Here is a 57671-nt window from a genome sequence, read left to right on the forward strand (position 1 = left end):
ATTGCCGAGCACCTGCTGCAGAGCTACGGCTTCGCCCACCATTGCCGGCGGGTACGCGCCGCGGAGATTCCGGTGCTCGACCTCGAGGACAACGGTGCTCTGGCCCTGGACCGGATCATCGACGAATGCCTGCGGGCGAAGGCCGAGGACAACATCGGCGCCATCGTCCTGGGCTGCGGCGGCATGGCCGACCTGACCGCGCAGATCAGCGAAGCGGTCGGCCTGCCGATCGTCGAAGGGGTCACCGCGGCGGTGAAGCTGGCCGAGTCGCTGGTCGCCCTGGGCCTGGGCACCAGTAAGCACGGCGACCTCGACTTCCCACGACCCAAGGCCTTCAGCGGACGCTTCGAGTTCCTTTCCCACGGCCAGTAGGGGCCGACCAAGCGCCGGCCAGTGACGGCCAGGCGTGCTGCGACGATGGAATCGGGTAACGACACAACAATAACAGCGGGAACCCCAGCCGTTCCCTGTACCGAGGTTCATTCCATGCACAATGAAACTGTCGCCTCTCCGGCCCTGGACTATACCCAGCCAGCAGCCAGCAAACCCGCCGGTGACGAGTCACTGGCGCCGCAAGAAAAACGCATCATGGGCAGGGTGTCCTACCTGCTGGCCTGGTTCGGCGGCTGCGTGTCGATCGGCACCTTCGCCATGGGCTCGAGCATCGTCGGCACCCTCAACCTGTTGCAAACGGCCCTGGCCATCGGCATCGGCTGCTTCGTCATCGGCATCGCCCTGGCGCTCAACGGCGCTGCCGGCTACAAGTACGGCATTCCCTTCATGGTGCAGGCGCGCGCCGCCTTCGGCTTCGCCGGCACCCGCTTCCCCGGACTGGTCCGGGCGGTGCCGGCGATCGTCTGGTACGGCTTCCAGAGCTGGGTCGGGGCGGCGGCGATCAACGCCGTGTCGGCGACGCTGCTGGGCTTCGACAACATGGTGTTCTACTTCGTGGTGTTCCAGCTGCTGCAGATCGGCCTGTCGATGTTCGGCTTCCAGGGCATCAAATGGCTGGAGAACGTCGGCAGCGCCTTCATCCTGGTGTCGCTGGTCTACATGTTCTACAGCGTGATCAACCGCTACGGCGACGAGATCATGACCAATCTGGTCAACGTCGAAGGCACCTGGGGCCTGCCGTTCTGGGGCGCTACCATGCTGTTCCTCGGCATCTACAGCACCATGATGCTCAACGTCAGCGACTATTCCCGTGAGCTCAAGAAGGGCAGCGGCCCGGGCCTGCTGACCACCCTCTATGCCATGTCGATCCTGCCCTGCACCCTGTTCATGGGCCTGATCGGCCTGATGGTATCCGGCGCGACCGGCGTCAACGACCCGATCCAGGTGTTCTCCAGCGCCGTCGACAACACGCCCCTGCTGGTGACCACCCTGTTGTTCATCGCCTTCGCCCAGGTGACCACCAACGTGCTGAACAACGTGGTGCCGCCGACCTACATCCTGATGGACGTGTTCAAGCTGCCGTTCCGCACCTCGACCATCATCGTCGGCCTGCTGGCCTTCGGCACCTTCCCCTGGGAGCTGGTCAAGGAAGAGTCCTCCGCCGGCCTGCAGATGTTCGTACAGACCTACTCGGCGTTCCTCGGCCCGATCTTCGCCGTGATGGTGGTTGACTACTTCATCATCCGCCGGCGCCAGCTGGATGTCGGCAAGCTCTACGACGTGCACGGCCCCTACCGGGGCGTGAACTACGCCGCCATCATCGCCTCGCTGATCGGTGCCGTTGCGGCCCTGAGCCTGTCCTCGGTGTCCTGGTACGCCAGCCTGATCCCGGCCGGCCTCAGCTACTACCTGCTGATGCGCCACTGGTCGGCCTGCCAGCGCTTCCGCAACTAGGGCGGGCATCCCGCCGCTGCCGCATGGGCGATGCAAGTCCTCATGCGGCAGCTTGCGCACATATGGATTCACTCCGCGCCCGCCTTGGCCTTCTGTCGCTCCAGAAACTCCACCTTCCATTGCTCCATGCCCATGTATTCCGAGTCCAGATTGGCCTCCACCCGGTACCTGGCCCTCAGCGCCGCCACCGTGTCCTGCTGCTCGATCAGGAATCGATCGAAGCGCTGCAGCAGAGCGGGATGCCTGAGCGTGGAGAGGTGAAAGGTGCCGCGGGTATGCGGCAGTTTCGGGTCGAACACCAGGGCGCCGGGGCGGGCGCGGATGTTGTCGAGGTAATGGGTGGCCACCACCACGTTGAAGTAGACACCGTCGGTGTCCTTCTTCAACGCCTGGTGGATCATCTTGCGCAGGTCATCGCTGTAGGCCAGTTCGATCTGCTTGGCGTCGATCCGCTCCTGATAGCCCCAGGGCGTCCAGCCATCGACCAGGGCCAGGCGCTTGAGCCGCTCGAGGGGCTGCCCCTGGCGCCGCGGCGCGACCAGCACGCCATCCACATAGCCGACCACCGGCTGGCTGTAGGCCAGGCCGTTGCCGGTCTTCTGCGCCTGGGCCCAGTTGGCGTTGTCCGGGTACTTGAGGTCCACCTCGCCCGCCAGCAGGGCCGGCAGCAGGCGCGTCACCGGCAGCGGCCGGTAGCTCAGCGCTACACCGCTGTGGGCGGCGAAGGCGTCCAGCAACTCGCGGGCGAAGCCCTGGTACTGACCCTGCTTGTCGATGCTGTAGTGCGGCGCGAAGGCCAGGTCTTCCACACCGACCACGTAGCTCTCGGCGCGGACACCGGTGGCGAGCAGAACGGCGAACAAACTGCAGACGCGAATGGGCTTCACAGCAACCCTCCTGGTTTTTCTTGGAATCGGGGTGGCGCAACGGCGATGGCGAACGGCTACGGGCCGCCCGTGCTGCTGAAGCGGCGAGTCAGCCGCCGGTCATGCTCATGAAGCGCAGCACCTGGACCTGCGCGTCGGCCTCGAAGTGGTGGCGCTCGGGTTTGAGCCGCAAGGCCTCCAGCAGCGCATCGCGCAGACGCTCACGGTCGCCCGGGTGGCGGCGTATCAGCGCCTTGAGGTCCAGTGCGTTCTCATGTCCGAGGCAGAGCACCAGCTTGCCCTCGGCGGTGACCCGCACGCGGTTGCAATCGGCGCAGAAATTGTGGCTGTGCGGCGAGATGAAACCCACCCGGGTCTCACTGCCGGGCACCTGCCAGTAACGCGAGGGGCCGCCGGTGCGCTGGTGGCTGCGCACCAGCGCATGGCGCTGTTCGATCCGCCGGCGAACCTCGTCGCTGGAGCAAAAGGTCTGCTGGCGCTGGTGGCTGGAGATCTCTCCCAGGGGCATCTCCTCGATAAAGCTGATATCCAGGTCGCGGGCCATGGCGTACTCGAGCAGGTCCAGCACCTCGTCGTCGTTGCGCCCCTTCTGCACCACGCTGTTGAGCTTGATCCGGCGAAATCCGGCCGCCCGCGCCGCTTCGATTCCCGCCAGCACCTGCTCGAGTCGATCGCGCCGGGTGAAGGCGGCGAAACGGTCGCGGCGCAGGGAGTCCAGGCTGACATTCAGGCGCTGGACGCCTGCGGCGCGCAGCCGCGGCGCCAGTTCGCGCAACTGCGAGCCGTTGGTGGTAATGGCCAGGTCTTCCAGCTCCGCCCGCTGGCCCAGACGCGTCAGCAGGCTCAGCAGGTTCTTGCGCACCAGGGGCTCGCCGCCGGTGATGCGGATGCGCTTGACGCCGAGGCCGATGAAGGCATCGGCCACGGCATAGAGTTCTTCCAGGCTGAGGATCTGTGCGCGGGGCGCGAAGACCATGTCCTCGCTCATGCAGTAGGTGCAGCGAAAATCGCAGCGATCGGTGACCGATAGCCGCAGGTAGGTGATGCGCCGACCGAAGGGGTCGACCAGCTGGGAGTTGTGCACAGCGGGTCTCCTGGTGCTCAGGGAGCCGATACGTTTTTTGTTATGGACTGCATGGAGGCAGATGGAAACAGAAAAAGCACGGCTTGTATACAGTATTTTGACCGCAGGGTCAGGTAAACTGCCGGCAGGCCCGCCAGCCGCCGCCTTGAGCCCTGCGCGAGGCCGGTGCTACCATGCCGCTCCGCCGTCCGCAGCCGGGCGACACAAGGATATCGAAAGGGCCTATGACCAGCATTCGCGAGCGCAACAAAGAGCTGATACTGCGTGCGGCCAGTGAAGTGTTCGCCGACAAGGGCTTCGCGGCGAGCAAGACCAGCGACATCGCCGCCAAGGCCGGCCTGCCCAAGCCCAACGTCTATTACTACTTCAAGTCGAAAGAGAACCTCTACCGCGAGGTGCTGGAAAGCATCATCGAACCCCTGCTGGCCGCCTCGGCGCCCTTCAACCAGCCGGGGCGCCCGGGCGAGGTGCTCAAGGCCTACATTCGCTCGAAGATCCGCATCTCCCGCGAACTGCCCTTCGCCTCCAAGGTATTCGCCAGCGAGATCATGCACGGCGCGCCCCACCTGTCCGCCGAGCAGGCCGACGAACTCAACGTCCAGGCCAAGCACAATATCGCCTGCATCCAGGGCTGGATCGACCGGGGCCTGATGGCCGAGGTCGACCCGCACCACCTGATGTTCAGCATCTGGGCCGCAACCCAGACCTATGCCGATTTCGACTGGCAGATCTCCACGGTCACCGGCAAGGCCTGCCTCAGCGACGAGGACTACGAGGCCGCCGCGCAGACCATCATCCGCCTGGTCATCAGGGGCTGCGAGGTCGAGGAGAATGCGCCGGCCGCCTCCGAGCAGGTGCATCGCGCGTAAGGCAGGCCAACCGGGTCACACCCGCCCTCGCCCCTCGAGCGCCCCGACACAACCCGCACGCATGGCCAGCCTCTGCGGAGGTGCCCGTGCGCGCCGCGGGCGACCGCACCCCGGCCGTCGCCGCGGTGCCGGCCTCGCGCCCACCCGCTCGCCGTTAGGCGACGCTACCGCCGTCGGCGAGCAGCCCCACCGACTCCACCGCAGCGATAGCGCAGCGCTCGTCGATGTCCGAGGTGTCGCCGGTGATGCCGATGGCGCCGAGCACCACTCCCTGCTGATCGCGGATCAACACGCCACCCGGCGCCGGCACCAGATTGCCGCCTGCCAGGTTGTTCACCGCGCCGATAAACGCCGGGCGCTGCTGCGCGTCGGCGGCGATCAGTCGCGACCCCTTGCCTAGCGCCAGCGCGCCCCAGGCCTTGGCGATGGCGATCTGCGGACGCAGCAGGCTGGCGCCGTCCTCGCGTTGCAGACTGATCAGGTGACCGCCGGCATCCAGCACCGCGACAGTCAATGGTGCTGCGGAGATTTCCCGGCCTACCGCCAGGGCGCGGTTGCTGATGGTGGTCGCGGTGTGCAGGTTCAATACACTCATGTCTGGAGCCCCTCTTCAGAAAAAGTCAGAAAGCAAGGCTTGTAACCGCAGCACCATCGCCAAACGCTGGTGAACTGCGCAAGCTCAACGACGCAAAGTACACACAAAACAATACATTTAAAACATCTTTTGTATACATATACACAGTCAATCCTACCATCGGTACTCCCCCGAAGACTTGTAGACCGCCTGCAGCTAACCGATAAAAAATCGCTCCTTGGTCGGCAGATAATGCGGCAGCCGACTGACTGCCTGAATGCTGCGCTAAGAACAGTGCGATGCCCAGCGTCAGGCCGCAGGCCCGATGTCGCAGCAATTCTAGAGCGTGATAAGGGAGGGCGGACTGCTCAACGCAGCGCCGGCGACTAGTCGTGAGGATGTGGCCGAGTAACGAGGTTCAGCCGTTGATCGGCTCGGCTGGCGGCAGACGGCTATTGGTGGAAATGCGGCAATAACTGGCCGGACTGAAACGCCACGTCACCGCTAACATCACCGACATACACACCAGCATCAGTAGCCAGGTGGCCTGAAAGCCACCGGTCTGTTCGCGCAGCCAACCGCTGAGCGACGGAGCCAGGGCGTTGATCAGAAAACCAAAGCCCTGCACGAAGGCCGCCAATTGCCCGGCCGCCCGTGGCTCATGCAGGTGATCCAGGCTGAGGATAAGGCTCAGGGCGAAACAGGCGCCCAGGCCGAAGCCGATCAAGGCGACCCACAGTATCGGCGCACTTTGCGGGTACAGCAGCAGGCCGCCGAAGCCGAGCAGTTGCGCGATCAGGCTGACGCTCAGCAAACCACGGCGCTCGCGCATGCGCTGGGCCAGCGCTGGCATCGTCAGGGCGGCCAGGACCTGGAACACGGTCATCAGCGCCAGCAGCGAGCCACTGTCCGGGCTGCTCCAGCCCAGTTGCTGGTAATAGGCCGGCAACCAGGCCACCACCGTCATGTAACCGCAATTGCTGAAACCGAAGTACAGCGCCAGCAGCCAAGCGCGGCGGTTACCCATGAAGGCCTGCACGCTCTGCCCGGCAGCCAAGGGCTGCGCAGCGCGCCAGGGCATTTTCAGCCACAGCAACAAGGCCAGCAACGCCGGCAGCATCCATACCAGCAGCCCTGCTTGCCAATGCCCGAAGTGGCTGGCCAGACGTGGACTGAACTGGGCCGCCAGACCGCCGCCGCCCATCAATGCCGCCGAGTAGATGCCCATGGCCAGGGCGACCCGGCCCACGAACAGACGCTTGACCAGCCCCGGCACCAGCACCTGGATCAAGGCCACACCAATGCCTGCGAACAACGCCGAACCCAGCAACAGTCTGCCATCGACGGTAAAGCCGCGCACGGTGCAGGCCAGCAGGATGCACAGCAAGCCCAAGGCAATGCCCCGGCCCTCGCCCAGCCGCGCCTCGACGCCAGCACTCAGCAGGGCCACCAACCCCATGCACACAACCGGCAAGGTGGTCAGCAAGGCCGCCTCCTGGAAACCCAACTGGGAACTTTCGCGAATCTCGTTGAGCAAGGGGCTGATCGACGTCAGGATCGGCCGCAGGTTCAACCCCAGAACGATCAGCATCAGCGCCCAACCGAGACCGTGCAGGCGTTGACTAATGCTCATGCGGGGAAGGCCAAGTGCCATAGAGCACTACCGCGCCGGCGCAAAGGCGCGGCCCAGCGGCCAGGTTCGGCTCCTCGAGCGACTTCGCCAACGTGCGGACGAGTAGCGCACCCTTCCTGCGCCACACAGTCACGCGGGTACGCCCGCCGTGCTCGGCGCCCTCGCGATCCGGAGCAACGACCTGAGCCAGGAAGGCTTGAGCATGCGGCATCGGTGGTACCTCTCAAGGTCGATGGTGATCTGCGCTGGACTGCAGCCGAGAGCTATTATCCAGAGCCGATCAGGTATTCTAAAATTAAATGTAAGCATGCCTATCAGTGGATATTGGAATAGACAATGCTCGATCACCTGCTGCTGCGCAGCTTTGTCGCCGTTGCCGACTGCGGCAATTTCACTCGCGCCGCCGAACGCCTGCACCTCACCCAGTCGACCGTCAGCCAGCAAGTGCGGCGGCTCGAAGACACCCTCGGTTGTCGCCTGTTCGACCGCAGTGTCCGCCGAGTGCTAGCAACCGCCGAGGGCGAGCGCTTGCTCAGCTATGCCCGGCGGATTCTGGCGCTGCATGACGAAGCCGAAGAAGTGCTGCGCAATGAGCAAAGCGAGGGAGTGCTACGACTTGGCGTGCCCGAAGACTTCGCCGAAGCCCACCCGAAGGTGCGCCTGGAGGTCAGCAGCGGACTCAGCCCGGAATTGTTGCGCCGATATCACGACGGCGAATTCGATCTGTTGCTGAGCAAACAGATGAAGGCCGGCAACGACTGCCTAGCAGCCTGGCCGGAACCCTTGTGCTGGATGGATAGCCGCCAGCGCCCGGCGCTGGTCCGCGACCCGTTGCCGCTGGTGGCTTTTGCCCCGGGCGGTTTGTATCGCCAGGAAATGATCCAGGCCCTCGAGGTCAACGGCCGTAACTGGCGCATCAGTTACTCCAGCGCCAGCCTCGCCAGCGTCTGCGCCGCTGTGGCCGCTGGCCTCGGTATCAGCCTGCTGCCGCGGCGTGTACTGCAGTCGGGGCATCGACTACTGACAGGGGAAAGCGGCCTGCCACCAATCGACGGAATACACTTGGTGCTTTATGGCCGGCCCGGCCTGGGCCAGGCTGGCCAGGTATTGCAGGCACGGCTCCATCAACTGTGCCAGAGCCAGGCTGCCGCGGATTACTGACACACCGTTGAAAAAACCAGGCGCGCTGGGCGCTGACCAGGTGACGACCATCGTCTTCATACAAGTCTCGGCGGCGGGGAAAAGCAGCGACAGCCTCTCCAGATGTTCGCGACAAGCCGCGTGACGCGACGTCAGCAGCAGATGCTCGCAACAGGCCGGCGGTATGCCCCCAACCTTCCCATCAAAAACCAGTGCACTGTGCCGCCATACGACACCGGGGGGTGTTCGCCGCCCCTCAGGTCTCTTCGATCCGGCTGAAAATATCATGCAGTCGCTCGGCCCGGCTCAATCGCTCCGACGCCGCCCGACCGAGGTGATCGGAAACCGAGGCACAGATATAGTTGAGGACGCTGAAGGCTGAGATGTAGGAGTCGAACAACGAGGTGCTTTTCACCATGCAGCGTATGGTCCAGTCCGCCAGGCCTGCCGTCTTGTCCTCGGAGTGGTCGGTAACGTACAGCACCCGGGTACCGAGTTCCTGGGCATACCTCATCAGCCGGTAGATCACGTCTTTGCGCCGACGAAAGCCCAACACAACGAGTAGGTCGCGCTCACTCAGCCCCGACAGATCTTTCTCGATCGCCTGTCCGGGCCTTGGCAGGATTTCGACACACTGGCGCAATTGGATCAGCTGCTGGCGCAGGTACATCGCCGGCATATAGCTGTTGCCATAGCCGATGACCCATATATTGTCTGCCGTCTCGATGTTCTCGGTGATCTGCTCAAGCATCTCCTCGCTCAGGGCATCGAAGCTGCTCAGCAGATTCTGCACTTCGCAGTCGACGTGTTGCTTAATCTCGCTTTTGAAATCGCCGCTGTGATGATCGATGGTATGCAGATAGCGGGGAGAGCCTTGCTCCTTGGCATCCCGTGCCTGCTTGCGGATTTCGCGGAAATCCTTGTAGCCGAGGCGTTTGATCAGCCGGGTGGCGGCGGCATTGGAGGTGTTGGCGCGGATGACCAGTTCGGAGATGGAATGGGTCGCCAGATCACCGGGAAAGTCTATGATGATGTCGGCCAGCAGCCGCTCGCTGCGTGGCAGCTCCTCATAGATGTCCCGCAGACGATCCTCGATCGGCAGTTTCATGGCAACTTCCATACGTCCTGTGCATCCATGTTGATAGCGATTCCTGTTACGAACAATCGATTCCAGACTGTAACAGAACACGACATCACATGGGACCTGACGGAAACCCCCCCGCAACTTGGCGTTGCGGGGGGTTATGCCGGACGATTCAGGCTTGACGCTCGTTCAACCGTTCCACTGCGCGACCTGAGCGTAGACCAGGAAAGCCATCGCAATGGCGATCCACATGGCGAACAGCGGCAGGAAGAACTTGACCCACCTGTCCCACCTCACGCCGGCCAGCGCCAGGGTTGCCATGAAGTAGCCCGAGGTCGGGTAGAAGATGTTACTGAGGCCATCACCCAACTGGTAGGCCAGTACCGCGGTCTGGCGAGTCACCCCGATCAGATCGGACAACGGCGCCATGATCGGCATGGTCACCAGCGCCTGGCCGCTGCCTGACGGAATGACGAAGTTGAAACCAAGTTGGGCCAGGAACATGCCAATCGCTGACAGCATCGGCGGGAAGCCACCGACTAGCCCGCCCAGACCATGGACCAGGGTGTCCATGATCTGACCCTCCTCCAGCACTACGGCGACCGCCCGGGCAATACCGCAGATCATGGCGCCGACCAGCACATCGCGGAAACCTTCGTTGAAACCTTCGCAGATCTCGGCGGTTTTCAGGCCGGCGATCAGACCGACCACAATGCCCATGATGACGAACAGGCCGGCCATCTCCATCATGAACCAGCCCCGCTCCAACACGCCCCACACCAGTAGACCGAAGAAACCTAAAGCGGCAACGGCGGCCAGTTTCTGGCGCGGGGTAGCGCTCATCGCACTTTCGCTAGCGCTGTGCACGTAGCGTTGCCGTTTCTCCAGCTCGTTGACATCACCTCGCATCAGGCTGAATTCAGGATTGCCACGCACCTTCAGCGCATATCGCATCACATAGACGATACCCACGCCCAGAATGGCGACGAAAGCCAGGATGCGCAGGGTCATGCCCGAGAACACCGGCAGGTCCGCCAGCTGCTGGCCGAGGCCGGTATTGATCGGATTGAGCACGCCGGCGGTGAAACCCGCCGTCGTGGCGCAGAGCGCCACCGCCGCCGCGGTGACCGAATCGAAGCGCAACGCGATCATCAGCGGCAGGATCACCGGCACGTAGACCAGCGCCAGCTCCTGGGTACCGATCAGCGTGGCAATCACCGCGAAGGTCACCATCAGCACCGGAATCACCAGGATGCTGTTGTGGGCGAAGCGCCGCGTCAGCTTGTCTACCCCGACCTCGATGATGCCGGTGCGCCTTAGCACCATGAACATGCCACCGATAATAAGGGTGAAAAACACCACCACACCGGCATCGATCAGCCCTTTGGGCACCGCCAGCATGAAGTCGACCAAGCCGACAGGCGTGGATTCGACGACGCGAAACGAATCCGGGTCGATAGTGGTGCGGCCGTTCGGCCCCGGTACCCGGTCATAGACACCCGCCGGGACTATATAGGTCAGCACCGCCGCGATGGCGCTGAAAACGAAAAGAATGACATAGATATGTGGCATCTCGAACGGTTTTTTCTTGCGCACATCAGACTCCACCTGCGGTTCCGTTGAATCGACTCGCTGACCGAAGGTGTCGTTGTTGCTGTTGGCACCAGCCATTTTTTCTACCTCAGCTTAGGTTTTTTATTGTTTATCCCTTGGCTCAAGCAACGAAGGAGACAGCGTTTCCGCTCCGACAACGCCTCCTGTGCCGGCCACGGTGATCCTGCCCTGCGATTCCCGGCGCCTGTTCACCCGGGCAACGCCCCTTACGTTCTTGCTGTTGCGCACGGCCTTTAGGGATCTGCCCTGAGGGAGGCAGGCTCCTGTCGACCTGAAACCAATGATAATTTGTTTTCATATTAAATCAATCTGAAAATTCGTTATTGATTTTACCGAAAGTTGGCGTAGGCTGATCCCTAACCAGCGGTCGGGGGAGCGGGATCGTACGCCGCCCGACACGACCAAGAATCAACAAACCCCATCAAGGTGTAATCGATGAAGAAGACTGCTTCCGACGGCTATTCCACACGCTGGCCCAACCTGGCCGATGAGCGCCTTGGCGCCGAGATTCTGTTCTGCACCGATGAGTTTTTTGCCGCGGCCAGCCGCATGCTGTCCTCCCAAGAACCGGTCTGGAAGGAGGGCGTATTCGATGAAAACGGCAAATGGATGGACGGCTGGGAGTCCCGTCGCAAGCGCTGCGAAGGCTATGACTACAGCGTCATCCGACTCGGCCTGCCGGGCACCATCAAGGGTATTGACCTCGACACCAGCCACTTCACTGGCAACTTCCCGCCCTCCGCATCGGTGCAGGCCTGCCACTGTGAAAACGCCGAACCGGACGCCGCTACCGCATGGGTCGAAATCCTGCCGTCGGTCAGCCTGTCGGGCGACTCCCACCATATCCATGCCATCGACGATGATCGGATCTGGACCCACCTCAAGCTGAACATTTATCCGGATGGCGGCATCGCCCGCCTGCGCGCCTGGGGCCAGCCGCAGTCCCGCATCGAAATCGGCAGCGCCACGCCGATCGACCTCGCGGCCGTTGTCAACGGCGGGCGCGCGCTCGCCTGCAGCGATGAGCATTTCGGGCGCATGGCCAACATCCTCAACCCTGGGCGCGGCATCAACATGGGCGATGGCTGGGAAACGGCCCGCCGCCGCACACCCGGCAATGACTGGGTAATAGTGGCGTTAGGCCATCCAGGCGAAATCCAGCGCATCGAAGTCGATACCGCCCATTTCAAGGGCAACTACCCGAACAGTTGCTCGATCCAGGCCGCGTTTGTCAAAGGCGGCACCGACGAGCAGATCGAGACGCAGAGCCTGTTCTGGCGCGAACTGCTACCGGAGCAAAAGCTTCACGCCCATGAACAGCATTATTTCAGTGACGAAGTCGCCGCTATGGGCCCCATTACCCATGTGCGCCTGAACATCTTCCCCGATGGGGGGATCAGTCGCCTGCGCCTGATCGGCACGCCGGTCGCCACCGGCAGGAAGGGAGCCTGACGATGCCCCGCACCCTCGAACTACAGCCCCTGGAGCGGGACAGCTTCAGCCCTTTCGGCGATGTGATCGAAATGGCCGGCAGCCGCCATTTCAGCATCAACAACGGCGCGACGGAGCGTTTTCACGATATTTCGCAGATAGTCGGCGACCCCTCCGACGGCCATACGGCCATCAGCCTGGTTCGCTCACAACCGCTGCCCTCGCCATTGCGCATCGAGGTGCTCGAACGCCACCCGCTCGCGAGCCAGGCCTTCATACCCCAGGACGATCAGCCCTTTATCGTGGTGGTCGCGCCCCGGGGCGATGACATCGACCTCGACGACATCCGTGCCTTCGTCGCCGACGGCAAGCAGGGCATCAACTATCACCCGGGGGTCTGGCACCACTCGCTGCTGGCGCTGGCGCCGAGCCAGGACTTCATTCTCGTTGACCTGATCACCCCAAAGCACAACTGCGATGAGCACTACTTCGACAGCGACGAGCAGTTGCTCCTGGACTACTCCGGGCTGCCGAACGGCTGCGTGCTGCGGCCCCGCTAGCGACGGCGGACCAGGCTAAAACGGTCGTTTTAAAAGAGTTCCCACCATCCAAGCATGGTCATGGAAAAGATGTTGACCTCCAAGTCATGTGCTGCATAGAATCCATGCCAGATGTTTTGTATACAATTTGAAAACAAAAGAGGCACAAGATAATGGCCAGAATGAGAGCAATCGAGGCCGCCGTACTGGTGATGCGCCGCGAAGGCGTTGACACTGCGTTCGGCATCCCCGGCGCCGCCATCAACCCCCTGTACGCCGCACTGAAAAAAGTCGGCGGCATCGATCATGTCCTGGCTCGCCACGTCGAAGGCGCTTCGCACATGGCCGAGGGCTACACCCGCACCAATGCCGGCAACATCGGCGTGTGCATCGGCACCTCGGGACCTGCCGGTACCGACATGGTCACCGGCCTGTACTCGGCCAGCGCCGACTCCATCCCGATCCTCTGCATCACCGGCCAGGCGCCGCGTGCGCGCATGCACAAGGAGGACTTCCAGGCCGTCGACATCACCAGCATCGTCGAGCCGGTGACCAAGTGGGCGACCACCGTGATGGAGCCGGGCCAGGTGCCGCGGGCCTTCCAGAAGGCCTTCTATGAGATGCGCAGCGGCCGTCCGGGCCCGGTGCTGATCGACCTGCCGTTCGACGTGCAGATGGCCGAGATCGAGTTCGACATCGACGCCTACGAGCCGTTGCCGCTGGCCAAGCCGGCTGCCAACCGGGTCCAGGCCGAGAAGGCCATCGCCATGCTCAACGACGCCGAGCGCCCATTGCTGGTCGCCGGCGGCGGCATCTTCAACGCCGACGCGGCGGACAAGCTGGTCGAGTTCGCCGAGCTGACCGGCGTGCCAGTGGTACCGACCCTGATGGGCTGGGGTGCCATTCCCGACGACCACAAGCTGATGGTCGGCATGGTCGGCCTGCAGACCAGCCACCGTTACGGCAACGCCACCCTGCTGGCCTCCGATCTGGTGTTCGGCATCGGTAACCGCTGGGCCAACCGCCATACCGGTTCGGTGGACGTCTACACCGAGGGCCGCAAGTTCATCCACGTCGACATCGAGCCGACCCAGATCGGCCGGGTGTTCAACCCGGACCTGGGCATCGTCTCCGACGCCGGTGCCGCCCTGGACGCCTTCCTCGAGGTGGCCCGCGAGTGGCAGGCCGCCGGCAAGCTGAAGGATCGCAGCGCCTGGCTCGAGTCCTGCCGCGAGCGCAAGCGTACCCTGCAGCGCAAGACCCACTTCGACAACGTGCCGGCCAAGCCGCAGCGCGTGTACGAGGAGATGAACGAGGCGTTCGGCAAGGACACCTGCTACGTCAGCACCATCGGTCTGTCGCAGATTGCCGGCGCGCAGTTCCTGCACGTCTACAAGCCGCGCCACTGGATCAACTGCGGCCAGGCCGGCCCGCTGGGCTGGACCATTCCGGCGGCCCTGGGCGTGGTCAAGGCCGACCCGCAGCGTCAGGTCGTGGCGCTGTCCGGCGACTACGACTTCCAGTTCATGATCGAGGAACTGGCCGTCGGCGCGCAGTTCAACCTGCCGTACATCCACGTGCTGGTGAACAACTCCTACCTGGGTCTGATCCGCCAGGCGCAGCGCGGCTTCGACATCGACTACTGCGTGCAGCTGGCGTTCGAGAACATCAACGCGCCGGAGATCAACGGTTACGGCGTCGACCATGTCGCCGTGGTCGAGGGCCTGGGCTGCAAGGCGATCCGCGTGTTCGACCCGAACGAACTGCAGAACGCCTTCGCCGAAGCCAAGCGGCTGATGGCCGAACACCGCGTGCCGGTGGTGGTGGAGATCATCCTGGAGCGCGTCACCAACATCTCCATGGGTACCGAGATCAACGCCATCAACGAGTTCGAGGAACTGGCCGAGCGCGGCGCCGACGCACCGACCGCCATCTCGTTGCTGGACTGACGCAACCGTAGGGTGGAAAACCGCGGAGCGTTTTCCACCACCCTTGGTGGATGTGCTGCGCGACATCCACCCTACGAAACTGAAAGGAGCCAACCATGCCCCGTTTCGCCGCCAACCTGTCCATGTTGTTCACCGAAGTGGACTTCCTGGAGCGTTTCGCCGCCGCCGCCGATGCCGGCTTCAGCGGTGTCGAGTACCTGTTCCCCTACGACTTCCCGGCCGAAGAGATCAAGGCCCGCCTGGACGCCAACAAGCTCGAGCAGGTGCTGTTCAACCTGCCCGCCGGCGACTGGGCCAAGGGTGAACGCGGCATCGCCTGCCACCCGGATCGCATCGAGGAGTTCCGCGCCGGTGTCGACCAGGCCATCGCCTACGCCAAGGTGCTGGGCAACCGCCAGATCAACTGCCTGGCCGGCATCCGCCCGCAGGGCGTGGACTGCGCCACCATCGAGCAGACCTTCGTCGACAACCTGCGCTATGCCGCAGGCAAGCTCGAGGCCGCCGGCATCAAGCTGGTCATGGAAGCCATCAACACCCGCGACATCCCCGGCTTCTACCTGAACAACACCCAGCAGGCCCTGGATATCCGTACCAAGGTCGGCAGCGCCAACCTGTACCTGCAGTACGACATCTACCACATGCAGATCATGGAGGGTGACCTGGCGCGCACCGTCGAGGCCAACCTGGCGGCGATCAACCATGTGCAGCTGGCCGACAACCCGGGGCGCAACGAACCGGGCACCGGCGAGATCAACTACCGCTTCCTCTTCGAGCACCTGGATCGCATCGGTTACCAGGGCTGGATCGGCTGTGAATACAAGCCGGCCACCACCACCGCTGCCGGCCTCGGCTGGATGAAAGCGCACAACGCAATCTGAGGAGACATCACTCATGGCAAAAATCGGATTCATCGGCACCGGTATCATGGGCAAGCCCATGGCTCAGAACCTGCAGAAGGCCGGTCACACCCTGTTCCTGTCCGAACACCACGATCCGGCCCCGGCCGACCTGGTCGAAGCCGGCGCCATCGCCCTGGCCAATCCGCGCGAAGTCGCCCAGGAAGCCGAATTCATCATCGTCATGGTGCCGGACACCCCCCAGGTCGAGGACGTGCTGTTCCGCCAGGACGGCGTGGCCGAAGGCGTTGGCGCCGGCAAGGTGGTGATCGACATGAGCTCGATCTCGCCCAGCGCGACTAAGGTTTTCGCCGAGAAGATCAAGGCCACCGGCGCGGCCTACCTGGACGCCCCGGTCTCCGGCGGTGAAGTCGGCGCCAAGGCGGCCACATTGAGCATCATGGTCGGCGGCTGCCCGACTGCCTTCGAACGCGCCCTGCCGCTGTTCCAGGCCATGGGCAAGAACATCACCCTGGTCGGCGGCAACGGCGACGGCCAGACCGCCAAGGTGGCCAACCAGATCATCGTCGCCCTGAACATCCAGGCGGTGGCCGAGGCCCTGCTGTTCGCCGCCAAGAACGGCGCCGACCCGGCCAAGGTGCGCGAGGCGCTGATGGGCGGTTTCGCCGGTTCGAAGATCCTCGAGGTGCACGGCGAGCGCATGATCAAGGGCACCTTCGATCCGGGCTTCCGCATCAGCCTGCACCAGAAGGACCTCAACCTGGCACTGGCCGGCGCCAAGGAGCTGGGCCTGAACCTGCCCAACACCGCCAACGCCCAGCAGGTGTTCAGCACCTGTGCGGCCATCGGCGGCAGCAACTGGGACCACTCGGCACTGATCAAGGGCCTGGAGCACATGGCCAACTTCAACATCCGCGGCAAGTAAGCCAACAGGCCACGGGACGGGGTCAGCCGTCCCATGGCAACCCCTTTCGATCTGCCCGGCCGGCGGTGTCACGGCCTGCCGGCCGGGTGGGTCGATTCTAGTGCGCAGCGCCCGCCCGGAGGACGCTGCGCAGTAGAATCGACGATGTTCCAGCGATAACAAGAGAGCCTGCCATGTCCATCGATCCGCAACGCCTGCTGCGCGAGCTGTTCGCCGCCGCCATCGACGCCGCCCACCCGCGCCAGGTGCTGGCCGACCATCTGCCCGCCGACCGCAGCGGTCGGGTCATCGTCATCGGAGCCGGCAAGGCCGCCGCGGCCATGGCCGAGGTGATCGAACACGAATGGCAGGGCGAGGTGTCGGGCCTGGTAGTGACGCGCTACGAGCACGGCGCCGCCTGCCGCAAGATCGAGGTGGTGGAAGCCGCCCACCCGGTGCCGGACGACGCCGGCGAGCGCGTGGCGCGCCGGGTGCTCGAGCTGGTCAGCGGCCTGTCCGAAGAAGACCGGGTGATCTTCCTGCTGTCCGGCGGCGGCTCCTCGCTGCTGGCCCTGCCGGCCGAGGGCATCACACTCAAAGACAAGCAGGCGATCAACAAGGCGCTGCTCAAGTCCGGCGCCACCATCGGCGAGATGAACTGCGTGCGCAAGCACCTCTCGGCGATCAAGGGCGGCCGCCTGGCCAAGGCCTGCTGGCCGGCCAGCGTCTACACCTACGCGATTTCCGACGTGCCGGGCGATGAGGCCACGGTAATCGCCTCCGGGCCGACGGTGGCCGACCCGACCACCTCGGCCGAGGCCCTGGCGATACTCGCTCGCTATCAGATCGAGGTCCCCGCCCACGTCCGCGCCTGGCTGCAGGACCCGCGCTCGGAAACCGTTAAGCCCGGCGATCCGGTGCTGTCGCGCAGCCACTTCCAGCTGATCGCCACTCCCCAGCAGTCGCTGGAGGCCGCCGCCGAGAAGGCCCGCGCCGCCGGTTTCACGCCGCTGATCCTCGGCGACCTGGAGGGCGAGTCGCGCGAGGTGGCCAAGGTGCATGCCGGCATCGCCCGCCAGGTGCGCCTGCACGGCCAGCCGCTCAAGGCGCCCTGCGTGATCCTCTCCGGCGGCGAGACCACCGTCACCGTGCGCGGCAACGGCCGCGGCGGCCGCAACGCCGAGTTCCTGCTGAGCCTGACCGAGAGCCTCCAGGGCCTGCCTGGGGTCTACGCCCTGGCCGGCGACACCGACGGCATCGACGGCTCGGAGGACAACGCCGGCGCCCTGATGAGCCCGGACAGCTACGCCCGCGCCGCACGCCTGGGCCTGAACGCCCGCGACGCGCTGGACAACAACGACGGCTACGGCTACTTCGCCGCCCTCGACGCGCTGATCGTCAGCGGCCCGACCCGTACCAACGTCAACGATTTCCGCGCCATTCTGATCCTTGAGGACCCTGCCCCATGAACGCCGACAAGAAAGTGAAGATCCTCGCCACCCTCGGGCCGGCCGTGGAAGGCATCGAACAGATCCGCCAGCTGGTGGAGGCCGGGGTCAACCTGTTCCGCCTCAATTTCAGCCACGGCGAGCACGCCGACCACGCCCAGCGCTACCAGTGGGTGCGCGAAGTGGAGCGCCAGCTGGGCACGCCCATCGGCATCCTCATGGACCTGCAGGGACCCAAGCTGCGGGTCGGCCGCTTCGCCGAAGGCAAGGTCAACCTGGAGCGCGGCCAGGCCCTGCGCCTGGACCTGGACAGCACCCCGGGCGACGCCCGGCGGGTCAACCTGCCGCACCCGGAGATCATCGAGGCGCTGCAGCCGGGGATGACCCTGCTGCTCGACGACGGCCGCCTGCGCCTGCAGGTGACCGCCAAGCAGGCCGATGCGGTGATCACCGAGGTCATCGCCGGCGGCGAGCTGTCTGACCGCAAGGGCGTCAACGTGCCCGAGGCGGTGCTGCAGCTGAGCCCGCTGACCGAGAAGGACCGCCGCGACCTGGCCTTCGGCCTGGAGCTGGGCGTGGACTGGGTGGCCCTGTCCTTCGTCCAGCGCCCCGCGGACATCGTCGAGGCCCGTGCGCTGATCCAGGGCAAGGCCGCGCTCATGGCCAAGATCGAGAAGCCCTCGGCGGTGCAGCAGATCGCCGAGATCGCCGAGCTGTGCGACGCCATCATGGTCGCCCGCGGCGACCTGGGCGTCGAGGTGCCGGCGGAGAACGTGCCGCGCATCCAGAAGGACATCATCCGCATCTGCCGCCAGCTCGGCCGGCCGGTGGTGGTGGCCACGCAGATGCTCGAATCCATGCGCTTCTCCCCGGCGCCGACCCGTGCCGAGGTCACCGACGTGGCCAACGCCGTGGCCGAAGGCACCGACGCGGTGATGCTGTCGGCCGAGACCGCCTCCGGCGACTACCCGCTGGAAGCCGTGCAGATGATGAGCAAGATCATCCGCCAGGTGGAGAACGGCCCGGACTTCCAGAACCAGCTGGACGTCAGCCGCCCGCAGGCCGAGGCCACCGCCTCGGACGCCATCAGCTGCGCCATCCGCCGCATCAGCGCCATCCTGCCGGTGGCCGCGCTGGTCAACTACACCGAGTCCGGCGCCTCCAGCCTGCGCGCCTCGCGGGAGCGCCCGAAGGCGCCGATCCTCAGCCTGACGCCAAACCTGCAGACCGCCCGCCGCCTGAGCCTGGCGTGGGGCGTCTATTCGGTGGTCAACGAGCGCCTGCACCAGGTCGAGGCCGTCACCAGCACCGCCCTGGAAATCGCCCAGGCCCAGGGCATGGCCCGGGCCGGCGACACCCTGGTGATCACCGCCGGCGAACCCTTCGGCCAGCCGGGCAGCACCAACAGCCTGCGCATCGAGACCCTGCACTGACCGACCACCCGCCCTGGCCGGCAACCTTGCGGGCCAGGGCATCCACGCTCCCACGCTGGCATTGCCAGATTACAGGCGTCCCCTGCTGCGGCAGCGGGCGCCTCTTTTTATTCAGGTGTACCGCGCATGCCCGAGCTCCCCCTGCCCCTCCGCGCGCTGCTCAACGGCTTCAGCCAGATATTCCTGCAGAGCCACCCCGGCTGCGGCCTGCTGGTGCTGCTGGCGCTCGCCATCGGCGCGCCCGGCCTGCTCGGCGGCGCCCTGCTCGGCGGCCTGAGCGGCATGCTGGTGGCGCGCTGGCGCGACTATCCGCGCGGCGACATCGAGATCGGCCTGTACGGCTACAACGGCATTCTCCTCGGCCTGCTGGCCAGCCTGAAGTTCGCCTGGTCGCCGCTGCTGGCACTGCTGGTCGCCCTCGGCGCCGGCCTGTCCAGCCTGCTCCTGGCACCCTGGATGAGCGCCATGCGCAGCCGCGGCTGGCTGCCGGCCTTCACCCTGCCCTTCGTCCTGCTGGGTTGGGGGCTCCTGGCCCTGACCACCCCTCTGCAGCTGCCGCTGCAGGGCGAGGCAGCCAGCGCCCTGGGCATGGCGGACGGCCTCGGCATCCTGCTGGCGCTGCTGCGCGGCCTGGGCCAGGTGATCTTCCTCGACCAGCCGCTGGCCGGCCTGTGCCTGTGGCTCGGCCTGTTGCTGGCGGACCGTCGCGCCGCCCTCTGGGCCCTGCTCGGTTCGGCCGGCGGCCTGGCCCTGGCCCTGTCGCTGGGCTGGTCGCAGGCCGACGCCCTGCACGGGCTCTGCGGCTACAACGCCGCCCTGGCGGCGATCGCCCTGAACCAGGTGCAGCGCCGGGCCTGGGTGCTGGTGCTGGGCATCGTCCTTGCTTCGCTGCTGCAGCAGGGCCTGAGCGCCCTGGGGTTGGCGGCACTGACCCTGCCTTTCATCCTCGCCTGCTGGCTGGTTCAGCTCAGCGCACAAAGCTGGCAACGCGCGGTAAAGGCCGGCGCGCATGGACGAAAAACTCACTGAGCAGGCGCCGGCCCTGCGCGCTCAATGCTCGCTCAGTGCAGTTCGCTCGGCGAGGCAACCGCCAAGCGGCCCTGCAACGGCCCACAGCACGGCGCTGCCTCGGTTGCCGGTGTCGTGAATACGCATGGCAAAGGCCATCCGCCCTGCTAGCGTAGTGGCCCATCCCCGCGGGTCCGAGACCCCTCCACCGAGCGAGAACGACATGCTGCACAGCATCAAGCAAGGCATCACCCTGGACGAACTGGAACTCGCCGGCACCCTCGAAGACATCGGCGTCGAGATGATCGAAGGCGACAACAGCATGTTCGCCCTGACCACCTTCGCCACCGAGGACGAGTCGGTCAGCGCCGGCTACTTCGGTGTACGCCGCAGCCGTTTCCGCCTGCCCTACACCTTCCACGAGCAGGCCGTGGTGACCCTCGGCGAGGTGAAGATCACCAACGAACAGACCGGCGAGACCGCCCACTACAAGGCCGGCGACTCCTTCTTCGTCGCCAGCGGCACCAACACCCTGTGGGAAGTCGTCAGCGACAGCTTCACCAAGCACTACCTGGCGGTCGACTGACAACGGCGCGCTTGGGCCCGGCCCGCCGGCAGGGCCTAAGCGCGGGCGCAACGGCCCGCCGCCCTCGCGCGCGTGCCGTTGCGCAGGCAGTGCTCGGACGGCAGCACAGCCGTACAGGGCATCCGGCCACCACCCGGGATAAACCCTTGGCACCCCCGGCCCATCCTGTATAGGCTTCGCCCTCTCGCAGCAGGGGGAGTTCGCCATGGATAACTGGCGCCAAGGTCTTTACGCCATCATCTTCCACACCGACACGCCGGCCGGGCAGCGCTTCGACAACTGGCTGCTGCTGGTCATCCTGGCCAGCCTGGTGGTGGTGATGCTCGACAGCGTCGACGCCTACCACCAACAGTACGCCACCCTGTTCAACAGCCTGGAGTGGGCCTTCACCCTGATGTTCGGCATCGAGTACGGCCTGCGCCTGTACTGCTCGCCGAAACCGCTGCGCTACGCCTTCAGCTTCTTCGGCCTGGTCGACCTGCTGGCGGTGATGCCGGCGATTCTCGCCCTGGTCTTCGCCGACGCCCAGTACCTGATGATCGTACGGGTCGTGCGCATGATCCGCATCTTCCGCGTACTCAAGCTGCGCCAGTACCTGAGCCAGGCCAACTTCCTGCTCACCGCGCTGCGCGGCAGCCGGCAGAAGGTCACGGTGTTCCTGGTCAGCGTGTCCACCCTGGTCACGGTGTTCGGCGCCCTGATGTACGTTATCGAGGGCCCGGAGAACGGCTTCACCAGCATCCCCACGAGCATCTATTGGGCGGTGGTGACCCTGACCACCGTGGGCTACGGCGACATCACCCCGCAGACCCCGGCCGGGCAGATGCTCTCCACCCTGGTGATGATCACCGGTTACTCGATCATCGCCGTGCCCACCGGCATTTTCACCGCCGAGCTGGCCAGCGCCATCCGCGGCGGCGACCACCTCAAGCATGCCTGCCCGAATTGCCAGAAGGCCGAGCATGAAGCGGCGGCGGCCTTCTGCAACCGCTGCGGCCAGATGCTGTATCCGCAGCAGCCCGCTCGGGACTGAGCCCAGCGCCAATGAAAAAGCCCGCAGCGATGCGGGCTTTTTTCGTGCCGGCCGGCTCACTCGCGCTCGGCGGCGGCCGTCGAGCTCAGTTCGAAGGGGCTGTTGCTGCGCCGCTGGTTGCGGTCCTCGCGCGGCGTGGCGCCGAAGAAGTTGCGGTAGGCGCTGGAGAAATGCGGGCCGGAGGAGAAGCCGCAGGACAGGCCGATCTGGATGATCGACTTGCTGGTCTGCATCAGCAGCTGACGCGCCTTGTTCAGGCGCAACTCCAGGTAATACTGGCTGGGCACGCGGGTCAGGTACTGCTTGAAGATGCGCTCCAGCTGGCGGCGCGACACGCACACGTGCTGGGCGATCTCGTCGGTGGTCAGCGGCTCCTCGATGTTCGCCTCCATCAGCAGCACCGCCTGGGTCAGCTTGGGGTGGCTGGAGCCCAGGCGATTCTGCAGCGGAATGCGCTGGCGCTCGCTGCCCTCGCGGATGCGCTCGACCACCAGCTCCTCGGAGACCGCGCCGGCCAGCTCGGCGCCGTGGTCGCGGGCCAGCAGGGCCAGCATCAGGTCGAGCACGGCCAGGCCGCCGCAGGCGCTCAGGCGATCGCGATCCCAGTCGAACAGGTGGCTGGTGGCGATGACCTTGGGGAAGCGCTCGCTGAAGTCATCCTGCCAGCGCCAATGCACCGCGGCGCGGTAACCGTCGAGCAGGCCCAGCTGGGCCAGGGGATAGACCCCGGCGGAGACGCCGCCGATGACGCAGCCGGCGCGCACCAGCTGCTTGAGCGCGGCGGACAGCGCGGGAGCGGTCGCCGCCGGCGGCTCGTCGGCGAGCAGGAACAGCTTGTGCAATCCGTCCAGCTTGCCCGGCCAGGGCGTACCCGGCAGGCGCCAGGCACCCTCCTCGGGCTCTTCCGCCTGGAGGAAGGTCAGTTCGTAGGCCACCTCGGGGTGGACGCGCTGGGCGACACGCAGGGCTTCCTCGGCCAGGGCCAAGGTCAGGGGCTTGGTGTTGGGCCAAAGCAGGAAGCCGATTCGATGGGCAGTCATGGGGGGCAGTTTAGGCTCTATTGGCTTCTGGGGGCATGCCGAGACGCCCGCTCTGGCGCTTATTTCAGACTACCGGAAAGGAACTGCTGGAGCCGCTCGGACTGCGGATTGACCAGCACCTCCTTCGGACAGCCGCGCTCTTCTACCACGCCCTTGTGGAGGAACACCAGCTGGTTGGACACCTCGCGGGCGAAGCCCATCTCGTGGGTCACCACCACCATGGTGCGGCCTTCGGTGGCCAGGTCCTGCATGACCTTGAGCACTTCGCCGACCAGCTCCGGGTCGAGGGCCGAGGTCGGCTCGTCGAACAGCATCACCTCCGGTTCCATCGCCAGGGCCCGGGCGATCGCCACGCGCTGCTGCTCGCCGCCGGACATGTGGCCCGGGTAGGCGTCCTTGCGGTGCGCCACGCCGACCTTGCTGAGGTAATGCTCGGCCTTCTCCTGGGCCTCCTTCTTGGGCACGCCGAGCACGTGCACCGGGGCCTCCATGACGTTCTCCAGGGCGCTCATGTGCGACCACAGGTTGAAGTGCTGGAAGACCATGGCCAGACGCGAACGCATGCGCTGCAGCTGCTTGGGGTCGGCGGCCTTGAGCCCGCCGTCCTTGTTGGCCACCAGCTTGAGCTCCTCGCCGTTGAGCAGGATCTTGCCGCCGTAGGGCTGCTCCAGCAGGTTGATGCAGCGCAGGAAGGTACTCTTGCCCGAGCCGCTGGAGCCGATGATGCTGATCACGTCGCCGGCCTTGGCCGCCAGGGACACGCCCTTGAGGACCTCGTGGCTGCCGTAGCGCTTGTGCAGATCCTGAACTTCGAGTTTGTACATGGTTTCCACTCTCTTGAATCAGTCGCTCAGCAAGCGACCCTGGCGAATAGGGGTAGAACCGGCCACCTTGGCCAGCCACAAACCGGGTTGGGCGAAACGCATCCGTTCACGCACATAGAGCACGCCACTGGTGGTCGCACAGACGGTGCTGTGGCGGTCGTCCAGCGGGTCGATCACCTCGAACAGCGGCTCACCGGCGGCGACCCGCGCGCCCAGCGGCTGCAGGAAGCTCACCACACCGGCATGGGGGGCGTAGGCATACTCCGCGCCCTCGAGCGGCGTGGCCTCGCAGCAGTCCTGGGGCGCGGCCGGCCAGTCGCCGGCGATCAACCCCTGTTCGGCGAGGAACGCCAGGATGGCCTCGGCACTGGCCACCGCCCGGTCCGCCTCGGTGTCGGCCATGCCGCCCAGCTCGACCGTGGCCGCCAGGCAGGCCAGCGGGACGGTCGCCGCGGGGAAGCGCCGCGCCAGGCGCAGCCAGGGCGAGGAGCAGGCTTCGTCGAAGGAACTGCCGCCGGCGTCCTCGGTGGTCAGCACCGCGCCGGCCTGCAGCCGTGCGGCCAGCGGGCGCAGTTCGGCCCACTGCTGTGGCAGCGTGTACAGGTGCACCAGCGCCTCGAAGTCGCAGTGCAGGTCGAGCACCACATCGGCGTCGCAGGCGTGCCCCAGCAGCAGGCGCTGCAAGCCCTGCAACTCGGACTGGGCCGGCGGCAGCGCCTCGAGCGCCGCCTGCATGGCGGCACGGATCAGCCGCACATTGGTCACCCCGTCCGCCCCCAGGCTGCCGTCCAGGGCCGGGGCAATGGCGGCCTCCAGGTCGAAGAAGTCGCGATTGAAGTTCTTGCCGCTGGCGAACTCGAAACGGCCCTGATGGGTGGCCTGGAACAGCTGGGCCAGGCCGATGGGGTTGGCCACCGGCACCAGCTCGACCACCCCGGTCAGGCGCCCCTGGGCCTCCAACTCGCGCAGGCGGCGCTTGAGCTCGACGGCGACGCGCATGCCCGGCAGCTCGTCGGCATGCAACGACGCCTGGATATAGGCCTTGCACGGGCCGCTGCCGAAGCGGAACACACTCAAGCGCCGCTCGGCGCCCAGGCAACCCCAGGGCAGTGGATGGTCGATCCGTTGCATGCTCGCCCCCTCAGGCCTTGCGCGGCGCCATATAGCCCAGCCAGCGGCGCTCGGCGGACTTGAACAGGCGCACCAGCACGAAGGTCAGGCACAGGTACAGCAGACCGGCGGTGATGAAGGCCTCGAACGGCAGGTAGTGCTGCGAGCTGACGGTGCGCGCCGCGCCGGTGATGTCGATCAGGGTGACGATCGACGCCAGGCTGGTGGTATGCAGCATCATGATCACTTCGTTGCTGTACTGCGGCAGGGCGCGGCGCAGCGCCGAGGGCAGGAGGATGCGGCGGTACAGCTTGGCCCGCGACATGCCCATGGCCTTGGCCGCCTCGATCTCGCCGTGGGGCGTGGCCCGCAGGCTGCCGGCGAGGATCTCGGCGCTGTAGGCGCTGGTGTTGATGGCAAAGGCCAGGCAGGCACAGAAGGTCGCATCCGACAGGTAGGGCCAGAGCACGCCCTCGCGCACCGCCTCGAACTGGGCCAGGCCGTAGTAGATCAAAAACAGCTGCACCAGCATCGGCGTGCCGCGGATCACATAGGTGTAGAGCCAGGCCGGGAAGTTCACCAGCTGCGACTTGGAGACGCGCATCAGCGCCAGGGGAATGGCCATGGCCAGGCCCAGGGCCAGGGAGATCAGCAGCAGCTTGATGGTCACCAGCACGCCGCCGAAATACAGCGGCAGGCTGGCCCAGATAACGTGGTAATCGAAGATCATGCGTTCGCTCCCATGCTCACAGGTCGACGGCTTTGGTGCCGACCGAGTAGCGTTTTTCCAGGTAACGCAGGGCCAGCAGGGACACACTGGTCAGCACCAGGTACAGGGCCGCGACCGCCAGGTAGAAGGTGAAGGGCTCGCGCGTGGCATCGGCCGCGCTCTTGGCCTTGAACATCATGTCCTGCAGGCCGACCACGGAGATCAGCGCGGTGGCCTTGGTCAGCACCAGCCAGTTGTTGGTGAAGCCCGGTATGGCGAAGCGGATCATCTGTGGCACCAGGATGCGGAAGAACACCTTGATCGCGCTCATACCGTAGGCCGCGCCCGCCTCCGCCTGGCCCTTGGGGATGGCCATGAAGGCGCCGCGGAAGGTCTCGGACAGGTAGGCGCCGAAGATGAAGCCCATGGTGAACACCCCGGCGATGAAGGGGTTGATGTCGATGTATTCGTCATAACCGAGCATCGGCGCCACCCGGTTCACCAGGTCCTGGCCGCCGTAGAAGATCAGCAGGATCAGTACCAGGTCGGGAATGCCGCGAATCACCGTGGCATAGGTCTCGCCCAGCAGCGCCAGCCATTTGATCGGCGACAGGCGGAAGGCCGCCCCGAGCAGGCCCAGGAAGATGGCGACCGCCACGGATGAAAGGGCCAGCAGCAGGGTGAGCCAGGCGCCTTCGAGAATGGTCGAGCCGTAGCCGTTCAGCATGCTCCAGTTACCTCATGCAGGCGCGCACGGCGCCGGAAGCACAACGAAAAAGTGGCGCGAAACCGCGTTGAGTCAGTGTGCGCCACTTTCGGTGGGAAGCGATTACTCGCCGTAGACGTCGAAGCCGAAATACTTGTCCTGCACTTCCTGGTACTTGCCGTTGGCGCGGATCGCCGCGATGGCCGCGGTGATCTTGTCCGCCAGGGCCTTGTCGCCCTTGCGCACGGCGATGCCGGCACCCTCGCCGAAGTACTTCTGCTCGGTGAAGTCAGGCCCCACCAGGGCGAAGCCCTTGCCGGCGTCGGTCTTGAGGAAGCCGTCGTCGATGTTCACCGCATCGGCCAGGGTGGCGTCCAGGCGGCCGGCGGTCATGTCCAGGAAGATCTCGTTCTGCGAGCTGTAGCGCACCACTTCGATGCCGGCCGGGGCGAAATGGTCGCTGGCATAGCGGTCGTAGATCGAGGCGCGCTGCACGCCGACCTTCTTGCCCTTGAGGTCGACCAGCGGGTCATTGATCTGGGTGCCGGCCTTCATCGCCAGCTTGGCCGGGGTGTGGTAGTACTTCCTGGAGAAGTCCACCGACTTGAGGCGGTCTTCGGTGATGGTCATGGAGGACAGCACGGCGTCGAACTTGCGCACCTTCAGCGCCGGGATCAGGCCATCGAACTCCTGCTCGATCCACTTGCACTCGACCTTCATCTCTTCGCACAGGGCCTGGCCGATGTCGTAGTCGAAGCCGGTGATATTGCCTTCCGGGGTCTTGTAGGCGAACGGCGGGTAGGCCGCCTCGATACCGATGCGCAGCGGCTTGGCCTCTTCGGCCATGGCCAGCGGGGACAGCATGGAGAGCGCCAGTGCGCCGAGAAGTGCAATCTTCTTCATCTTGTGACTCCTTCGAATGGGAATGGCTTCGCTGGGCGCTGCCGAGGGTGCATACATGCGGCCAGCCATGCATGAATTGCGGGGAACGTCGCCGTCCTTGCCGCGTATCGCACGAACGACAAGGAGCCCGGCTGGGTGACGGGCATTCTAACGAGAGCCCAAAAGGCGAAATTTCCTCAATGCGACAAGTATTTACAAAAGGCCAGAAAGGCGCGCGAGGGCGCATTGACAGTCTCCGGCAAACATGCAGAGACGGACAGGAGAGGCAACCAGTAACTACAGCAATTAGCGCGCCATATATCTAATAATCCAGGCAGCATGCGCCCTGCAGCCCGCCGTCCGCCCCGACCCAGAGGCTCAGGCGCCGGCGCCACGGGAAGAAACGTTTCCTTAGGCCCCAGCCGACGAGCAGGGCGTTACCGCGCCGAAACCTCGTGCGCCATCCACCCGTGCGTGAAGAAACCTCCCGTAAAGCACGACGCCCCGCCGCGACCAGGGGCCGGGGCGGGGCGCTGCGGGCGGAGGGCGGTCAGGCGGCCTGCATGCCGCGATGGGTATCGATGAGGTGTTGCACCACGCCAGGATCGGCCAGCGTGGAGATATCGCCGAGCGCATCGTACTCGGCGACGGCGATCTTGCGCAGGATGCGGCGCATGATCTTGCCCGAACGGGTCTTCGGCAGGCCCGGCGCCCACTGGATCACGTCCGGGGTGGCGATCGGACCGATCTCCTTGCGCACCCAGCTCTTCAGCTCCAGGCGCAGTTGCTCGGAAGGCTCCTCGCCGCTGTTCAGGGTGACGTAGACGTAGATGCCCTGCCCCTTGATGTCGTGCGGCACGCCGACCACCGCCGCCTCGGCGACTTTCGGATGGGCGACCATGGCGCTTTCCACCTCCGCGGTGCCCATGCGATGGCCGGACACGTTGAGCACGTCGTCGACCCGCCCGGTGATCCAGTAGTAGCCGTCCTCGTCGCGGCGGGCGCCGTCACCGGTGAAGTACATGCCCTTGAAGGTCTTGAAGTAGGTCTCGACGAAGCGGTCGTGGTCGCCATACAGGGTGCGCGCCTGGCCCGGCCAGGAGTCGATGATCACCAGGTTGCCCTCGGTGGCCCCCTCCAGCAGGTTGCCCACGTTGTCCACCAGGGCCGGCTGCACGCCGAAGAACGGTCGCGCCGCCGAGCCCGGCTTGAGGCCGTGGGCGCCGGGCAAGGGACTCATCAGGGTGGCGCCGGTCTCGGTCTGCCACCAGGTATCGACGATCGGGCAGCGGCTCTGGCCGAGGGTCTCGTAGTACCACTGCCAGGCCTCCGGGTTGATCGGCTCGCCGACCGAGCCGAGCAGGCGCAGGCTGGAGCCGTCGAAGCCCTCCACCGCCGCCCGGCCCTGCGCCATCATGGCGCGAATGGCGGTCGGCGCGGTGTAGAGGATGTTGACCTGGTGCTTGTCGATGATCCTGGCGACCCGGGTGATGTCCGGGTAGTTCGGCACGCCCTCGAACAGCACGATGGTGGCGCCGTTGGCCAGCGGCCCGTAGACGTTGTAGCTGTGGCCGGTGACCCAGCCGATGTCGGCGGTGCACCAGAACACCTCGCCCGGGCGGTAGTCGAACACCCGCTCGTGGGTCAGCGCGGCATACAGCAGATAACCGCCGGTGGTGTGCTGCACGCCCTTGGGCTTGCCGGTCGATCCCGAGGTGTAGAGGATGAACAGCGGCTCCTCGGCCCCCATCTCCTTGGGCGCGCACTGGCTGCCGGCGACCTGCATCAGGTCCGCATACCAGAGGTCGCGATGGGGGTGCCACTTGATCTGCCCGCCGGTGCGCTTGCAGACGATGACCTTCTGCACGCTGGCGGTTTCCGGATTGCTCAGCGCGTCGTCGACGTTCTCCTTGAGCGGGATGCTCTTGCCGCCGCGCAGGCCCTCGTCGGCGGTGATCACCAGCTTGGACTTGCAGTCGATGATCCGCCCGGCCAGCGCCTCGGGGGAAAAGCCGCCGAACACCACCGAATGAACGGCGCCGATGCGCGCGCAGGCGAGCATCGCCACCACCGCCTCCGGGATCATCGGCATATAGATGGTCACCACGTCGCCGCGGTGCACGTCCTGCCCGCGCAGGGCATTGGCCAGCTTGCACACCTGCTCGTGCAGTTCGCGATAGGTGATGCGCTGGCTCGCGGACGGATCGTCGCCCTCCCAGATGATCGCCACCTGATCGCCCCGCTCCTGCAGATGACGGTCCAGGCAGTTGTAGGCCACGTTGAGGGTGCCGTCGGCGAACCACTTGATATCGACGCGGTGATCGTCGAAGGAGGTCTGCTTGACCTGGGTAAAGGGCTTGATCCAGTCCAGACGCTGGGCCTGTTCACGCCAGAAGCCCTCGGGGTTGATCACCGACTGCTGGTACATGGCTTTGTAGGTGGCTTCATCGGTCAACGACCGGGCCGCTACCTCGGGGCGCACGGGATACAGGGACGCAGCACTCATCAGCAATACCTCAACGTTAGTTGTTGTTCTTCAATGGGGCATTTTGTAGCCAGCGCCCCCGCCGAGGGCCATACGACCATGGTATTACCGCTCTACGACAAGCGTCTCACCGCCCCCGCCAGCCACTCCCGAGGCGCTGACGGCCACCGGGAGCGGGCAAAGAAAAGGCGACCCGCGCGGGGTCGCCCAGTCGATCCTTCCCAACGGAATGGAGAATGCCGGTATCCACACCGCGCAGGAACCGGATGCGCTCAGCCTCGGGCACTGACCGCCGGCCCGGCCATTGCACCAATGGTCTAACAGGACTCGGCCGCCGCCTCCTCGCGGCGCGCCCCCGCGGCGGTGACCACCAGGCACGCCAGCAGACTGGCCAGCAGCCAGAGCGCGGCGAATATGCCCATCACCTGCAGGTAGGTCATGCCCTCGTTCCACGGCCGCGCCACGCCGAGGAACGCGGCGAACAGCCAGGCACTCATGGACAGCGCGCCGAGCAGGCCGAGACGCAGCCGCGCCGAGACGGGCAAGGCGACGAAGGCGCCCTGGTGCAGCAGCGGGAAGCCCAGGCGGTGCAGCAGCAGGCCGTTGATGCTCAGCAGCACGACCACGCTGCCCTTGGCCCAGAGCTTCTGGTTGAGCAGATAGTCGGGCCCGACGCTGAGGTAGCCCTGGGCCACCAGCGCCAGCCCGGTACCCCACAGGGCCAGCAGGGCCAGGCCGACCACCTGCTGCACCTCCGCCAACTGCGCACGCCGCCCCTCGTCCAGCCCCTCCTTGCGCCAGCGCCAGAGCTTGTGGTCGGCCTGCAGCAGGGTGCCGAGGGCGACGCAGGTGGCGAGCAGGTGACTGTAGATGAGAAGCGTCTTGAGCATGGGAGCTACCTTCTTGTTGTCGGGCCAGGCACTCCCTGCGGCGCAAAATCGAAGCCCAATGCTACAGTTTCGCATTTGCACCAACAACCCAAATACGAAAGGTTATTACTCCTTACCGACACCGTGCTGGCGCAGCTTGTTGGCGATGGTGGTGTGCGACACCCCGAGGCGCCTGCCCAGCTGCCGGCTGCTCGGATGCTCGGCATACAGGCGCTCGAGCACCGCCTTCTCGAAGCGGCCGAGGATGGCGTCCAGGCCGCCCTCCAGGGAAAAGTCGCCGAGCGGCTGCGGCGCGCCGTAGTCCGGCAGGCGGATATGCTCGACCTTGACCGTGCCGCCCTCGCACAGCGACACCGCCTGGAACAGCACGTTCTCCAGCTGGCGCACGTTGCCCGGCCAGTGGTAATGGCCGAGCTTGTCCAGCGCCTGGGGCGCCAGCCTGGGCAGCGGGCAGCCGATCTGCCGGCTGGCCTGGTCGAGGAAGTGCTCGACCAGCGGCGCCAGGCCATCGAGGCATTCGCGCAGCGGCGGGATGTGCAGGCTGAGCACGTTGAGCCGGTGGTAGAGGTCCTGGCGGAACTCGCCCCGGGCGCACAGCTCGGACAGGTCGACCTGGGTGGCGCAGACCACCCGCACGTCCAGGTAGACCTCCTCGTCGCTGCCGACCCGGCGGAAGCAGCCGTCCTGCAGGAAGCGCAGCAGCTTGGCCTGCAGCCGCGGGCTCATCTCGCCGACGCCATCGAGAAACAGGGTGCCGCCGGCGGTCAGCTCGAGCAGGCCCAGCTTGCCCTCCGGCCGCGCCCCCTCGAAGGCGCCGGGGCCGTAGCCGAACAGCTCGGTCTCGGCCATGGACTCCGGCAGCCCGGCGCAGTTGAGCGCCATGAACGGCGACTGCCCGCGCGGGCTGGCCAGGTGGCAGGCGCGCGCCAGCAGTTCCTTGCCGGTGCCGGTCTCGCCCTCGATCAGCAGCGGCGCGTCCAGCGGCGCCATGCGTCGCGCCTCGCGCACCACCGCGGCCATCACCCTGGAGCTCTGGAAGATGCTGTCGAAGCCGCGCAGCTCCTGCTTGCGCACATGGTAGATGCGCTCGCCGATGCGGTCGGCGCGGTGCAGGGTGAGCACCGCGCCGGCCAGGGCATCGCTCTCGTCGTGCTCGGTCTGCAGCGGCGCGATGTCGGCGAGGAACACATCGCCCTTGACCTTGACCCGCAGGCCGTTGATCCGCGACTTGTTCGCCCGTACCAGCTCGGGCAGGTCGAAGTCCTCGGCATAGCGCGACAGCGGAATGCCCGGCACCTCGTCCACCCGCACCCCGAGCAACTGTGCGGCGGCGCGATTGGCGGCGACTATGGAGCCGCCCATGTCGATCGACAGCACCGGAAAATCCAGGGCGCCGAGCAACGCGTTGAGCTCCAGGTGGCGGCGCTCACTGGGCATCAGGCCGACGCGCTTGACGCCGAAGACCCCGGGAATCGCCTCGAACTTCGCGCGCAGCGACTGGAACTGCAGATTGATCAGGTTCGGGCAATGCAGGTAGATGGCGTTGCCCTGCTCGCCGCCGACCTCGCCACGGGCCACGTTGATGCCGTAGTCGACCAGCAGGTTGAGGATGTCGCGCAGGATACCGATACGGTTCTGGCAGTGGACTTTGATGCGCATGAGGGGTCCCGGTGGCGGTGATACGGATGACCGAGCCCCTGGAATCGAACGCTCGGCCTTAATTTCCGTCAAGAATATGTGACGGCAAGACCCGCCAGCAAGAAGACGCCTGGCCATTTCGCGGGCAACGTAACCTATTCTTTACGAAAAAGCGCCTGACCGGCGCCCCGCGCTCCCCGGAGCTGGCTGCGCAATCGCACATCCTGGGATATCCATAGTCCAACACAACAACAAGGCCCCCTCAGGAGGCAGCGATGAAATCCACGCAGTACGTGGCCCGCAAACCGGACGAAAGCGGCTTCATCCACTACGACGACGCCGAGCATCGGGTGTGGAACACCCTGATCACCCGGCAGCTCAAGGTGGTCGAGGGGCGCGCCTGCCAGGAGTACCTGGACGGTATCGACCAGCTCGGCCTGCCGCTCGAACGCATCCCCCAGCTCGACGAGATCAACAGGGTGCTGCAGGCCAGCACCGGCTGGCGCGTGGCCCGGGTGCCGGCGCTGATCCCCTTCCAGACCTTCTTCGAGCTGCTGGCCAGCCAGCAGTTCCCGGTGGCCACCTTCATCCGCACCCCGGAGGAGCTGGACTACCTGCAGGAGCCGGACATCTTCCACGAGATCTTCGGCCACTGTCCGCTGCTGACCAACCCCTGGTTCGCCGAGTTCACCCACACCTACGGCAAGCTCGGCCTCAAGGCCAGCAAGGAGGAGCGGGTGTACCTCGCCCGGCTGTACTGGATGACCATCGAGTTCGGTCTGGTCGACACCAGCCAGGGCCGCAAGATCTACGGCGGCGGCATCCTCTCCTCGCCGAAGGAGACCGTCTACTGCCTGTCCGACGAACCCGAGCACCAGCCCTTCGACCCGCTCGAGGCGATGCGCACGCCGTACCGCATCGACATCCTGCAGCCGCTGTACTTTGTCCTGCCGGAGCTCAAGCGCCTGTTCGAACTGGCCCACGAGGACATCATGGCCCTGGTCCAGCAGGCCATGCGCCTGGGCCTGCATGCGCCGAAGTTCCCGCCGAAAGCGGCCTAGGCCGGAAAGCGCCATCCAGCATCGCATTGCCACGGTGGACAAGGCCTGCGGCCGTTGTCCACCCTACGAAAGCACCTATTCAGGAGAATCCCCATGAGCCTTGCCCAAGCCCACTGCGAAGCCTGCCGCGCCGGCGCCCCGCTGGTGTCCGACGAAGAGCTGGCCGAACTGATCAAGCAGATCCCCGACTGGAACATCGAGACCCGCGGCGACCACATGGAGCTGGAGAAGGTCTTCCTGTTCAAGAATTTCCGCCATGCCCTGGCCTTCACCAACGCCGTCGGCGCCATCGCCGAGGAAGAAGGCCATCACCCGGCCCTGCTCACCGAATGGGGCAAGGTCACCGTGACCTGGTGGAGCCACGAGGCCCGCGGCCTGCACCGCAACGACTTCATCATGGCGGCGCGCACCGACGAGGTGGCCAAGAACGCGGAGGGCCGCAAGTGAGGCACTTCGGCGCCATCGCGCGGGTGCCCGGCGACCCCATCCTCGGCCTGATGGAGGCCTTTCGCGCCGACACCAACCCAGCCAAGCTGGACCTGGGCGTCGGGGTGTACAAGGACGCCCGGGGCCTGACGCCCATCCCCCAGGCGGTGAAACTGGCCGAGCGGCGCCTGGTCGAGGGCGAGACCAGCAAGAGTTACATCGGCGGCCACGGCGATCCGCTGTTCGCCGCCCGCCTGGCCGAACTGGTGCTGGGTGCAGACAACCCGGCGTTGGCCGCCCAGCGCGCCGCCGCCAGCCAGACCCCCGGCGGCACCGGCGCCCTGCGCCTGGCGGCCGATTTCATCGGCCACTGCCTGCCCGGCCGCGGCATCTGGCTGAGCGACCCGACCTGGCCGATCCACGAGACCCTGTTCGCCGCGGCCGGCCTGCACGTCGGCCACTACCCCTATGTCCGCGCGGACAATCGCCTGGATGTCGAGGCCATGCTCGAGGCCCTCGCCCGCCTGCCCCAGGGCGACGTGGTGCTGCTGCACGCCTGCTGCCACAACCCCACCGGCTTCGACCTCGGCCAGGACGACTGGCGCCGGGTGCTGGAGGTGGTCAAGGCGCGCGAGCTGCTGCCGCTGATCGACTTCGCCTACCAGGGCTTCGGCGCAGGCCTGGAGGAGGACGCCTGGGCGGTACGGCTGTTCGCCGAGGCGCTGCCGGAGCTGCTGGTAACCAGCTCCTGCTCGAAGAATTTCGGCCTCTATCGCGAGCGCACCGGCGCCCTGCTGGTCTGCGCGGCGGACGCCGACAAGCTCGTGGACGTGCGCAGCCAGCTGGCCGCCATCGCCCGCAACCTGTGGTCGACCCCGCCGTCCCACGGCGCCGCGGTGGTCGCCAGCATCCTCGACGACGGCGAACTCAGGGCGCTGTGGCAGGAGGAGCTGAACGCCATGCGTGCGCGCGTCGCCGGCCTGCGCCTGGGCCTGGTCGAGGCCCTGCGCCCCCACGGCCTGGCCGAGCGCTTCGCCCATATCGCCGTGCAACGGGGGATGTTCTCCTACACCGGCCTGTCGCCACGGCAGGTGCAGCGGCTGCACGAGGAGTACAGCGTGTACATGGTCGGCTCGGGTCGGGCCAACGTCGCCGGCCTGGACGCCGAACGACTGGAGCAGCTGGCCAGCGCCATCGCCCGGGTCTGCACCTGAGGCCCCGTCCTGGCGGCCGGCGCGCGGCCCGCCGGACGCAGGCTCGACTATAGTTCGGGCAACCCCTTCGTCCCGGCGGCCGCTCCCTTGGTGCAACCCTCCAACCTGCTCTTCCGTGCCTATCAGCGCACCGTCCACAGCCTGGCGTTCTACCCGACGCTGATCGCCCTGGGCTTCCTGCTCCTGTGCCTGCTGAACATCGCCATCGAATACCAGCCCTGGCTGCTGGTCCTCAAGGCCAGGCTGGACATCGGCCTGGTGAAGAACGCCGACAACGCCCGGCTGATCCTCGGCACCCTGGTGGCCGGCATCATGTCGCTGATGGTGTTCAGCTTCTCGATGGTCATGGTGGTACTCAACAACGCCGCCGCGGCGCTCTCGCCGCGGGTTATCCCCGGGCTGATCAGCAGCAAGGGCCACCAGAAGACCCTGGGCTTCTACCTGGGCACCATTCTCTATGCGCTGCTGCTGATCACCACCATCGAGCAACAGGGCGACGAACGGGTGCCCAGCCTCGGCGTACTGGTCACCCTGGGGCTGGGAATCGCCTGCCTGGGCCTGTTCGTGCAGTTCATCCGCTCGATCTCCCAGTCGATCCAGGTCGAGTACATCCTCAACAACCTCTACTGCACCACTCTGGACAAGCTCGGCGGCTGTGAGCGCAAGCTGCTCGACTGCCGACAGCCACCCCGCTGGCCGGTGGCGGCCGGCTGGGCGCAAGTCGAGGCACGGCGCAGCGGCTATTTCAAGGAGCTGAACGTCGTCACCCTCAACGCCCTGCTCGAGGAGCACGACCTGCGCATGGCGGTACTGGTCCATCGCGGCTTCTTCGTCATGGCCGGACACCCGCTGTTCAAGCTCGACCGCCCCGTCGACGAGGCGCTGCAGCAGCAGCTGCTCGACTGCTTCGACTTCTTCGTCGAGCAGTACGCCAGCTCCCATTACGTGTTCGGTTGCAAGCATATCTCCGAGATCGCCGTGAAGGCCCTGAGCCCCGGCATCAACGATCCGGGCACGGCGCTCACCGCCATCGACATGCTCTGCGTGCTGTTCAGCAAGCGCATGGCGCTGCCGGACCTGGACGTCATGCCACTGGCGGACCAGGCGCCGCGGCTATTCTTCCTCGAGCTGCCGCTGGACCAGCTGCTGCAGCTGGTCTTCGGTCCGCTGCGCACCTACGGCGGCGCCGACCCCCAGGTCCTGAGCGGCCTGCTGCAGGCCTACAAGAACCTGCTGTACCAGCAACCCAGCGCCCGGCACAAGGCCGATCTGGTCAGGCATGCGCAAAGCGTTCTGGAAACCGCCGACCGGCACATCGCCAACCGGCGCGACCGCGAGGAGCTCAACGCCATGGTGGAGCGCTTCAACCAGGCCGCCGGAGCCACGCCCCCCGCCCTGGCGCCGCTGAAGATGGAGGCGGCGCCAGGGGATAACGCCCCATAACGGTGCAAGGACTCGCCAAAAAAATATCGCCGCCCATTTATCAGCTGAATTATTTCTTTGTTATCAATGAGTTAATAAGCACGCACCAGCACACCTGGCCCGCTTCGTGCTTGCTATCGGGAGAATAGTTCCCTAGGGTAGTTCGCCATGTGGTCCCAGATTGCCCCCATCAGCTCGCTGCTGAGCGGGGTCGCGTTACTCCTGCTCGGCAATGGCCTGCTCAACACCCTCCTGACCTTGCGTGGCGTCGCCGAAGGCTACTCCACCTCGATGCTCGGCCTGATCATGTCCGGGTACTTCGTCGGCTTCCTCCTCGGCACCTGGCTGGCGATTCCGCTGGTGCGCCGGGTTGGCCATATCCGTGCCTTCGCCTTTTGCGCCGCACTGGCCGCGATCGCCGCCCTGCTCCATGTGCTGCTGATCGATCCCTGGATCTGGCTCGCCCTGCGCGTGCTCTACGGCCTGGCCCTGGTCAGCCTGTACACGGTGATCGAGAGCTGGCTCAACGCCCAGGCTCCCGCGGAGAAGCGCGGGCAGGTGTTCGCCCTGTACATGGCGGTCAATCTCGGTGCCCTGGCGGCGGCGCAGCAGCTGCTCAACCTGGCCGATCCCAGCCAGTTCGTCCTGTTCGTCCTGGCGGCGATGCTGATCAGCGCGGCGCTGATGCCCATCACCCTGACCCGCCAGCGCCAGCCCAGCGTGCCGGACAGCCTGCACAGCAACCTGCGCCAGCTGCTCGGCATCGCCCCGTTGGCCATCGTCGCCGCCGGCCTGTCCGGCCTGGCCCTCGGCGCCTTCTGGGGCATGGCCCCGGTGTACGCCAGCCTGAGCGGCTTCGACGCCGGCGGCGTGGGCCTGCTGATGAGCAGCGCGATTCTCGGCGGCGCCCTGCTGCAGTGGCCGATCGGCCGCTACTCCGACCGCCACGACCGGCGCCTGGTGATGCTCTGGGTGGTGCTGCTGGCGGTGCTGGTGGCGCTGGCGATGAGCCTGCTGCCGGCCGGACGCCCGCTGCTCGGGCTGATGTTCCTGTTCGGCGGCCTGGCCTTCGCCATCTATCCGATCGCCGTGGCCCAGCTGATCGACCAGCTGCACAGCGACGAGATTCTCGCCGGCTCCTGCAGCCTGCTGCTGGTCAACGGCATCGGCTCGGTGTGCGGCCCGCTGCTGGCCGGGGTGCTGATGCAACAGCTGGGCGCCCAGGCACTGCCGCTGTACTTCGCCGCGGTGCTGGCCGTGCTGGCCGGCTACACCTGGTATCGCCTGCGCCACGTCAGCGACCTGGTCAGCGGCGCGCAGGCGCACTTCGTGCCGATGCTGCGCACCAGCCCCACGGTGCTCGAGCTGATGCCCGACGCACCGCCGGCCGAAGCCGGCGCCGGCGACGAGGCGCTCGCCCCCGAATCACGGTAGCGGCGGCCAACCCGCTGCTGCCACAACTGCGGCCGCCGCCCTCCAGCGGCAACGCCCACCCTTTAGCACGTCGGCCCAGGTCGGCGCGTCAACTGCACAAGGAGACAGCGCATGCTACTTGCCACCGATCTCGATGGAACCTTTCTCGCCGGCGATCCCGAGGATCGCCTGAGCCTCTACCAGACCATCGCCGCCCACCCGGACATCCGCCTGGCCTACGTCACCGGCCGCAGCCTGGAGGCGGTGCTGCCGTTGCTGTCCGACCCGACGCTGCCGCAGCCGGACTTCATCATCGCCGACGTCGGCGCCAGCCTGGTGCACGGCGACACGCTGCAGCCGATCCAGCCGCTGCAGAGCGCGGTGGACGCCCTGTGGCCCGGCGAAAGCCAGGTCGCCAGCGCCATCGAGGGTTTCGACCTGGAGCGCCAGGACGTGCCCCAGGCGCGCCGCTGCTCCTACTTCTGCACGCCCGAGCAGGCGGCCAACCCGGCGCTGCTGGAGGCGGCCCGGGCCCTGGGCTGCGACCTGCTGTACTCGGCCGAACGCTACCTCGACTTCCTGCCCCAGGGGGTGAACAAGGGCAGCAGCCTCAAGGCCCTGGCCGACTGGCTGGAGCTGGAGGCCGACCAGGTGCTGGCCGCCGGCGACACCCTCAACGACCTGTCCATGCTCAGCGGCCCCTTCAAAGGCGTCTGCGTCGGCCAGTCCGAGACGGGCCTGCTCGACGCCACCGCCAGCCACTCGCGCACCCTGCACGCCCAGCGTCCGGGCTGCGGCGGCATCCTCGAGGCCTTCGCCCACTTCGGCTTCCTCGGCGCCCACGGCATCGCCGCCGAACGCCGCCAGGCCGCCCAGCCCGGCAAGGCCGAGCTGGTGATGGTCTACCACCGCCTGCCCTACGAGGAATACCGCGGCGCCGACGGCAAGCTGCAGCGTCGCCGGCCGACCTCGCCGAACGGCATCATCCCCACCCTGCTGAGCTTCTTCGGCGACGACCGGCCCGGTTCCTGGGTGGCCTGGGCGGTACACGAGGACGACGGCGAGCCCTTCGACAGCCACACCACGGTGGACGCCGAACGCTACCCCAAGCTCACCGCCGCACGGGTCAAACTGAGCAAGGAAGAGGTCGACATCTTCTACAAGCGCTTCTCCAAGGAGGCGTTCTGGCCGACCCTGCACACCTTCTGGGAGCGGGCCACCTTCAACGAGGACGACTGGCAGGTGTTCTGCAAGGTCAACCGCGCCTTCGCCGAGCGCACCGCCCTGGAAGCCGCCGAAGGCGCCATCGTCTGGCTGCACGACTACAACCTGTGGATGGTCCCGGCCTACCTGCGCGAGCTGCGCCCGGACCTGCGCATCGCCTTCTTCCATCACACCTACTTCCCCTCGGCGGACGTGTTCAACGTGCTGCCCTGGCGCCGGCAGATCGTCGGCAGCCTGCTGCAGTGCGACTACGTGGGCTTCCACATCCCGCGCCAGGTGGAGAACTTCGTCGACGTGGCCCGCGGGGTGTTCCCGCTCAAGACCCTGGAGCGACAGAACTGCGCGCCGCGCTTCCTCACCTACGGCTGCGCCGTGGGCCTGGAGCGCATGACCACCGCGCTGGACACCGGCACCCGGGTGGTCAAGCTCGGCGCCCATCCGGTGGGCCTGGACATCGCCCGGGTGCGCAGCGCCCTGGAGGCGCCGAAGATCCGCGAGATGATGACGCGCCTGCGCGAGGAACTGTCCGGGGTCAAGCTGATCCTCTCGGTCGAGCGCCTCGACTACACCAAGGGCATCCTGGAGAAGCTCAACGCCTACGAGCGCCTGCTGGCGGACAACCCGGAGCTGCTCGGCAAGGTCACCCTGGTCACCGTCTGCGTACCGGCGGCCAAGGAGATGACCATCTACGACGAGCTGCAGACGCAGATCGAACAGGCGGTCGGACGGATCAACGGACGCTTCGCGCGCATCGGCTGGACCCCGTTGCAGTTCTTCTTCCGCAGCCTGCCGTTCGAGGAGGTCAGCGCCTGGTACGCCATGGCCGACGTCATGTGGATCACCCCGCTGCGCGACGGCCTCAACCTGGTGGCCAAGGAGTTCGTCGCGGCCCAGGGCCTGCTCGGCGGCAGCGGCGTGCTGGTGCTCTCCGAGTTCGCCGGCGCCGCCGCCGAACTCAAGGGCGCCCTGCTGACCAACCCGCACGATCCGGCGGACCTGGCGCAGACCTGCTACCTGGCGCTGAACCTGCCCAAGGCCGAGGCCCAGGCGCGCCTGCGCCAGCTGTACGACATCGTCAGCTACAACGACATCCGCCGCTGGGGCGACGAGTTCCTCGCCGGGGTGGCGCTGGAGGACAAGTCGCAGCAACCCCTGGTGCTGGCCTCCTGACGCCCCGCCGCCCGCGCTCGTCCCGCCCAGGGGCCAGTGCGGGACGGTGGCCCATCAGACCCGGGCTTCTGCCTCGATCAGGCCCTCCAGCCACTGCATGAACACCCTCACTCGCTGCGGCAGGTAACGCCGGTCGGCATAGAGCAGCGACACCGCCATCGGCGGGGCCAGGTAGTCCGGCAGCACGGCACACAGGCGACCGCTCGCCAGGTAGTCGCGCACCCCGGCCAGCGGCGCCTGAATCAGTCCCAGACCGCCGAGACAGGCCGCCTCGTAGGCGTCGGTGTTGTTCACCGTCACGTTGCCCGTCATCGGCACCTGGCGCAGCCTGCCGTTGGCGACATAGTCGAAGCCGGTCGAGCGGGCACCGAGCACCGGCACGTAGTGGATCAACCGATGCGCGGCGAGATCCTCGAGGGTCGCGGGCGTGCCATATGCCTGCAGATAGGCCGGGCTGGCGCAGTTGACCATGCTGAAGCCACTGAGCCGGCGCGCGACCAGCGAGGTGTCCGGCAGCTCGCCGACCCGCAACACGCAGTCGAAGCCCTCGCCCACCAGGTCGACCTGGCGGTCGCTGCTGCTGATCTCCAGTTCGACCTGCGGATGGCGGGCGACGAACTCGGCCAGCCGCGGCAGGACGATCTTGCGGGCCACCGAACTGGGCATGTCGACCCGCAGGCGGCCAGCCAGCGCCGTGCCGTCCTGGCGGAACAGGCCCTCCAGCTCATCCATGTGCGCCAGCATGTCCTTGCTGCGCTCGTACAACACCAGGCCGTCCTGGGTGGCGTGCACTCTGCGCGTGGTGCGGTGCAGCAGCCGCGCACCGAGCAGCGCCTCCAGCGCTCGCACCTGCTCCGAAACCGTCGAGCGCGGCAGACCGAGGCTCTCCCCGGCCTGGGTGAAGCTGGCCAGCTCCGTCACCCGGACGAAGGTGCGCAACAACTCCAGCTTGTTCATGACTGCCTCCGGTATTGTTCGTAGTAGCCGATCAGTATTTCCGATATAGCCATATTTATCGGGATACAAGCGAACAATAAGCTGGCCCTCGACCCTTCCATCCAAGCAACGAGGAGTACGGCCATGACCCGTAAAATCGCACTCATCACCGGCGCCAGCCGCGGTCTCGGCAAGAACACCGCCCTGCACCTGGCCGCCCAGGGCATCGACATCATCGGCACCTACCACAGCCAGGCCGGCGAAGCGCAGGCGCTGATCGGCGAAGTCGAACGGCTGGGCGGTCGCGCTGCCATGCTGCAACTCGACGTCAGCGCCAGCAGCCGCTTCGATGCCTTCGCCACGCAAGTCGCCGAGGCGCTGGCCAGCACCTTCGGCCGCGAACGTTTCGACTTCCTGATCAACAACGCCGGCATCGGCATCTACGCAAGCTGCGCCGAAACCACCGAGGCGCAGTTCGACCAGCTGGTGAACATCCAGTTGAAAGGACCCTTCTTCCTCACCCAGAAACTGCTGCCGCTGATCGCCGAGCAAGGCCGCATCCTCAACATCTCCACCGGCCTGGCGCGCTTCACCCTGCCGGGCTACGCCGCCTATGCGGCGATGAAGGGCGGTATCGAGGTGTGGACCCGCTACCTGGCCAAGGAACTCGGCCCGCGCGGCATCACGGTCAACGTGCTCGCCCCCGGCGCCATCGAGACCGACTTCGGCGGTGGCGTGGTGCGCGACAACAACGAGGTCAACCAGTACATCGCCGCCAACACCGCACTGGGCCGGGTTGGTCTGCCGGACGACATCGGCGGGGCGATCGCCGTGCTGCTGGCCGACGGCGGACGCTGGATCAACGGCCAGCGCATCGAGGCGTCCGGCGGCATGTTCCTCTGAACCCGGGGATTAACTGCAGCGCCCGCTGCAGTTCGCCGACCAGGGCGGCGGGCTGCTTCAGCATCATCAGGTGCCCGGCTCCCGGATCAGCGCCTGGCTGGCAGCGGCCCGACGCGCCCACTGCGGCACGTCCCAACCGCCGCGCGAATGCTCACCGGCGAGCAAGTGCACCGGCAGGCGGACGAACAGCTCGCGCAGCCTGTCCCGATACGCCGCCGGGGCGGTTTCGGCCACCACCGCCTGCGCCATCGCCTGCACCGTCGAGGCAGGCTGCTGGGCCAGCCAGCACTCGGCCAGCCGCAGGGTCTCCGGCGTCGGGACGACCCCCGCCCCGGCCAGCCAACCGGCCGGGTCTCGGCGATAGCCTGCAAGCAGCGCCGCCACCTCCGCCGGCGCCATGGCCGCCACCCTGGCCGACCAGAAGGCATCCTTCAGGCTGAAATTGCCCTCCACGCTGACCAGGCTGCGCACTCGCGCGCCGTATCGACACGCGAACAGCGCCGCCACCACGCCACCGACCGAATGCCCGACCAAATGGTAGAAGCAGGCATCTGGAATCCTTTCGCTGATGTTCGAACGACGGCCGGGATCACCCCGCGCCCTGGGCGCCGCAGAGCGAAACGCAGCGCTTGCAGCATGCGCGCCCATGACGAGGCGGCGATTGTCGCCGATCAGCGTAACGCAGGGCACGTCAAGCTGTGCTATCGCTGTTAAGAGGTGCAGTGCAGAGCGCGCTTCGGCGCGAGGAGGCAGGCGATGCCACAGGCGGTGCTGCTGGATATCAGCGGGGTGCTCTATCAGGACACCTCCCCCCTGCCCGGCTCGGTCGACGCGGTAGCCCGACTGCAGAGCAAGGGTTATCCGTTGCGCCTGGTGACCAACACCTCGCGCCTGACCACCGCCGAGATCCACCGCCAGCTCAGTGGCATGGGCTACCTCATCGCCCCCGAGCAGATCTACAGCGCCCCCCGGGCCATGCGCCATTACCTCGAGAGCCACCGCCTGCGCCCCTACTGCCTGATCCATCGCAACCTGGAGGAAGAGTTCGCCGACCTGCTCGAGGAGCCGGCACCCAATGCGGTGGTGATCGGCGATGCCGCCGAGCGCTTCGACTACCTGCACCTGGAGCGCGCCTTTCACCTGCTGCTCGCCGGCGCACCGCTGCTGGCCATGGGCGTCAACCGCTACTTCAAGCTCGAGGGCGCCCTGCGCCTGGACGCCGGCCCCTTCGTCCGCGCCCTGGAGTACGCCGCCGGGGTGCAGGCCAAGGTGCTCGGCAAGCCGTCGCCGGCGTTCTTCCAGGGGGCCCTGGACGAACTGGGCGTCAGCGCCGAGCAGGCGCTGATGATCGGCGACGATATCGAGAGCGATGTGCTGGGGGCGCAACGTGCCGGCCTGCACGGCTGCCTGGTGCAGACCGGCAAGTACCGCGCCGGCGACGAGGCCCAGGCCCCCGGCGCCCTGCTGGCCAGGGACCTGGCCGAGGCAGTGCGCCGTTACTGCTGAGCCCGCGCCTTACTCAATCCGGCGCCAGGTCCAGCCTCTGCTCAGTCGAGCAGTTGCAGGGCCTCGGCACTGGCCTGGCGGATACGCCCCCAGTCGCCGTTCTTCACCCACTGGCTGTCGAACATCCAGGTGCCGCCGACGCACATGACGTTGGGCAGCGCCATGTAGCGCTGCAGATTCTCCGGGTTGACGCCGCCGGTCGGGCAGAAACGCACCCCGCCGAACGGCCCACCCAGGGCCTTGAGCGCCGCGGTACCGCCGCACACCTCGGCCGGGAACAGCTTGAAGCGCCGGTAGCCGAGGCCGTAGCCGAGCATGATGTCCGAGGCGCTGCTGGTGCCCGGCAGCATGGGTACCGCGCTCTCCAGGCCGGCCTGCAGCAGTTCGGCGGTGGAGCCCGGGGTGACGATGAACTGGGCGCCGGCCTCCTCTGCCGCGGCGAGCATCTGCCGGTCGAGGACGGTGCCGGCACCGACGCACAGCCCCGGGCGCTCCGCACGCAGGCGGCGGATGGCGGTCAGGCCGTGCGGCGAGCGCAGGGTGATCTCCAGCACCGTCAGGCCGCCTTCGGCCAGGGCATCGGCCAGGGGCAGGATGTCCTCCTCGCGGGCGATGGTGATCACCGGCATGATCCGCGCGCGGGCGCAAATGCTGTCGATCTCGGCGATCTTTACGGCCATGCGGCTGTGCAGCTGCGTGTCATTGGTCTTCATATCGGCTGGTCCTTCGGCCCTAGGGGCACCAGTAAATCTCAAGGGGGGAATGCAGGAAGGCGCGAATCGGCATGCTGCTCGCGGCGTCATGGCTCAGGGCCGCGCTCAGGGTGGCCAGCTTGGCCGGCCCCTGGATCGCCAGCAGCGACAGGCGCGCCGCGGCCAGCAGCGGCAGGGTCAGGCTCAGGCGCTGGCGCGGCTCGCTCGGCGCCTGCATCGGCAGGCAGCGGCGCGGGCAGTCCGGCTGCAGGGCCAGGGCCAGGTTCGGGCTGTCCGGGAACAGCGAGGCGGTATGGCCGTCGTCGCCCATGCCCAGCACCAGCACGTCGATCGGCGGCAGCTCGGCCAACGCCTGGTCGGCCTTGAGCGCCGCCTGTTCGAGGCTGCCGGCGACCTGGTACAAGCCGATGAAGCGCGCCGCGGCGGCCGGCCCGCGGAGCAGATGACGGCGTACCAGGGCCTCGTTGCTGGTGGCGTGGTTGACCGGCACCCAGCGCTCGTCCGCCAGGCTGACCAGCACCTGCGGCCAGGGCAGTACCTGCCGGGCCAGGCACTCGAAGAAGGCAATGGGGCTGCGTCCGCCGGAGACCACCAGGGTCGCCGTGCCCCGGCTGTCGATGGCCGTGCGCAAGGCGGCCGCCACGTCACGGGCCAGGGTCTCGGCTAGCAACTGCGGATCGGCCAGGCTATGGGCGACAACCCCGATCGGCAGGTCCAGTTCAGAGATCGCCATACCAGGACCTCCCGTCACGGGTGATCAGGGCCACCGAGCCCATAGGGCCCCAGGTTCCGGCCGGATAGGGCTTGGGCGCATCGCCGAGCTGCTGCCAGCCGGCGATCAGCTGGTCGCACCACTGCCAGGCGTGCTCGATCTCGTCCTTGCGCACGAACAGGTTCTGGTTGCCGCGCATCACTTCCAGCAGCAGGCGCTCGTAGGCGTCGGGGATGCGCGCGCTGCGGTAGGTGTCGGAGAAGTTCAGCTGCAGCGGGCCGCTGCGCAGGTGCATGCCCTTGTCCAGGCCCTGGTCCTTGGTCATCACCTGCAGGGCGATGCCCTCGTCCGGCTGCAGGCGGATGATCAGCTTGTTGCCGATCAGCTGGCGCTGCTCCGGGGCGAAGATGTAGTGCGGCGGCTCCTTGAAGTGGATGACGATCTGCGACAGCTTCTGCGGCATGCGCTTGCCGGTACGCAGGTAGAAGGGCACGCCGGCCCAGCGCCAGTTGCGGATATCGGCGCGCAGGGCGACGAAGGTCTCGGTGTCGCTCTGGGTGTTGGAGTTCTCCTCCTCCAGGTAGCCGGGCACCGCCTTGCCGTCGCTGCTGCCGGCCACGTACTGGCCGCGCACCACCTGGCGCCCCAACTGCTCGGCGGCGATCGGCGCCAGGGCCTTGAGCACCTTGACCTTCTCGTCGCGGATGCTGTTGGCCGACAGGTCGCTGGGCGGGTCCATGGCGATCAGGCAGAGCAGCTGCAGCAGGTGGTTCTGGATCATGTCGCGCAGCTGCCCGGCCTGGTCGAAGTAGCCCCAGCGCCCCTCGATGCCGACCTTCTCGGCCACGGTGATCTCCACGTGGGAGATGAAGTTCTGGTTCCACTGGGTCTCGAACAGGCTGTTGGCGAAACGCAGGGCGATCAGGTTCTGCACCGTCTCCTTGCCCAGGTAGTGGTCGATCCGGTAGACCCGCGACTCGGGGAAGAACTGCGCCACCGCATCGTTCACCGCCCGCGAGGACTCCAGGTCGTGGCCGATCGGCTTCTCCAGCACCACCCGGGTGCGCTCGGCCAGGCCGACCCGTGCCAGGTTGGCGCAGATGCCACCGTACACCGACGCCGGGGTGGCGAAGTAGGCGATCAGCGGCTGCGCGGCGCCGACCTGCTCGGCCAGCGCACCGTAGTCGTCGGCGGCGAGGAAATCCATGCTCAGATAGCTCAGGCGCGCCTGGAAGCGCTGCAGCACCGCCTCGTCGACCTCGGCGGCCGGCACGTGGCGGCGCAGGTGCTGCTCGATCGCGCTCAGGTGCTGCTGGGTCTCGCCGCCCTCCCGGGCCAGGGCCAGAATGCGGGTGTCGGGGTGCAGCAGGCCGGCACGGTCGAGCTGATAGAGGGCCGGGAACAGCTTGCGCAGGGCCAGGTCGCCCAGCGCGCCGAACAGGCCAAGGGTGCAGGAATCAACGGTTATGGATGGCATAATGTTTGTTCTTCTATCAAGATGCACTAGAAATACCCGGTAGAGCGGTTTTTTACAAGCGAAAATGTAGTAATAAAAACAACATTATCACCATGACCACATTCCTGTGGTCGCAATCCGGATCGATCAGTACGATAGTCCGGCACTTTCATCGCCCGCCTGAGGAACAAAAATGGATCGCGTGCGAAATCTCCTGGAGCAGATCCAGGGCCGCCTCGACAGCCTGAACAAGGCCGAACGCAAGGTGGCCGAGGTGATCCTGCACAACCCGCAGCAGGCCACCCGCTTCAGCATCGCCGCCCTGGCGCAAGCCGCCCAGGTCAGCGAACCGACGGTCAACCGCTTCTGCCGCTCGTTCGACGTCAACGGCTACCCGGAACTGAAGATGCAGCTGGCGCAGAGCCTGGCCAGCGGCGCCGCCTACGTCAGCCGCGCCGTGGAGGCCGACGACGGCCCCGAGGCCTACACGCGGAAGATCTTCGGCAGCGCCATCACCTCCCTGGATGCCGCCTGCCAGGCGCTCGACCCGCAGATGGTCAGCCGCGCCGTCGACCTGCTGATCCAGGCCCGGCAGATCCACTTCTTCGGCCTCGGCGCCTCGGCCCCGGTGGCCCTGGACGCGCAGCACAAGTTCTTCCGCTTCAACCTGGCGGTATCGGCCCATGCCGACGTACTGATGCAGCGCATGCTGGCCTCGGTGGCCCATACCGGCGACCTGTTCGTGATCATTTCCTACACCGGGCGCACCCGCGAACTGGTGGAGGTGGCGCGCCTGGCGCGGGAGAACGGCGCCTCGGTGCTCGGCCTCACGGCCGCCGGCTCGCCCCTGGCCAAGGCCAGCACCCTGAGCCTGGACATCCCCCTGCCGGAGGACACCGACATCTACATGCCGATGACCTCGCGGATCATCCAGTTGACCGTGCTCGACGTACTGGCCACCGGCATGACCCTGCGCCGCGGCGTGGACTTCCAGCCGCACCTGCGCAAGATCAAGGAAAGCCTCACCGCCAGCCGCTACCCGGCGGACGAAGAGCCCAGCTGAGCCGCATCCCGAGCGCCGTCGCCACTCGAGCGGCGATGCCCGGGAAAGGCCTCATCAGCGCAGCAGCGACACCCCGGACATCTCGGCGGGCCGCACCAGCCCCATCAGCTGCAGCAGGGTCGGCGCGATATCGCACAGCCGCCCGTCCGCCAGCTCGAACTGCCCCGCCCTGCCGCCGACCAGGATCAGCGGCACCGGGTTGAGGGTATGGGCGGTGTGCGCCTGCCCCGAGTCGGCATCGCACATCTGCTCGACGTTGCCGTGATCGGCGGTGATCAGGCATTCGCCGCCCGCCGCCAGGGTCGCCTCGACCACCCGGGCCAGACACCGATCCAGCGCCTCGACCGCCTCCACCGCCGCGGCGAAGGAGCCGGTGTGGCCGACCATATCGCCGTTGGCATAGTTGCAGACGATCAGGTCGTAGGCCCGGCTGCCGATCGCCTCGACCAGTCGCCCGGTCAGCTCCGGCGCACTCATCTGCGGCTGCAGGTCGTAGGACGCCACGTCGGGCGAGGCCACCAGGATGCGCTGCTCGCCGGCGAAGGGCTGCTCGCGCCCACCATTGAAGAAGAAGGTGACGTGGGCATATTTCTCCGTCTCGGCGATGCGCAGCTGGGTCTTGCCCAGCCCCGCCAGGTACTCGCCCAGGCTGTTGCTCAGGCGCTCCGGCGGGAAGGCGCAGGGCCCGTCCAGCCGGTCCGAGTAGCGGGTCAGGGTCAGCAGGCGCTGCTTGGCCAGTGCCCGCGGGCGGGCGAAGCCGGCGAACGCCGGGTCGACCAGGGCCTGGCACAGCTGCCGCGCGCGATCCGGGCGGAAATTCATGAACACCAGGGCATCCTCGTCCGCCACCCGCACCGGCTCGCCGATCGCCGTGGCCTTGACGAACTCGTCCGACTCGCCGCGAGCATAGGCGGCGGCCAACCCCAGCTCGGCACTGGCCGCCTGGTGCTCGGCGCGCCCCTCGACGATCAGGCCGTGGGCCGCCTCGATGCGCTCCCAGCGATTGTCGCGATCCATCGCGTAGTAGCGCCCGACCAGCGAGGCGATGCGCCCCCTGCCCAGGCTCGCCAGCTCGGCCTCCAGCGCGGCGATGTCGGCCTGGGCGCTCCTCGGCGGCGTGTCGCGACCGTCGAGGAAGGCATGCACGTAGAAGCGCTCGATGCCGCGCGCGGCCAGCACCCGGCAGGCGGCCATGATCTGCTCGCTGTGGCTGTGCACGCCGCCCGGCGACAGCAGGCCGAGCAGGTGCACGGCGCCGCCGCGACGCCTGGCCCCGTCGAGCAGCTCGGTCAGCGCCGGGTTGCCGGCGAACTCGCCATCGGCGATGGCCTGGTTGATCCGCGTGAAGTTCTGGTACACCACACGCCCGGCGCCGAGGTTCATGTGGCCGACCTCGGAGTTGCCCATCTGCCCCTCGGGCAGGCCGACGGCCAGCCCCGAGGTGGCGATGCGGCTGTGCGGATACCGCTCGAACAAACCATCCAGGGTCGGCGTGTGCGCCGCCGCCAGGGCATTGGCCTCGGTCTCCCGGCGCAGGCCGATGCCGTCGAGAATGATCAGGGTACGGGTCGTCATGCCGGTCGCCCTCAGAAGATGTAATCGGTGGTCAGGAAGCTGGATTCGCGGTTGCGGATGATCTCGCTGATCAGCGCCTTGTTGCTGTCCTGGAACTTGGTCGCCACCAGGGTGCGGATGGAGAACACGCGCAGGGCGTCGTGCACCGACAGGGTGCCCTCCGCCGAGTTCTTGCGGCCGTTGAAGGGGTAGCTGTCCGGACCGCGCTGGCACTGGGCATTGATGTTGATGCGGCCGACCTGGTTGGCGAAGGCGTCGACCAGCCGACCCACCTGGGCCGAGCTGGTGCCGAAGATGCTCAGCTGCTGGCCGAAGTCGGACTCCAGTACGTAGTCGATCACCGTCTGCAGGTCGCGGTAGGGCACCACCGGCACCAGCGGACCGAACTGCTCCTCCTGGTACACGCGCATGTCCGCCGCCACCGGATAGAGCACGGCCGGGTAGAAGAACGAGCCGCGGCTCTCGCCACCGCCGGGGTTGACCACCCGCGCGCCCTTGGCCACGGCATCGGCCACCAGGCCGGCGAGATAATCGGTCTTGCCCTCCTCGGGCAGCGGCGTCAGGGCCACGTCGGGCTCCCAGGGCATGCCCGGCTTGAGCGCGGCGAGCTTGCTGGCGAACTTGTCGAGGAAGCTGTCGACCACATCCTCGTGGACGAAGAGGATCTTCAGGGCGGTGCAGCGCTGGCCGTTGAACGACAGGGCGCCGGTGAGCGCCTCGCTCACCGCGTTGTCCAGGTCGACCTCGGGCAGGACGATGCCCGGGTTCTTCGCGTCCAGGCCCAGGGCCGCGCGCAGGCGGTGCGGCCGCGGGTGCAGCTTCTTCAGCGCACTGGCGCCCTTGTGCGTGCCGATGAAGGCGAACACGTCGATCTTGCCGCTGGCCATCAGCGCGCTGACCGCCTCGCGACCACCGCTGTAGATGACGTTGATCACCCCGGCCGGGAAGCTGTCGCGGAATGCCTCGAGCAGCGGACGGATCAGCAGCACGCCGAACTTGGCCGGCTTGAACACCACGGTGTTGCCCATGATCAGTGCCGGGATCAGGGTGGTGAAGGTCTCGTTCAGCGGGTAGTTGTACGGCCCCATGCACAGGGTCACACCCAGCGGCATCCGGCGGATCTGGCCGAGGGTGTCCTGCTCCAGCTCGAAGCGGCTGGAGCGGCGGTCCAGCTCCTTCAGGGCGCCGATGGTGTCGACGATGTAGTCGCAGGTGCGGTCGAACTCCTTCTGCGAATCCTTGAGGTTCTTGCCGATCTCCCACATCAGCAGCTTGACCACCTGCTCGCGCTGCTCGCGCATACGCACCAGGAAGGCCTCGACATGGGCGATGCGCTCGGCCACGCGCAGGGTCGGCCAGGCGCCCTGGCCATTGTCGTAGGCGCGCACCGCCGCATCCAGGGCCTGCAGCGCCGCCTCGGCGTCGAGCTCCGGCGTGCTGCCGAGCATCACCTGCCGGTCGCCCTGCTCGGTCGCCAGGAACACCGGGCTGCGCACCGGCGCCAGGGGCCCCTCCCAGCGGCGCAGCTGGCCATCGACCAGGTAGTCGCGCTGCTCGATCGGCTCGCCGAGGCGATAGGCCTCGGGAATTTCGGCCAGGGTGGGGAACAGCGCGCTGAGACGGCTTGCGGTGGTCATGGCATTACCTCATCTGATTGCGAGTGGGCGGAGGCCAGCGTTGACTGGCGCCCCGCGCCCGGTGCGAACAACAGCTCCGACGGAAACCGGCACTAGCCGCCCCGGCGCCGCGCCAACAAGGCCTCGGCACTGTAGGGCGCGCGCCCCTGCAGCGCCTGCTCAATGCGCAGCAGCTGGTTGTACTTGCCGACCCGGTCGGAACGGCACAGCGAGCCGGTCTTGATCTGTCCGGCGCAGGTGGCGACCGCCAGGTCGGCGATGGTGGTGTCCTCGGTCTCGCCGGAGCGATGGGAAATCACCGCCGTGTAGCCGGCCTCCTGCGCCATGCGGATGGCGTCGAGGGTCTCGCTGAGGCTGCCGATCTGGTTGAACTTGATCAGGATCGAGTTGCCGATGCCGCGCTCGATGCCCTGGGCGAGGATCCTGGTGTTGGTGACGAACAGATCGTCGCCGACCAGCTGCACGCGCCGCCCCAGCTTCTCGGTCAGGAGGGCCCAGCCGGCCCAGTCGCTCTCGTCCATGCCGTCCTCGATCGAGGCGATCGGATAGCGCTCGCACAGGCCGGCCAGGTAGTCGGCGAAGCCCGCGGAGTCGAAGCTCGCGCCCTCCCCGGCCAGCACGTAGCGACCGTCGCGATAGAACTCCGAGGCCGCGCAGTCCAGCGCCAGAGTGACGTCCCGGCCGAGCACATAGCCGGCACGCTCGACCGCCTGCTGGATCACCACCAGGGCCTCCTCGTTGCTGCTCAGCGAGGGGGCGAAGCCGCCCTCGTCGCCCACCGCGGTGCTCAGGCCGCGCTCGTTGAGCACCCGCTTGAGCGTGTGGAAGATTTCCGCACCGATGCGCAGCGCCTCGCCGAACGAGCCGGCGCCGACCGGCTGGATCATGAACTCCTGGATATCCACGTTGTTGTCGGCATGCTCGCCGCCGTTGATGATGTTCATCATCGGCACCGGCAGGCTGAAGCGGCCGGGGGCGCCATACAGGGCGGCCAGGTGCTCGTACAGCGGCAGGTTCTGCGCCGCCGCGGCAGCCTTGGCGCAGGCCAGGGACACGGCGAGAATGGCGTTGGCGCCCAGCTCGGCCTTGCTCTCGGTGCCGTCCAGGGCAATCATCGCCGCGTCCAGACTGCGCTGGTCCCGCGCATCCAGGCCGAGCACGCAGTCACGGATGGCACCGTTGACGTTGGCCACCGCCCGCAGCACGCCCTTGCCCTGGTAACGTGTCGCGCCATCGCGCAACTCCAGGGCCTCGCGGGTGCCGGTGGAGGCGCCGGACGGCACGCTGGCGACGCCGACCGCGCCACCGCCGAGGGTCACCACCGCCTCGACGGTCGGATTGCCGCGCGAGTCGAGGATTTCCCGGGCCGCGACCTGCTGGATAAGGGTCTCGCTATTCATCGTGTTCGCCACCGTTGGCAGAGTTCGAAGTCGGTGCGGCGCCAGGCGCCGCGCTAAGCAGTTCACGCTGTTCGGCATAGGCCTCGCGAAAATCGAAGTCCCGCGGCCAGCCATGCTCGCCGTCGGCGCCGCCGCGCGGCGACGGATCTTGCTTGCTCGTGCTCTTCACAGACACCCCCTGGATCAGCAAATTGCGTCGCCCACGCGGACCACCCGCAGGCAGTTGGTGCCGCCCTGGGCATTGGCGTAATCACCGCGCGAGATCAGCAGGTGATCACCCGCCTCCACCACGCCACGGCGCACCAGCTCGTCGACGGCACGGGCATTGACCTCGTCCACCGGAAAGCTGTCGCAATCGAACGGAATGGTCTGCACGCCGCGGAACAGGGTCACGCGGTTCTGCGTGCGCGGGTTGCGCGAGAAGGCGTAGATCGGCAGGTGCGAGCGAATCCGCGACATCAGCCGCGGCGTGTCGCCGCTCTCGGTCATGCAGATGATCGCCTTGACCCCGTGCAGGTGGTTGGCCGCGTACATGGCGGCCATGGCGATCGACTCGTCGATCTTGTGGAACACCTCGTCCATACGGTGCTTGGAGCGATGGGTCTGCGGGTGCTTCTCCGCTCCGACTATGACCCGACGCATGGCCTCGACCGTTTCGATCGGGTAGGCGCCGGCGGCGGTCTCGGCCGAGAGCATCACCGCGTCGGTGCCGTCGAGTACCGCGTTGGCCACGTCGAACACCTCGGCGCGGGTCGGCATCGACTGGGTGATCATCGACTCCATCATCTGCGTGGCGGTGATCACGATGCGATTCAGGGTCCGGGCACGCTCGATGATCAGCTTCTGCACCGCCACCAGCTCGGCGTCGCCGATCTCCACGCCCAGGTCGCCGCGCGCCACCATCACGCCCTCGGAGGCCTCGATGATGGCATCCAGCACGCGCGGATCACCGACCGTCTCGGCGCGCTCGATCTTGGCGATCAGGCCGGCCTCGCCGCCGGCCTCGCGCAACAGGCGGCGGGCCTGCTGCATATCGGCGGCATCGCGCGGGAAGGACACCGCCAGGTAGTCGACCTGCATGGCGGCGGCAGTGTGGATGTCGGCGCAATCCTTCTCGGTCAGGGCCGAGGCCGAGAGACCGCCGCCCTTGCGGTTGATGCCCTTGTTGTTGGACAGCGGGCCGCCGACCAGCACCTCGCAGAACAGCTTGCCGCCCTCGACCCGCAGCACCTTGAGTTCGATCCGTCCGTCGTCCAACAGCAGGATGTCGTCCGGGCGGCTGTCGCTGATCAGCGCCTCGTAATCGATGCCGACGGCGTTCTCGTCGCCGGCATGCTTGTCCAGCCCGGCATCGAGCACGAAGACCTGGCCCTTGCGCAGCTGCACCTTGCCCGCGGCGAAACGGGCTATGCGGATCTTCGGCCCCTGCAGGTCGGCCAGCACGGCGACGAAGCGACCGTGCTTGCGCGCCATCTCGCGCACCAGATCGGCGCGAGCGACGTGCTCCTCGGCGCTGCCATGGGAGAAGTTCAGGCGCACCACATCGACCCCGGCCAGCACCAGGCCCTCGATGGCCTCGGGCGACTGCGTGGCCGGCCCCAGGGTGGCGACAATTTTCGTTCTTCGCTGCATAGCTGAGCGTCCTCAAAGACGTGCGTGACGGACTGGACCAGCGAGGGCCGAGCGAAGCCGACAGGGACCGGCGCGTGTTGCACCGAGGTCCGCCGCCGTGAACCCAATCGCCCAATCACATGGTTGCTTTAACAAACTACGCTATTGATACTCGGATCAAATGCATTTATCAAGACAAAATGTTGTAATAAAACAACATAAAGACAATGGACCGCCGAGCAGAACCCGAGGCGCGCGACTGGGCGCCGACGAAGAGCCGGAGCGCCGGGCTCGACCACAGCGCGGCGCAGCCGCCAGGCGATCGAGCAAGTCGCTACGGGAAGGATGTGACTGCCGGCGCCGGCGCACAGGGCGCACGCGCAGCCGAGCCGGAACGGTCGCCGGGGCATCAGCCCCGCCGCGCATGCAGGCGCAACACCCCTTGCTCGCCGGCCTGCAGGCTCAGGCTATCGGGGCCGCAGCTGGCCGCCTCGACACAGAGGAAACCCAGCGCCTCGTTCCAGCCGACATCGGTCAGCGGCCGACTGCCGGGATGCCAGACCACAGTGTTGGCGCCACCAGCGGTATCCAGCAGCAGACGCCGCTGCCACTCCAGATCCAGCAGCTGCAGCTCACCGGCGCGCCGGAAGATCCGGTGGCAGCCGCCCTCGATACGCAGCCCGCCCTGCTGCAGGCAGTCGCCACGACTGAGCAGGTCGTAGCCCGGGGCGCCTTCCAGGCCGAGCAGCGCCACCCGCGCCACATCGCCGACCCGCCAATAGGCATGCAGAGCGTGACTCAGCCGGCAGGGCTCACTGTCGGCGTGCCGGGTCACCAGGCGCAACGCCATCCGCTCGCCCAGCTCGGCCTCCAGGGTCACCTGCCAGTCGCACAGCTCCAGCCGCCAGCGCAGGCTCACGCCCTGCCCGTGCACCTCGCCGGACACCAGCTGCCAATCGCTCAGACGCGCCCAGCCATGGGACGGCCAGCCGCTCTCGGTGGGATGCCGGCCGAACCAGGGCCAACAGATCGGCACGCCGCCGCGAATGGGGCCATGGGGCTGCCAGCGACTGGCACACCACAGCCAGGGCCTGTCGCCGCTGGGCTGGAAATGCAGCAACTGCGCACCCTGGCGACTGAACACCGCACGGCAACGAGGGTGCTCGACCAACAGCAACTCACGCCCCTGGTGCGTCACCCAGCGCAGCGCCGGCCCTCCGGCAGACGGAAACAACTCAGCCAGGGGATGCCCCGCGGCACCCCCTGGCTGAGTCGCCGATACGCCCTGCGGCGTACCGGGTAGCGGCCTATGCGACGACATCGACGCTCAGCCCCATAGCCCTCACCACCAGTACTCGACCTGGGCGCCGAAGTTGGAGCCATGCCGGGCGCTACCGAACGCGCCGCTGTCGGACAGCGCCGAGCCGGCGGCCATCTGACTGGCGGCATCCTGCGCCGCCTGGTTCCAGCTGGCGTAGGTGTAGTACAGGCGCAGCTCCGGACGCGCCCAGAAACCGGGACCGGACGGTGACCAGGTCGGCGCCACGGTGAATTTGGTCAGCTTGCGCGTACCGCCACTGGCATCGACCTGGTCATGACCAAGCTCGCCGACCAACTTGAACTGCTCGGTGAAGGCGTAACTGGTACGCCCACCGACCGACAGCCAGTTCTCGTCGTCCTGATTGGCCCGCTCGTCCTTCTGGTAGACCACCAGGAACTGCCCACCCAGGCGCGCAGTGGCCTGCCAGTCGAAGAACTCCACCAGGCGATAGCGCTTGGCACTGTCATCCAGCATCACGTCGCCGGTGGAGCCCAGGGCCGTGCCCGGGCCCGGGCCGTACTGCAGGGCGAAGGTATTCTTGCCGCCGAGACCGAGGAAGTCCTGCTGCTTGTGCTGGGCGGTGATCGACCAACCGCTGTGGGCGCCCTCGATATGCCGCGGCTTGTCGATGAAGCTCAGACCGAACTCCAGTTCGCCCCCCGGATTGCTGGCGAAACCGGCGACGTTGAAGTCGTGGCGGTTGATGTACTCCTTCTGGAACACGCTGTCCTTGCGCGAGAAGGCATAGCTGTACTTCAGGCCGCCCAACTCGTAGTCCTCGATACCGGCGCCGGTGGCGCTCTGGTTCCAGTAGAAGAAGTCGGAAATATGGATGTCGTTGCGCTTGTAGAAACGTCGCCCGGCCCACAGCGAGCCACCACCCAGCGCCGGCACCTTGCTCCACTCGGCGTACAGCTGATTCATCCGCGAGAAGCCGTGGTCGCCGGTGAACTCCGGGGTATGACCGTATTCGTTGAACAGTTGCGCCATGGCTTCGACGCTGACCACCGAGCCGTCGTCCAGGCTCAGCAGGTCCTGGCGCAGGTCCAGTTCGGCGTACTGCTCGCACTCGTTGCCGAGGCGGAACTTCGACTGCGCCCCCGGCAACTGGAAGCACGACTTGCGATCGCCGTCGGAGCTGCCGGCGCCACTGCGCAGGTAGCCGGTGAACTCCAGGGCATGCGCCGCCCCGGGCATCGCCAGATAGCCCAGGGTAATCGCCAGGCCGACACTCTTTACTGCTCTCATATCCACTCCAGTCTTGTTGTTATTGTATTTACTACTTAGCGCAGTCAGCTCAGCCCCCAGGCAACGCCAGGGGAGCCGCAGGCGCCGAACCATGCGCGCCGCGAGCCATGAGCCGAACCACCTCGATCGCCGGCCCGCTTACGCAGACCGCGCAGAAGCCCATAAAATGTTGTTAACATAACAAGGCGCGCTATTGATACACGTAACAGGCTCCGTGATCAAGGCAATAACTTGTTATAAAACAACATTTATAGAGGAGTTCTACGCCTCGCCGCGGCCGCTCCGGGAGCACCGCATCGGCAGATCCCGGGCCGCGATCCCATGCACTCAATGGACCTTGAGCCGAGCCACCTTGGCCGCCTGCTCGGCGGCGCGGGCCTTGCCCGGCAGCAGGCGCTCGCCGCTCGCGGCGTCGAACAGCAGCACCCTGTCCGGGTCGAACTGCAGCTCCAGGGTCGCGCCGACCGGGGGCGCCTGATCCGGCGCCAGGCGACAGCACACCTTGGTCTGGTTGAGGCTGACGAACACCAGGGTGTCCGGGCCGGTCGGCTCGGTGACCTCGACCTCGGCGCGCAGGGTCGGCTGCGGCGAATCGCCGGCCTGGGCCAGCTGGATCAGCTCAGGACGGATGCCGAGAATCACCTCGCGCTGCTCCAGGCCCTCCTCCATCGCCCCCAGGGGCAGCTCGCAGCGCGCCTGGCCGCTGTCGAGCAGGGCCCAGACCTGGCCATCGCGGCGCTGCAGGCGCAGGGGAATGAAGTTCATCGGCGGCGAACCGATGAAGCTCGCCACGAACAGGTTGGCCGGGTCGCTGTAGATCTGCTGCGGGGTGCCGAACTGCTGGATGATGCCGTCCTTCATCACCGCCACCTTGTCGCCCAGGGTCATGGCCTCGATCTGGTCGTGGGTGACGTAGACCGTGGTGGTCTTCAGGCGCTGGTGCATCAGCTTGATCTCGGTGCGCATCTCCACCCGCAACTTGGCGTCGAGGTTGGACAGCGGCTCGTCGAACAGGTAGATCTTCGGCCGCCGCGCCAGGGCCCGGCCCATGGCCACGCGCTGCTGCTGGCCACCGGAGAGCTGGCCAGGCTTGCGGCCCAGCAGGTGTTCGATCTGCAGCAGCTTGGCCACCCGCTCGACCTCCTGCTCGATCGCCGCCGGGTCCATCTTGCGGATCTTCAGGCCGAAGGCGATGTTGTCGCGCACCGTCATGGTCGGGTACAGCGCGTAGGACTGGAACACCATGGCGATGTCGCGGTCCTTGGGGCTCTTGCCGCTGATGTCGTCGCCGTCCACCAGGATCGCCCCGCCGCTGACGTCCTCCAGGCCGGCGATGCAGTTCATCAGGGTCGACTTGCCGCAGCCGGAGGGGCCGACCAGGATCAGGAACTCGCCCGAATCGATGGACAGTTCGATGTTCTTCAGGGTGTCCGCCAGGCCGCTGCCGTAGGACTT

At 66.7% G+C, this 57671-nt stretch carries 50 protein-coding genes (2 of these 50 only partly in view); 23 read left to right on the forward strand and 27 right to left on the reverse strand.

The annotated features are described in order from the left end of the window. Both I0D00_RS02525 and I0D00_RS02530 read left to right on the forward strand, forming a co-directional pair. Window positions 1–372 carry the 3' portion of an aspartate/glutamate racemase family protein gene (locus I0D00_RS02525; protein ID WP_213638187.1) on the forward strand. Its footprint begins 366 nt before the window's first position, so the window shows 372 of its 738 coding nt (coding positions 367–738); its start codon lies off the left edge, out of view; the stop codon is at window positions 370–372. A 114-nt stretch (window positions 373–486) separates the two neighbouring features. Further along, window positions 487–1848: an NCS1 family transporter gene (locus tag I0D00_RS02530; protein WP_213638188.1), complete on the forward strand. Its 1362-nt coding sequence runs from the start codon at window positions 487–489 to the stop codon at window positions 1846–1848. Window positions 1849–1916: 68 nt separating this feature from the next. Here the strand turns inward: I0D00_RS02530 and I0D00_RS02535 are convergent, their stop codons facing one another. Next, window positions 1917–2735 (reverse strand): substrate-binding periplasmic protein, encoded by an 819-nt coding sequence (locus tag I0D00_RS02535; protein WP_213638189.1) that lies wholly within the window; start codon window positions 2733–2735, stop codon window positions 1917–1919. An 88-nt stretch (window positions 2736–2823) separates the two neighbouring features. Continuing rightward, window positions 2824–3819 (reverse strand): GTP 3',8-cyclase MoaA, encoded by a 996-nt coding sequence (gene moaA / locus I0D00_RS02540; RefSeq protein WP_213638190.1) that lies wholly within the window; start codon window positions 3817–3819, stop codon window positions 2824–2826. Window positions 3820–4043: 224 nt separating this feature from the next. On the opposite strand from moaA, the gene I0D00_RS02545 reads away from it, so the two are divergent. After that, on the forward strand, window positions 4044–4688 hold the full coding sequence (locus I0D00_RS02545; RefSeq protein WP_213638191.1) for a TetR/AcrR family transcriptional regulator: 645 nt from the start codon (window positions 4044–4046) through the stop codon (window positions 4686–4688). Window positions 4689–4842: 154 nt separating this feature from the next. On the opposite strand, the gene I0D00_RS02550 is transcribed toward I0D00_RS02545, so the two are convergent. Together I0D00_RS02550 and I0D00_RS02555 are read right to left on the reverse strand one after the other, a co-directional pair. Further along, the gene (locus I0D00_RS02550; RefSeq protein WP_213638192.1) at window positions 4843–5283 is read right to left on the reverse strand and encodes a GlcG/HbpS family heme-binding protein; all 441 of its coding nucleotides are present in this window, start codon (window positions 5281–5283) and stop codon (window positions 4843–4845) included. 397 nt (window positions 5284–5680) lie between these two features. Further along, window positions 5681–6895 carry a CynX/NimT family MFS transporter gene (locus I0D00_RS02555; protein WP_213638193.1) on the reverse strand — a complete coding sequence of 405 codons (1215 nt, stop codon included), beginning with the start codon at window positions 6893–6895 and terminating at the stop codon, window positions 5681–5683. 336 nt (window positions 6896–7231) lie between these two features. Here I0D00_RS02555 and I0D00_RS02560 point away from each other — a divergent pair, with 336 nt between their 5' ends. Then, window positions 7232–8056 carry a LysR family transcriptional regulator gene (locus I0D00_RS02560; protein WP_213638194.1) on the forward strand — a complete coding sequence of 275 codons (825 nt, stop codon included), beginning with the start codon at window positions 7232–7234 and terminating at the stop codon, window positions 8054–8056. Window positions 8057–8291: 235 nt separating this feature from the next. Here I0D00_RS02560 and I0D00_RS02565 read toward each other — a convergent pair whose 3' ends face one another. Further along, window positions 8292–9143: a MurR/RpiR family transcriptional regulator gene (locus tag I0D00_RS02565; protein ID WP_213638195.1), complete on the reverse strand. Its 852-nt coding sequence runs from the start codon at window positions 9141–9143 to the stop codon at window positions 8292–8294. Window positions 9144–9308: 165 nt separating this feature from the next. Continuing rightward, on the reverse strand, window positions 9309–10790 hold the full coding sequence (locus tag I0D00_RS02570) for a YfcC family protein (RefSeq protein WP_213638196.1): 1482 nt from the start codon (window positions 10788–10790) through the stop codon (window positions 9309–9311). A 378-nt stretch (window positions 10791–11168) separates the two neighbouring features. Between I0D00_RS02570 and alc the strand changes: the two genes are divergently transcribed. From alc to I0D00_RS02620, 10 genes are all read left to right on the forward strand, one after another. Next, complete coding sequence (gene alc / locus I0D00_RS02575) at window positions 11169–12185, forward strand: allantoicase (protein WP_213638197.1); 1017 nt, start codon at window positions 11169–11171, stop codon at window positions 12183–12185. Window positions 12186–12187: 2 nt separating this feature from the next. Continuing rightward, window positions 12188–12724, forward strand: a complete 537-nt coding sequence (locus I0D00_RS02580) for an ureidoglycolate lyase (RefSeq protein WP_213638198.1) — start codon at window positions 12188–12190, stop codon at window positions 12722–12724. A gap of 152 nt (window positions 12725–12876) precedes the next feature. Further along, window positions 12877–14652: a glyoxylate carboligase gene (gene gcl, locus I0D00_RS02585; protein ID WP_213638199.1), complete on the forward strand. Its 1776-nt coding sequence runs from the start codon at window positions 12877–12879 to the stop codon at window positions 14650–14652. Window positions 14653–14747: 95 nt separating this feature from the next. After that, window positions 14748–15530: a hydroxypyruvate isomerase gene (gene hyi / locus I0D00_RS02590; RefSeq protein WP_213638200.1), complete on the forward strand. Its 783-nt coding sequence runs from the start codon at window positions 14748–14750 to the stop codon at window positions 15528–15530. A 13-nt stretch (window positions 15531–15543) separates the two neighbouring features. After that, a complete protein-coding gene (locus I0D00_RS02595) occupies window positions 15544–16434 on the forward strand; it encodes a 2-hydroxy-3-oxopropionate reductase (RefSeq protein ID WP_213638201.1) in 891 nt (296 codons plus the stop codon). A gap of 173 nt (window positions 16435–16607) precedes the next feature. Then, the gene (locus tag I0D00_RS02600; protein ID WP_213638202.1) at window positions 16608–17882 is read left to right on the forward strand and encodes a glycerate kinase type-2 family protein; all 1275 of its coding nucleotides are present in this window, start codon (window positions 16608–16610) and stop codon (window positions 17880–17882) included. Then, window positions 17879–19294: a pyruvate kinase gene (gene pyk, locus I0D00_RS02605; protein WP_213638203.1), complete on the forward strand. Its 1416-nt coding sequence runs from the start codon at window positions 17879–17881 to the stop codon at window positions 19292–19294. Before I0D00_RS02600 ends, pyk (I0D00_RS02605) begins: the two co-directional genes overlap by 4 nt. Before the next feature lie 126 nt (window positions 19295–19420). Next, entirely contained in the window at window positions 19421–20323 is a 903-nt protein-coding gene (locus I0D00_RS02610) for an urea transporter (protein WP_213638204.1), read from the forward strand. A 202-nt stretch (window positions 20324–20525) separates the two neighbouring features. Next, entirely contained in the window at window positions 20526–20888 is a 363-nt protein-coding gene (locus I0D00_RS02615) for a cupin domain-containing protein (RefSeq protein ID WP_213638205.1), read from the forward strand. Between the two features lie 205 nt (window positions 20889–21093). Next, window positions 21094–21921 (forward strand): ion transporter, encoded by an 828-nt coding sequence (locus I0D00_RS02620; RefSeq protein WP_213638206.1) that lies wholly within the window; start codon window positions 21094–21096, stop codon window positions 21919–21921. Between the two features lie 56 nt (window positions 21922–21977). On the opposite strand, the gene argR is transcribed toward I0D00_RS02620, so the two are convergent. The 9 genes from argR to I0D00_RS02665 form a co-directional block, all read right to left on the reverse strand. Continuing rightward, window positions 21978–22961: a GlxA family transcriptional regulator gene (argR, locus tag I0D00_RS02625; RefSeq protein ID WP_213638207.1), complete on the reverse strand. Its 984-nt coding sequence runs from the start codon at window positions 22959–22961 to the stop codon at window positions 21978–21980. A gap of 59 nt (window positions 22962–23020) precedes the next feature. After that, window positions 23021–23785 (reverse strand): ABC transporter ATP-binding protein, encoded by a 765-nt coding sequence (locus I0D00_RS02630; protein ID WP_213638208.1) that lies wholly within the window; start codon window positions 23783–23785, stop codon window positions 23021–23023. 18 nt (window positions 23786–23803) lie between these two features. Beyond that, the gene (locus tag I0D00_RS02635) at window positions 23804–24916 is read right to left on the reverse strand and encodes a succinylglutamate desuccinylase/aspartoacylase family protein (RefSeq protein ID WP_213638209.1); all 1113 of its coding nucleotides are present in this window, start codon (window positions 24914–24916) and stop codon (window positions 23804–23806) included. 10 nt (window positions 24917–24926) lie between these two features. Then, window positions 24927–25625 (reverse strand): ABC transporter permease, encoded by a 699-nt coding sequence (locus tag I0D00_RS02640; RefSeq protein ID WP_213638210.1) that lies wholly within the window; start codon window positions 25623–25625, stop codon window positions 24927–24929. 16 nt (window positions 25626–25641) lie between these two features. Further along, window positions 25642–26331 carry an ABC transporter permease gene (locus tag I0D00_RS02645; RefSeq protein ID WP_213638211.1) on the reverse strand — a complete coding sequence of 230 codons (690 nt, stop codon included), beginning with the start codon at window positions 26329–26331 and terminating at the stop codon, window positions 25642–25644. 102 nt (window positions 26332–26433) lie between these two features. Further along, complete coding sequence (locus tag I0D00_RS02650) at window positions 26434–27213, reverse strand: ABC transporter substrate-binding protein (RefSeq protein ID WP_213638212.1); 780 nt, start codon at window positions 27211–27213, stop codon at window positions 26434–26436. Window positions 27214–27742: 529 nt separating this feature from the next. Further along, window positions 27743–29698, reverse strand: a complete 1956-nt coding sequence (acs, locus tag I0D00_RS02655; protein WP_213638213.1) for an acetate--CoA ligase — start codon at window positions 29696–29698, stop codon at window positions 27743–27745. 296 nt (window positions 29699–29994) lie between these two features. Then, window positions 29995–30567 carry a hypothetical protein gene (locus tag I0D00_RS02660; protein ID WP_213638214.1) on the reverse strand — a complete coding sequence of 191 codons (573 nt, stop codon included), beginning with the start codon at window positions 30565–30567 and terminating at the stop codon, window positions 29995–29997. A gap of 105 nt (window positions 30568–30672) precedes the next feature. Continuing rightward, on the reverse strand, window positions 30673–32226 hold the full coding sequence (locus tag I0D00_RS02665) for a sigma-54-dependent transcriptional regulator (protein ID WP_213638215.1): 1554 nt from the start codon (window positions 32224–32226) through the stop codon (window positions 30673–30675). Window positions 32227–32480: 254 nt separating this feature from the next. Between I0D00_RS02665 and phhA the strand changes: the two genes are divergently transcribed. The 6 genes from phhA (at window position 32481) to ggpS (ending at window position 40135) form a co-directional block, all read left to right on the forward strand. Further along, window positions 32481–33266, forward strand: a complete 786-nt coding sequence (phhA, locus tag I0D00_RS02670) for a phenylalanine 4-monooxygenase (protein WP_213638216.1) — start codon at window positions 32481–32483, stop codon at window positions 33264–33266. Between the two features lie 93 nt (window positions 33267–33359). Continuing rightward, the gene (locus I0D00_RS02675; protein WP_213638217.1) at window positions 33360–33713 is read left to right on the forward strand and encodes a 4a-hydroxytetrahydrobiopterin dehydratase; all 354 of its coding nucleotides are present in this window, start codon (window positions 33360–33362) and stop codon (window positions 33711–33713) included. Beyond that, window positions 33710–34906 carry an amino acid aminotransferase gene (locus tag I0D00_RS02680; protein WP_213638218.1) on the forward strand — a complete coding sequence of 399 codons (1197 nt, stop codon included), beginning with the start codon at window positions 33710–33712 and terminating at the stop codon, window positions 34904–34906. Before I0D00_RS02675 ends, I0D00_RS02680 begins: the two co-directional genes overlap by 4 nt. Window positions 34907–34993: 87 nt before the next feature. Then, window positions 34994–36349, forward strand: coding sequence for a DUF2254 domain-containing protein (locus I0D00_RS02685; RefSeq protein ID WP_213638219.1), 1356 nt, complete (start codon window positions 34994–34996; stop codon window positions 36347–36349). A 147-nt stretch (window positions 36350–36496) separates the two neighbouring features. Continuing rightward, window positions 36497–37762, forward strand: a complete 1266-nt coding sequence (locus I0D00_RS02690) for an MFS transporter (RefSeq protein WP_213638220.1) — start codon at window positions 36497–36499, stop codon at window positions 37760–37762. Window positions 37763–37873: 111 nt separating this feature from the next. Then, complete coding sequence (ggpS, locus tag I0D00_RS02695) at window positions 37874–40135, forward strand: glucosylglycerol-phosphate synthase (RefSeq protein WP_213638221.1); 2262 nt, start codon at window positions 37874–37876, stop codon at window positions 40133–40135. Between the two features lie 54 nt (window positions 40136–40189). Here the strand turns inward: ggpS and I0D00_RS02700 are convergent, their stop codons facing one another. Then, entirely contained in the window at window positions 40190–41092 is a 903-nt protein-coding gene (locus tag I0D00_RS02700) for a LysR family transcriptional regulator (RefSeq protein WP_213638222.1), read from the reverse strand. 123 nt (window positions 41093–41215) lie between these two features. Here I0D00_RS02700 and I0D00_RS02705 point away from each other — a divergent pair, with 123 nt between their 5' ends. After that, on the forward strand, window positions 41216–41974 hold the full coding sequence (locus tag I0D00_RS02705) for an SDR family NAD(P)-dependent oxidoreductase (RefSeq protein ID WP_213638223.1): 759 nt from the start codon (window positions 41216–41218) through the stop codon (window positions 41972–41974). 66 nt (window positions 41975–42040) lie between these two features. On the opposite strand, the gene I0D00_RS02710 is transcribed toward I0D00_RS02705, so the two are convergent. Then, window positions 42041–42664, reverse strand: a complete 624-nt coding sequence (locus tag I0D00_RS02710) for an alpha/beta fold hydrolase (protein ID WP_213638224.1) — start codon at window positions 42662–42664, stop codon at window positions 42041–42043. A gap of 66 nt (window positions 42665–42730) precedes the next feature. Between I0D00_RS02710 and I0D00_RS02715 the strand changes: the two genes are divergently transcribed. Beyond that, window positions 42731–43480, forward strand: a complete 750-nt coding sequence (locus I0D00_RS02715) for a TIGR01458 family HAD-type hydrolase (protein ID WP_213638225.1) — start codon at window positions 42731–42733, stop codon at window positions 43478–43480. Window positions 43481–43521: 41 nt separating this feature from the next. Here the strand turns inward: I0D00_RS02715 and I0D00_RS02720 are convergent, their stop codons facing one another. Genes I0D00_RS02720 through zwf form a run of 3 tightly spaced genes read right to left on the reverse strand, consistent with a single transcriptional unit; the run spans window position 43522 to window position 46382 of the window. After that, window positions 43522–44193 (reverse strand): bifunctional 4-hydroxy-2-oxoglutarate aldolase/2-dehydro-3-deoxy-phosphogluconate aldolase, encoded by a 672-nt coding sequence (locus I0D00_RS02720; RefSeq protein WP_213638226.1) that lies wholly within the window; start codon window positions 44191–44193, stop codon window positions 43522–43524. 19 nt (window positions 44194–44212) lie between these two features. Next, window positions 44213–44926 (reverse strand): 6-phosphogluconolactonase, encoded by a 714-nt coding sequence (gene pgl, locus I0D00_RS02725; protein ID WP_213638227.1) that lies wholly within the window; start codon window positions 44924–44926, stop codon window positions 44213–44215. After that, on the reverse strand, window positions 44913–46382 hold the full coding sequence (gene zwf / locus I0D00_RS02730; protein WP_213638228.1) for a glucose-6-phosphate dehydrogenase: 1470 nt from the start codon (window positions 46380–46382) through the stop codon (window positions 44913–44915). Before zwf ends, pgl begins: the two co-directional genes overlap by 14 nt. Before the next feature lie 181 nt (window positions 46383–46563). On the opposite strand from zwf, the gene I0D00_RS02735 reads away from it, so the two are divergent. Beyond that, complete coding sequence (locus tag I0D00_RS02735) at window positions 46564–47424, forward strand: MurR/RpiR family transcriptional regulator (protein ID WP_213640200.1); 861 nt, start codon at window positions 46564–46566, stop codon at window positions 47422–47424. Window positions 47425–47478: 54 nt separating this feature from the next. On the opposite strand, the gene gpmI is transcribed toward I0D00_RS02735, so the two are convergent. The 7 genes from gpmI to I0D00_RS02770 form a co-directional block, all read right to left on the reverse strand. Continuing rightward, window positions 47479–48999, reverse strand: a complete 1521-nt coding sequence (gene gpmI / locus I0D00_RS02740) for a 2,3-bisphosphoglycerate-independent phosphoglycerate mutase (protein ID WP_213638229.1) — start codon at window positions 48997–48999, stop codon at window positions 47479–47481. An 11-nt stretch (window positions 49000–49010) separates the two neighbouring features. After that, window positions 49011–50636: an NADP-dependent glyceraldehyde-3-phosphate dehydrogenase gene (locus I0D00_RS02745; RefSeq protein ID WP_213638230.1), complete on the reverse strand. Its 1626-nt coding sequence runs from the start codon at window positions 50634–50636 to the stop codon at window positions 49011–49013. Between the two features lie 92 nt (window positions 50637–50728). Next, window positions 50729–52036: a phosphopyruvate hydratase gene (eno, locus tag I0D00_RS02750; RefSeq protein ID WP_213638231.1), complete on the reverse strand. Its 1308-nt coding sequence runs from the start codon at window positions 52034–52036 to the stop codon at window positions 50729–50731. A gap of 183 nt (window positions 52037–52219) precedes the next feature. Continuing rightward, window positions 52220–53668 carry a pyruvate kinase gene (pyk, locus tag I0D00_RS02755; protein ID WP_213638232.1) on the reverse strand — a complete coding sequence of 483 codons (1449 nt, stop codon included), beginning with the start codon at window positions 53666–53668 and terminating at the stop codon, window positions 52220–52222. A 388-nt stretch (window positions 53669–54056) separates the two neighbouring features. Then, window positions 54057–54968, reverse strand: coding sequence for a D-hexose-6-phosphate mutarotase (locus tag I0D00_RS02760; RefSeq protein ID WP_213638233.1), 912 nt, complete (start codon window positions 54966–54968; stop codon window positions 54057–54059). A gap of 21 nt (window positions 54969–54989) precedes the next feature. Continuing rightward, a complete protein-coding gene (locus I0D00_RS02765) occupies window positions 54990–56165 on the reverse strand; it encodes a carbohydrate porin (RefSeq protein ID WP_476748431.1) in 1176 nt (391 codons plus the stop codon). A gap of 378 nt (window positions 56166–56543) precedes the next feature. Next, window positions 56544–57671 carry the 3' portion of an ABC transporter ATP-binding protein gene (locus tag I0D00_RS02770; protein ID WP_213638235.1) on the reverse strand. Its footprint extends 30 nt past the window's final position, so the window shows 1128 of its 1158 coding nt (coding positions 31–1158); its start codon lies beyond the right edge, outside the window; the stop codon is at window positions 56544–56546.

The organism is Pseudomonas lalucatii (assembly GCF_018398425.1).
GTDB lineage: Bacteria > Pseudomonadota > Gammaproteobacteria > Pseudomonadales > Pseudomonadaceae > Aquipseudomonas > Aquipseudomonas lalucatii.

Coding starts and splice junctions, on each gene's coding strand:
- I0D00_RS02530 (WP_213638188.1), top strand. CDS start 487: ATGCACAATGAAACTGTCGCCTCTCCGGCCCTGGACTATACCCAGCCA.
- I0D00_RS02545 (WP_213638191.1), top strand. CDS start 4,044: ATGACCAGCATTCGCGAGCGCAACAAAGAGCTGATACTGCGTGCGGCC.
- I0D00_RS02550 (WP_213638192.1), bottom strand. CDS start 5,283: ATGAGTGTATTGAACCTGCACACCGCGACCACCATCAGCAACCGCGCC.
- I0D00_RS02555 (WP_213638193.1), bottom strand. CDS start 6,895: ATGAGCATTAGTCAACGCCTGCACGGTCTCGGTTGGGCGCTGATGCTG.
- I0D00_RS02560 (WP_213638194.1), top strand. CDS start 7,232: ATGCTCGATCACCTGCTGCTGCGCAGCTTTGTCGCCGTTGCCGACTGC.
- I0D00_RS02565 (WP_213638195.1), bottom strand. CDS start 9,143: ATGAAACTGCCGATCGAGGATCGTCTGCGGGACATCTATGAGGAGCTG.
- I0D00_RS02570 (WP_213638196.1), bottom strand. CDS start 10,790: ATGGCTGGTGCCAACAGCAACAACGACACCTTCGGTCAGCGAGTCGAT.
- alc (WP_213638197.1), top strand. CDS start 11,169: ATGAAGAAGACTGCTTCCGACGGCTATTCCACACGCTGGCCCAACCTG.
- I0D00_RS02580 (WP_213638198.1), top strand. CDS start 12,188: ATGCCCCGCACCCTCGAACTACAGCCCCTGGAGCGGGACAGCTTCAGC.
- gcl (WP_213638199.1), top strand. CDS start 12,877: ATGGCCAGAATGAGAGCAATCGAGGCCGCCGTACTGGTGATGCGCCGC.
- hyi (WP_213638200.1), top strand. CDS start 14,748: ATGCCCCGTTTCGCCGCCAACCTGTCCATGTTGTTCACCGAAGTGGAC.
- I0D00_RS02595 (WP_213638201.1), top strand. CDS start 15,544: ATGGCAAAAATCGGATTCATCGGCACCGGTATCATGGGCAAGCCCATG.
- I0D00_RS02600 (WP_213638202.1), top strand. CDS start 16,608: ATGTCCATCGATCCGCAACGCCTGCTGCGCGAGCTGTTCGCCGCCGCC.
- pyk (WP_213638203.1), top strand. CDS start 17,879: ATGAACGCCGACAAGAAAGTGAAGATCCTCGCCACCCTCGGGCCGGCC.
- I0D00_RS02610 (WP_213638204.1), top strand. CDS start 19,421: ATGCCCGAGCTCCCCCTGCCCCTCCGCGCGCTGCTCAACGGCTTCAGC.
- I0D00_RS02615 (WP_213638205.1), top strand. CDS start 20,526: ATGCTGCACAGCATCAAGCAAGGCATCACCCTGGACGAACTGGAACTC.
- I0D00_RS02620 (WP_213638206.1), top strand. CDS start 21,094: ATGGATAACTGGCGCCAAGGTCTTTACGCCATCATCTTCCACACCGAC.
- argR (WP_213638207.1), bottom strand. CDS start 22,961: ATGACTGCCCATCGAATCGGCTTCCTGCTTTGGCCCAACACCAAGCCC.
- I0D00_RS02630 (WP_213638208.1), bottom strand. CDS start 23,785: ATGTACAAACTCGAAGTTCAGGATCTGCACAAGCGCTACGGCAGCCAC.
- I0D00_RS02635 (WP_213638209.1), bottom strand. CDS start 24,916: ATGCAACGGATCGACCATCCACTGCCCTGGGGTTGCCTGGGCGCCGAG.
- I0D00_RS02640 (WP_213638210.1), bottom strand. CDS start 25,625: ATGATCTTCGATTACCACGTTATCTGGGCCAGCCTGCCGCTGTATTTC.
- I0D00_RS02645 (WP_213638211.1), bottom strand. CDS start 26,331: ATGCTGAACGGCTACGGCTCGACCATTCTCGAAGGCGCCTGGCTCACC.
- I0D00_RS02650 (WP_213638212.1), bottom strand. CDS start 27,213: ATGAAGAAGATTGCACTTCTCGGCGCACTGGCGCTCTCCATGCTGTCC.
- acs (WP_213638213.1), bottom strand. CDS start 29,698: ATGAGTGCTGCGTCCCTGTATCCCGTGCGCCCCGAGGTAGCGGCCCGG.
- I0D00_RS02660 (WP_213638214.1), bottom strand. CDS start 30,567: ATGCTCAAGACGCTTCTCATCTACAGTCACCTGCTCGCCACCTGCGTC.
- I0D00_RS02665 (WP_213638215.1), bottom strand. CDS start 32,226: ATGCGCATCAAAGTCCACTGCCAGAACCGTATCGGTATCCTGCGCGAC.
- phhA (WP_213638216.1), top strand. CDS start 32,481: ATGAAATCCACGCAGTACGTGGCCCGCAAACCGGACGAAAGCGGCTTC.
- I0D00_RS02675 (WP_213638217.1), top strand. CDS start 33,360: ATGAGCCTTGCCCAAGCCCACTGCGAAGCCTGCCGCGCCGGCGCCCCG.
- I0D00_RS02690 (WP_213638220.1), top strand. CDS start 36,497: ATGTGGTCCCAGATTGCCCCCATCAGCTCGCTGCTGAGCGGGGTCGCG.
- ggpS (WP_213638221.1), top strand. CDS start 37,874: ATGCTACTTGCCACCGATCTCGATGGAACCTTTCTCGCCGGCGATCCC.
- I0D00_RS02700 (WP_213638222.1), bottom strand. CDS start 41,092: ATGAACAAGCTGGAGTTGTTGCGCACCTTCGTCCGGGTGACGGAGCTG.
- I0D00_RS02705 (WP_213638223.1), top strand. CDS start 41,216: ATGACCCGTAAAATCGCACTCATCACCGGCGCCAGCCGCGGTCTCGGC.
- I0D00_RS02715 (WP_213638225.1), top strand. CDS start 42,731: ATGCCACAGGCGGTGCTGCTGGATATCAGCGGGGTGCTCTATCAGGAC.
- I0D00_RS02720 (WP_213638226.1), bottom strand. CDS start 44,193: ATGAAGACCAATGACACGCAGCTGCACAGCCGCATGGCCGTAAAGATC.
- pgl (WP_213638227.1), bottom strand. CDS start 44,926: ATGGCGATCTCTGAACTGGACCTGCCGATCGGGGTTGTCGCCCATAGC.
- zwf (WP_213638228.1), bottom strand. CDS start 46,382: ATGCCATCCATAACCGTTGATTCCTGCACCCTTGGCCTGTTCGGCGCG.
- gpmI (WP_213638229.1), bottom strand. CDS start 48,999: ATGACGACCCGTACCCTGATCATTCTCGACGGCATCGGCCTGCGCCGG.
- I0D00_RS02745 (WP_213638230.1), bottom strand. CDS start 50,636: ATGACCACCGCAAGCCGTCTCAGCGCGCTGTTCCCCACCCTGGCCGAA.
- eno (WP_213638231.1), bottom strand. CDS start 52,036: ATGAATAGCGAGACCCTTATCCAGCAGGTCGCGGCCCGGGAAATCCTC.
- pyk (WP_213638232.1), bottom strand. CDS start 53,668: ATGCAGCGAAGAACGAAAATTGTCGCCACCCTGGGGCCGGCCACGCAG.
- I0D00_RS02760 (WP_213638233.1), bottom strand. CDS start 54,968: ATGTCGTCGCATAGGCCGCTACCCGGTACGCCGCAGGGCGTATCGGCG.
- I0D00_RS02765 (WP_476748431.1), bottom strand. CDS start 56,165: ATGCCCGGGGCGGCGCATGCCCTGGAGTTCACCGGCTACCTGCGCAGT.